Below are 42,572 nucleotides of genomic sequence, written 5' to 3' on the forward strand. Positions count from 1 at the left end.
GTGCGTACCGGTGTGCAGGTCGCCTCGCGGCGAAAGGCGCAACGCGGCTCCAGCCAAACGGGCGTCCGTGAGGGCGAAAGGTGAGGCCCGGGACACTGGGCACACCGGCCACGCGATACACAATCACCGCCCGGCGCCGATTGTTCCCACTCCCCCGCGGCGAACACGGCGGAATGAGAGGCCATCTGTCGCGGCGACGTTCAGCGCGCTTGCTGTGAGCGACCTCGCGTCCGTGTTCCACCCGCGCCCACTCACGGGCTTTGCGATCAGCTGTCGCCTCCTGCTTGCGGCTTTCCAGCTCCAGGCGCATCGCCTCTTGAGACGTCGTGCTGCGCCGGGCGACCCGGCTCGCCGCGTGGGCGGCGCGTTTGGGGTTGGCCCGCAATTCCCGGCGTGCGCCGACGGACACTGCCGGGGCCGCTGTGGCGCGCTCCAGCAGGGCGACGCCGTACCTCATCAGAAATTCGTACAGTTCCGAGTCCGTGGGCTCGGCGCCCAGGCGGATACAGGACCGCCGGCCGACAGACCGGCGGGTGCCCGGGCTACCAACCGGGACTGCAATTTCGTGAGTGTCGACACGATATATCAAGATCCTGCGCCGCCGAGAGCGGCGGGACCGCGGCTTGATGAACGCTCGGTCGCCGGCAGCCGTCGGTCGTGGTGTCCCGCCCCGGCGGCTCCGCGTTTGCCTTGACTCCGATGACAGGGTTCTAGCGTGATCGCGGACATCGCCCCCGAGGATGACGATGAAAAAGGAATATCCGATTGGCCGCGATGGGTAAAGTCGCCCGTCATGCCCAGTGGGGTCGAACGATGGGAGCCTGTGATGGCCGCTCTTGACGCGTGGATTGAGGGCGGGAGCCGCCTTACGGTGCGAGGCCGTACGCTCTTCGTCCGCCAGGACGGCCCAGCGGAGGGACCGCCGGTCACGCTCGTCCACGGCTTCCCCACCTCCTCGCACGACTGGGCGGGAGTCGTGCCGCTCCTCGCCGAGGCCGGCCTGCGGGTGACGACGTTCGATCTGCTCGGCTTCGGGCACAGCGACAAGCCCCGCGGCCACGCGTTCTCGATCGAGGAGCAGGCCGACCTCGCCCAAGGGGTCTGGGAGCGTCTCGGCATCGCCGAGACGGCCCTGGTCGCGCATGACTACGGGGTCAGCGTCGCCCAGGAGCTGTTGGCTCGCGACCAGGCCCGCATCGCGCGTATGGCCTGGATGAACGGCGGTCTCTATCCGGACCTGCACCGGCCGCTCCTCATCCAGAAGCTGCTGCACGGCAGGCTCGGCCCGCTCCTGGCCCGCGTGACGACCCAGGCACGCCTGACCTCCTCGATGCGCAAGATCCTGGGGCGCCCGGTCCCCGACGCCGTCCTCGCCGACATGTGGGCGTCCGTCGCCCACGACAACGGCCAACTGCTGGCTCCACGGCTGCTGAAGTACATCGACGACCGGCGGCGTAACGCCTCCCGCTGGACCGCGTCCCTGGAGGGTTACCCCGGCCCGACCCTCTTCGTTTGGGGACCCGCCGACCCGATCAGCGGCGCCCACGTCCTGGAACGCATCCGCGAGCGCCTGCCCGAGGCCGCGATCGAGGAACTCCCCGGGGTGGGCCACTATCCCCAGGTGGAGGCCCCGGCCGAGACGGGCCGCGCCCTGGCTGGCTTCCTGCGCTAGCCAGGCAGCGCCGACCTGCTCTTGATGGCTTCACGCTGGCGGTGCAGGCTCCGCAGGTGTGGGCGGCGGCGCTGATGCTGCCCTCGCCCGGGTGGCCCTGATGCATCAGCCGTGGCCGGGCACGCGTGCCCGCGGGAGAAGACCGTCCTTCCGCCGAGCGCCCCATGGGCAACGATGAGAGCAGACATGGACCGTCCTTCGCAGGCGCGCAACTCCGTGAGAGCAAATGGTGTCGCTGCGGCCATGCCGTCGAGTTGCTGAAACAGTCCGGCGTGTTCCCTTCGCACTCGCCGTCGCCCCATGGCACGCTGACCGCGAAGAAGAACCGATGAACCTGGAAGATCTTCTCATCGGGTACGACCACCGGGTGCTTCACGGCGATCCGGCGGCGGCCGATATCAGCGTGGGCATCGCCTACGACTCACGGCGGGGAGCCCGGTCCCTGCCCCGCGTCACCGGGAGCGAGCAGCCGGCAGGAGGTGGTCACCACGGCGAGCACACCGCGCAGGTCGGGGGCGGTGAGCGCGGCGTGGCGGGTCAGACGTCTCACGTCCCGGAGGGAGCCGAGGCGGCCTGACTCCAGTTCCATATCCCCACTCGCACCCGCACGCCCGGGGAGGCGTGCAGGATCGGGTCATGGTCCGGAGCCGTGAGCCCTCCCGCCTGGACAAGCCCCTGATCGAGGTAGGCCAGCCGGGCGTGGTGCAGCGGCCACGGCCGATGCTCGACCCCGGCCCGGGCCAGCCGGCCCCCGATGACGGTGAACAGGAGATACCGCTCGGTGAGGAAATCCGTCAGCTCGTCCCGCTCGGAGTCGGCCAGCGGCGCGCCCACTTCCACGTCGGCGTCGCACCGGACGCCGGCGGGGCCGGGCCAGCGGCGCCGGCAGCGGTAGACGCGCCGTTCGCCCTCGACGCGCACGGTCATGTCGGACCAGTGGTAGGGCAGCCGGTAGCCGGCCCGGCCGCCGAGTGCGGCGGGAAGGCGCCCGGCGTCCAGCGACAGGAACCAGAGGCCGCTGCGCCCCCGCGTGTCCCGCACGTACGTGCGCACGTTCGTCTCGGGAAACCGTGACACCCACGGCAGCACCGGCACTCCCGGCACCCGCACGTCCTCCATGAGGAAAGGCGTGAGACCGACCCAGGCGGAGCCGTCGAACTCCTCCACCGTGAGGCCGTCGGGAAGCAACGACTGGACCAGGGTGGCGGGATACCGCCAGTGTATGAAGGTCATATGAGACCACCGGTGGTACATCACCGGCCGGGTGATCCGCGCGGGCTGTGTTGTTCGCATGCCTTGCCCCTACCCGGCTGAGCATGATCAGTACGGCGCCCGGCACGCCAACGATCGGGAACCCTTCTCATCCTTGAGCGAGCCGGCGGCTTCAAAGGACGGCGATGGACGTGACCACGGCGGCTCCCGACGATGCACGATCCCGGCGAATATGCATCCATCTGGAGATTCTTCACCTCAAACCCATGACCCCGCGACACCCCACCGGCGACAGGCACGTGACATGCAGTTTCAGCACAAAAACTGCCCAAAACCACTCAAACTCACACTTAACTACCCTCTATCTTGATTTGACCGGAAGCGGACAACCCATCCCGTCGAGTTTGAATAAATAAATCCGGACATAGTGGAATTAATATCCACAGCCGGAGGAATCAAGCTCGCCGCCAAGTCCGCAATTTAGCAACAACGCCCACAAGTCAGACTTCATCACAGATATGACACTTAATTGCGGCACTACTTTTTCCCAGAAATGTCAAGGCATTGATTTGCCCATAGCTTAATGAGATACCAGTTTCCTCAGCTCATCACGGGCAAGGAGGAAACCCTGTGAAAATTCCCCCGACCACCAGAAAAGCAAGCCGACTCACCCGCCGACTCGCGGTCACTCTCGGATTCACCCTGGTCGCCGCGACGGTCGGCGGCGCGCAGGTCGCCACCGCCCAGGACCCGGACAAGGACACCCGCACCCAGGCCATCAAGCAGGACGGTCCGGTGCCGGGGGGCCTCGCTTCGTGGGAGGAACTCCTGCGCACCCAGGAGCGGCTGGTCAGCGCCGCCGACCGCATCTCCGCAGCCGCCCAGGAGCAGGGCGTCAACGGCTACGCCGGCATCATCGTCGCGCCGGAGAACCGGGAACTGCGCCTGCACTGGAAAGGCAATCCCCCCAGGTCGATCGATAACCTCGTCGGTGAGCTCCGCCGCGATGTGTCCGTCAACGTCCTGCCGGCCCGGCACTCCGCGCGTGAGCTGGCGGGCGAGGCCGCCCGGATCTCGCGGAGGGCCGGCGGCGCGGTCACCTCGATCGCGGCCCGGCCCGACGGCTCCGGCCTGACCGTGACCGGCGCGAACGCCCGCACGACCCGCTCCGCGGTCGGCGACACGACGGTCCCGGTCAACGTGGAGGTCGGCGTCAAGCCGGAGCTGATGACCCGCTGGAACGACTCCCCGCCGTGGTGGGGCGGGGCGGCCTGGCGCAACCCCAGCGGCGGCGGCTGCTCCACCGGCTTCGCCGTCTGGCACGGAGGGGTGACCAAGATGCTCTCCGCCGGTCACTGCGCCGCGCTGGGCAACACGGCCACCGACCCGACCGGCGAGGTCATGGGGAACGTCTCCCAGGACGACGACGGCCGGGACGTGCTGCTGATCAACGCTCGATCGGCGGGCCGGGTCTTCAACAACGTCATCGGCAACACCAGCATCGAGTTCAGCAACCCGGTGATCGGCACCAGCGGCAGCTACGTCGGCATGTGGGTGTGCACCTCCGGCGCCTACTCGGGTACCAACTGCAACATCCAGGTCAAGCAGACCGGCGTGAGCATCTGGGTCGGATACTGGATCACCGGCACCGTCCGGGCGGAGCAGGTCTCGCAGACCAACGCCGTCGGGAAGGGTGACAGCGGCGGCTCGGTCGAGGTCGTCAACTCCGCCAACACCAGCCAGGTGTACGCGGCGGGTGTCAACACCGCCATCGACACGAGCACCGCGGTGCCGTGCACCGGCTACGTCACCGCCAACCGGGTCTGCGCGTGGCGGATGTACTACGCCCCGTGGAGCAACGCGGTGGCGGCGTTCCCCGGAATATCGATCGTCCTGGGCTGAACGCCCGGACCCGGCTGAAACCCCCGGTGGGGCCGGCGCGTACGCGCCGGCCCCACCGATCCTGATGTGACCGGCACCCGGGCTGAACGGCTCACGGGCCGAATCCGTCTCAGGTGTGTCGGCAAGTGACATGTCCGCCGGCCGGAGGTAACCCATGGACCCGAACCATCGCACGAATCGCGCGGTCGCCGGCCTCGCCGCGGCCCTCCTCAGCTGCCTTCTCACCGCCACGGCGGCGTGCGCCGCTCCCGGGGCGACCGGTGGCGGCAGCCCGGACCCGACCCCGAGCGGTGACTCCCGGCGGTACGGCCACGCGGAGCTCGAGGCCGCGGCGGCGCGGATCAGCGCCTACCTGCAGCGGGAGCATCCCGACCACTACGCGGGGATCGTCCTCGACCCCGCCGGGCCCGCAGTGATCGTCTACCGCCGCGCGTCCGCCGAGCTGGACACGGCCCTGCGCCGGAGGTTCGCCGACGTCCCCCTGAAACTGCGTGACGCACCGCACGCGGCCCGGGAGCTCGACGCGCTCGCCGAGCGGATCCGCGGCGACGCCGAACACTGGCGGCGACGGGGGATCACCATCACCTCGGTCGCCGCCCGCCCGGACGGCACCGCCGTCGAGGTCGGCACACGCGAGGTCGCGAAAGCGACCGCGGAACTGCCGAAACGGTATGGCGAGGCGCCGTTGCGCGTCATCGGGGCGAACCCGACGCTCCTGACCCCGTCCCCGTGACCCTCCGCCGGAGTCGCGAGACCCTCTCGCCTCCATCGGTGCGGGCCGGTCGCACCGGCGTCCGCGCGGCCCGGCCCGGGACGTCAGGGGCGAGGCGGCGATCTCCTTCAGCCTGATCGCCATTGCGCTCCTCACCGGAATCGATCCCATCGTGCCTCTGATCATCGCGGCTGATCGCTCCGCCCAGTGGCGTTCCACGTGAGGGCGCACTCCCAGTTTCCCGTGATTATGCACTGTCAAAAGCAGTTTTCCGCCTTGACCGGAATCCGGTTGGTGCTACAACCTTGTGCAATCGATCTCAGCCATAGGCGACCGAGCCGAGGAACCCGCAGGGGGACGGCGTGAAGACGGCCGACGTGGTGATCGTCGGTGCCGGGGTGCTGGGCGCCGCGGCGGCGAGCAGGCTGGCGCGCGACGGGCGCCGGGTGATCGTGCTGGAGCGCGGAGCCCCCGGCCGGGAGGGGACGGGCACCACCGCGGGCAACCTGCACATGCAGGCCGTGCACACCCTGCGCGCCGGCCAGGCCGTACCGCCGGCCGGCGCGCGGCTCCTGCCGCTGCAGCGGGCCGCCGGCGACCTGTGGGAGACCGTCGAGGAGGACCTGGGGACCTCCGTCGAGCTACGCCGCAGCGGCGGCTTCACCGTCGCCGAGACCGAGAAGCAGGTCAGGGAGCTGCACGACAGGCGCGTCCGGGAGACCGCGGCCGGAATCGGGACGGAGGTCCTGGACGGTGACACGGCTCGGGCCGCGCTGCCGCTGCTGGGACCGACCGTCGCCGCGGCCACCTGGTGCCCCCTCGACGGCTACGCCAACCCCCTGAAGGTCACCCCGGCCTACCTGGCCGACGCGGCGCGGCACGGGGCGGAACTGGCGCCGTTCACGCCGGTCACCCGGATCGCCCGTACCGGCGGCACATGGCGGGTCGAGGCGGGCGGGCGAACCGTGGTGGCACCGGTCGTCGTCGACGTGGCCGGGCCGTGGCTGGGTGAGATCGCCGCCCTGGCCGGGATCGGGCTGCGGATGACATCGGTGGCGATCCAGATGCACGCCACCGTGCGCTCGCCCGCCACGCTGCCGCACCTGGTCCGGCACGTCGGCGAGAGCCTGTCGGTCAAGCAGGTCGCCGCGGGCAACCTGCTGATCGGCGACGGCTGGCCGGCCCGGGCCATGGACCTCACCGGCCGGAGCGAGGCCGGGGTGGACAGCCTGGTGGGCAACATGGCGCTCGCCGTGCGGGTCCTGCCGTTCGTCCGGGAGCTGCGGCTGCTGCGCATGTGGGCGGGGCCGCTGGCGGCCGCGCCGGACGGGATGCCGGTGATCGGCGAGGTGCCGGGCGCGCCCGGGTTCCTCGTGGCGGGCGGCGCCTACGCCTTCACCTTCGCCCCCCTGTGGGGGGAGACGCTGCGCTGCCTGGTGGCGGGGACGGCCCCGCCGGTGGACGTCGCCGATCTGGGGCCCGGCCGGCTCATGGAACACGCGGGAACGAGGAGAGAACGGTGCTGACCCCGACCGGCTGGCCCTCTCCCCGCGGCGGCAGGGCCCCGCAGGACCCGCGGCGGGCGCCTACAGGGCCTTGAGGAACCTCGCGGCGATGGGCGCCGCCACCGCGCCGCCGCTCCCGCCGTTCTGGACGAACACCGCGAAGGCCAGGTCGCCGCGGTAGCCGATGAACCAGGCGTGGGACTCCCCGGCCTCGATCTCGGCGGTCCCGGTCTTGCCGGCCGTGTCCGGCGGGAGGCCGGCCTGGGCCGCCGTGCCCTCGGTGACCACGGCGCCCATCATCGTCCGCAGCCCGGCGACCACGCCCTCGTCCAGCGGCACCGCGGCCGGCGTGTCGGCGGGCGGTACTTCGGTGATGGTCGCGGGCTTCCAGACACCGCCGGCGACCGCGGCGGCGACCTCGGCCATGCAGAGCGGGCTGGCCAGCACCGAGTTCTGGCCGATGGCGTCGGCGCCCAGCTCGTCGGGGGTGACGGCCGGCCCGATCCGGCAGGTGCTCTCGCCGGGTTTCACCCGGAAGCCGAACCGGTCGGCGGCCTCGGCGCGCAGCAGGCCGTCGCGGAGCCGCTCGTAGCTCTGCCGGGCGAAGGTGGTGTTGCAGGAGAGCGCGAAGGCCCTGGTGAGGGACACGCTGCCGTGGTCGGCGCCGCCGTCGTTGGTGAAGGTCCTGCCGTTGGGGATGGTATGGGCCGCCGGGCAGGGCACGGGTGATTCGGGAGTCAGCCCGGCGCGGAGCAGCGCGGCGGCGGTGACCACCTTGAACGTCGAGCCGGGCGGGTAGAGGCCGATGAACGCCTGCCTGCCGCCCAGCGTGTCCGCCACCGCGCGCACCTGGCCGGTCCGGACGTCCAGGGCCACGATCGCGGCGGGGCGGGCGACCCCGTCCAGGGCGCGGGCGGCGGCGGCCTGCACCGGCCGGGAGACCGTGCTCCGCGTACCGGCGGGCGGCCGGGTGGGCGAGGCCAGCAGCACCCGGCCGCCGGGCTCCTCCTCCACGGCGAGGTCGGACGCCATGTCGCCCAGCCCCGGGAAGTACGCGCCGGCTTTGCTGTCCCGGGGGAACGGCACGCCCTCGCGGGTGAGCGTGGCCGGCTGCCGGACCTCGGTCTCGCGCAGGCGCAGGCTCACGCCGTCCTTGAGCGAGGGGTGGAGCGTCTGGGCCGACCAGAGCACCTGCCAGGTGCCGTTCTGCGGGGCCAGGCGCAGGACGGACGAGAAGTCCCACGGGCCCAGCCCCCTGACCTCGCGCACCCCGTCGAACGGGACCTCGGCCGTCTCCCCGTCGCGCTGCAGCTGCCCGGGGGTCAGGGAGAGCGAGGAGATCCGCAGCTCGGCGTCGAAGCGGCGGTGCCGCTCGGCGAAGTCGGCCGGGGGGCCGGCGACCAGGCTCGCCATGGTGACGAGGTCGCCGGCCCGCCACGCGTCGAAATACCTGGCCGCGACCTGCTCGGGCCCCTCCGGGGTGGGGGTGGAACTAGGGGTGGGGGTGGGTTCGGGGTCCGGGAGGGGCGAGAACTCGACGACCTGCCCGACCGTACCGCTCGGCCGGGGCGACGGCGCGGCGTCCACGGCTCCCGGGGGCGCCGTCACCGCGTACACGCCGAACGCGACGATCGCGACCGCCACGGCGATCAGCACGATGAACCGCCGGCTGCGCATGGCGTTCACTCCCAGGTTTGCCGCGGGTGCACGTCAGAGAAAAGATCGTAAAGGCGACGTGCTGTGTCGAACCAGGCTTTCACGCGACGGTTTGTCATCGATCGGGCCGGTACACCGTCCGATCACCGGCAGCGCGCCGCGGGCGGAAAGGCACCCGCCGCCCGCCGCCGCCCGCGTACTCGCCCCACCGGGGAGGTTCCGCGCCGGGCTCTCCCGGGGCGGCCCGCCGATCCGCTCGTCACCGGGTCAGGTCCAGTTGGTACAGCGCCGTCCTGCGCACCACCCGGAAGCCCAGGCGGGTGTTGACGGCGAGCATGTGGACGTTGTCGTCGGCGTTGTCGGCCTCGATCTCGGTCAGGCCGGGGTGACGCTCGCGGGCGAGCCGGATCATGTGCGCCTTGATCCAGACGCCGAGGCCGCGTCCCCGGTGCGCGGGGACGACGACCGTGTCGTACTGCAGCGCCGGGCGGTCGCCGGCACCGGGCACCACCAGCTCCGTATAGCCGGCGATCTCACCGTCGTCGTCCGAGACCGCCGCGACCGTGTGCAGGAGATCCCCGCGCCGGGCGATGGCCTCGGACGTCACGCGGATCCGGTCGGCGTCCCAGCGGAACGCGCCGTAGTCGAGATCGCCCAGCGGCATGTCGGCCATCGCCGTCTTGGCGCGGGCGAGCGTCTCGATGAGGTCGTCGGGCGCGACTCCGTCCCACACGCGAAGGTGGTAGCCGGGGCGCGGGAGGACGGCGTCCCCGGGCGGGGTGGCCTCGTCCAGCCGCAGGCGCAGCCAGGTGAGGGCCAGACCTCGCCGGAAGCCGCGGGCGGGTGCGAAACGGTCGCCCGGCGTGCCGGCGACCACATCGGCGACAAGGCTGCGGGCGCCGGCGGCCCGGGCGGCGTCCGCGGCCGTGGCGAGCAGCCGCGAGCCGGCGCCGGCGCGCCGATGTCCGGGGTGGACGTACAGATCGAGGTGGTCGGGCCGCTCACCGTCCGGGTCGGTCGTCAGGTGCACGGCGGCGACACCGACCGGCCGCCCGTCGGGCGCGGCGGCCAGCCAGCGCAGGCTGCGCACCCGCGGATCGTCGGTGGCCGGCCGGGCGGCGAGTTCCGAGCGCGCCGGAACCGGGATGTCCGGGCTGTCGCAGGCGAGCGCCGCGGCGAGCACCTCGTGCCAGCCGTCGACCTGCGCGGCGGACGGAGGGGTCGTCAGGGCATGGATCTGTACGGACAAGGCGTCTCCGGGGAGAAGGGGATCACGGGGATGGCCGGGGCGAAGAGCCCCACCGTCGTGCGCGTCCGCCCCTCCCCCGTCGCTCGCCACGCCGGCCACGCCCACCGGGCCCGGCCTGACGGCCACCCTAGCCGATCAGGCAGGTCCCGGGTCTCCCGCCCGGCGCGTCATGGTGCGGGCGGCTTCTCGGAGCGGGAGGAACGCTCCGGCCGCTCGCGGGGGCGGGAGGACCGGGAGCCGATCCGCTCCGGGGCCTCCTACGGCTGCCCGGCCGGACGCGGGGCCATGCCGTATCTTCCCCGTCCACCCGGGACGGGTACCCGGCTGGACAGATCAGCACATCGACGCTCCGGCGGGAGCGAAACGTCTAACCCGGGTTGCGGACGCGCGGTGAGATGGCACGATGCGGAGGCGTGAACGATGACAATCTTCTCAACGGCCGCAGGTTCGTCATGGTCAGCTCGACGGCGAGCTCGGTGAACCCGGACGGGCCCACCGAGTTCTCCTACCGGGAGTCCGGCGGGATCGTCTGGGGCGACTACACCGGTGACACCGTGGTCCACGGGCGCTTCGTCGGCACCAGGGACGGCGACCGGCTGAAGATGACCTATGTCCACCTGCTCAAGAGTGGAGAGCGCGCCAGCGGGCAGAGCGGCAGCCGCATCGAGCCCCTCCCCGACGGCCGCCTGCGCCTGGTCGAGGAGTTCCAGTTCGCGGGTGACGACACGGTGCACGTGAGCGTGTGCGCCGAGGTCGCCTGAGACCCGGGGGCTTTCCGGGGCCGTCCGGGGAATCCCGGAGAAAGCGGGTACCGGCCGGTCAGACGTCCTGCTGGAGCTGGGCACGCCCCTCGGCCGCGCCCACGAAGCGCATCTTGCCGAGGGGCACCTCGGCACCCGCCGGGTCGGGGACCGGACGGCGGACGGTCTGGCCGGGGCGGCGGTCGGTCGGCAGCACATAGGGCCGCTTGAGTACTTCATCCAGGATGAAGACGGTTTCGGTGGCCTTGACGGCCGGGATGTTGGCCAGCCGTTCGGTCACCAGCGTGTGGACGGCGGCGACGTCGGCCATCCTCACCTGGATCATCGCGTCGTGCTGCCCCGTCGTGATCGCGCAGTACTCCACCTCGGGCATCTGGGCGAGCTGGGCGCGGAACTGCCGCCACATCTGCTGCCGGACCGTCACGAAGACCAGCGCGGTGATGCCCAGGCCCGCGCGGACGTGGTCGATCTCGGCCGTGAACCGCTTGATCGTGCCGTCGGCGCGCAGCGCCTCGAACCGGGTGTAGGCGTTCGCCCGCGAGATCCCGACGCGCTCCGCGAGGGCCGCGACGGAGATCCTGCCGTTCTCCCGCAGCACCTCAAGGATCTTCAGGTGTGTCGCGTCGAGCTCCAGGCCGATGCCGATCCGTCCAGGCTGACCGCCCTCGTGCGTCGAGTTCCCAGACATATCGGCCATCACCATACTCCTTACCTCAGATTCATCTCAGGTTATCCCTATGACCTGGACGTTCTCCCGGACAATCCTGGACCACCAGCAACCAAACGTCCATATGGACTATTTCGGAGGATGCAAAATGGCGGTCCGTTCACGGCGCCCCGGAGCGAACGCGGTGCTACTGCCGGTGCTGCTCACCGGTGCCCTCGCTCTCGCAGCCTGCTCAAGCGGCGGCTCGTCCACGACGTCCCAGGGCGGCGCCGCGGCCGCCAAGACGCTCGTGATCGACACCTCCTTCGATCTCAAGACGGCCGACCCGGGGCGGACCTACGAACCGACCGGGCTCATCATCGGCAAGGCGACCTACGACACCCTGCTCACCTTCGAGGGCTCCGACGTCACCAAGCCCGTCCCGGCCCTCGCCGAGTCGTTCGAGCTGTCCGAGGACGGCACGGAGCTGACGCTCAAGCTCCGCCAGGGCGCCACGTTCGCCGACGGCTCCCCCGTGACCGCCGACGACGTCGTCTTCTCGCTCACCCGCGTGCGCGACATGAAGGGCACGCCGTCCTTCCTGCTCGACGGCGTGGAGGTCGCCAAGACCGACGAGACGACGATCACGCTGACGTCGAAGAAGGCCAACCCGGCGCTGCCGTACATCCTTCCCAACCCCGCGCTGGGCATCCTCAACTCCAAGGTGGCCAAGGAGCACGGCGCCACCGCCGACGCGAACGACAAGGCCGAGCAGTACCTCAACTCCGCCTCGGCGGGCTCCGGGCCCTACACGATCGAGTCGTTCAACGTCAGCAGCCAGGTCGTCCTCAAGGCCAACGCGAAGTACTGGGGCCCGGAAAAGCCGGTCTACGACAAGGTCGTGATCCGCAACGTCGAGGCCGCGACGCAGAAGCTCAACATCGCCCGCGGCGACAGCCAGGTCGCGCTGAACCTCTCCGGCGACCAGGTCACCGGGGTCTCGGGCAACCTGCAGGTCAAGAAGACCGCGTCGGCCAACGTGCTCTTCCTGTTCGCCAACCAGGATCCCGCGGTCAGCAAGGTCACCTCCAGCCCCAAGTTCGCCGAGGCCGTCCGCAAGGGCGTCGACTACGCGGGCCTGCTGGAGCTGGCCGGCGAGGGCTCGGTCCAGGCGCCCGGCGTGATCCCGTCGATGATCCTCGGCGCGCTCCCGCCGGAGGCGGGGGCCAAGCGCGACGTCGAGGGGGCCAAGGCGGCGCTCAAGGAGAGCGGCGTGTCCGACCCGACGGTCAAGCTGGAGTACCCCAGCGAGCTGACCGTCAACGGCCTGTCCTTCCAGTCGCTCGCCGAGCGGATCCAGGCCAACCTCAAGGAGGTCGGCATCACCGTGGAACTGGCCCCCGCGCCGGTCACCACGGCCCTGGACAACTACCGCAACGGCAAGGAGGAGATGGGCCTGTGGTACTGGGGTCCCGACTACCCCGACCCCAGTGACTACCTGGCGTTCCTGCCGGGCAAGCTCGTCGGCCTGCGGGCCGGGTGGAAGACCGGCGCCGACAAGGAGCTGGAGGCGGCCGGCGACAAGGCGGCCGCCACGATCGGCGACGACGCCAGGAAGCAGGCCTACGCCGACGTCCAGACGAAGCTGAACACCTCCGGCCCGTTCGTCCCGCTCATCCAGCCCAGCCAGAACATCGTGACGGCCGCGTCCGTCACGAACCTGGAGTACCACCCGGTGTGGACCGTCGATGTCGCCGACCTCGGTGCCAAGTAAGGATTCGGCGGGGCCGGCCGAGGATCCGGCGGGGCCGGTCAAGGACCCGAAGGCTGTCACGGCCCGGCCCCGGCCGGGCCGTGGCGGCCGGCGGCACCCGCTGGCCCGCTTCCTGATCCGCAGGGTGGTCACCGCGCTGCTGCTGGCCGTGGGGATCACCCTGGTCACCTTCGTCTTGACCAACCTGGTCCCCGGCGACCCCGTCGCGGCCAACCTCGGCCAGCGCGCCCTCGGCGACCCGGCGATCGTCGCCCAGTGGCGGGCGGAGCACGGCCTGGACAAGCCACTCCCCCAGCAGTACCTGCTGCACCTTCAGGGGGTGCTCCAGGGTGACCTCGGAATGAGCCAGCAGAGCCACCGCCCGGTCCTGGACGACCTGGCGGAGGCGGTTCCGGCCACGCTGGAGCTGGCGGGCGTCGCGATCCTGATCTCCGTCGTGGCGGGCGTGGCGTTCGGTGTGATCGCCGCGCTCCGCCGCGACCGGCTCTCCGACCACGTGCTGCGGATCGTCAGCCTGGTCGGCATCTCCGTGCCGACGTTCTGGCTGGCGCTGACGGCCTTCTACGTCTTCTTCTACCGGTTGCAGGTCACGCCGGGCAGCGGTCGCCTCGATCCGGGCATGAGCCCGCCGCCGAAGGTGACCGGGCTCTACACGGTCGACTCCGCGCTGGCCGGGCAGTGGGACGTGTTCGCCTCGGCGGCCGGCCACCTGATCACCCCCGCGCTGGTGCTGGCCCTCTACACGATCGGCCTGCTCACCCGGTTCACCCGGTCGGCGGTGCTGGAGGTGCTCGGCCAGGACTACGTACGCGCCGCGCGGGCCAAGGGCCTGCCTCCCCGGGTGATCCTGTTCCGCTACGTGCTGCGCTCGGCCCTGGTGCCGGTCATCACGGTCGCGGGTCTCGCCTTCGGCAGCCTGCTGTCCGGCACCGTGCTCGTCGAGGCGATCTTCGCCTGGCCGGGTGTGGGGCAGTACGCCTACAAGAGCGCCACCACTCTCGATCTGCCCGCCGTGATGGGCGTCGGCCTGGTGGTGGGCTGTGTCTATCTCGTCATCAACCTGATCGTCGACGTGCTGTACGGCATCATCGACCCCCGAGTGAGAATGTCGTGAAACTTCCCAAAGCATGGCGGCAGCCGCTGGCGATCGTCGGCGGGGCGGTGGCGCTCGCCTGGATCGTGGTCGCCGTGGCCGCCCCGTGGCTGGCCCCGCACGACCCCCTCGCCCAGGAGCTGCCCCGGCTGGCTCCGCCGGGGCCGGATCACTGGTTCGGCACCGACCAGCTCGGCCGTGACATCCTCAGCAGGGTCCTGTACGGCGCGCGTGTGTCGATCCCGCTGACGCTGCTGCTGGTCGCGCTGTCGGTGCTGGTCGGCGGCCTCCTCGGGGCCAGCGCCGGATATTTCGGTAAATGGGTGGATGAGACGATCATGCGGTTCGCCGACCTCGTCTTCGCCTTCCCCACCGTGATCCTGGCCATGGTCGTCGCCGCCGCGCTCGGCGCGAGCCTCACCAACGCCGTGCTCGCCGTGCTCGTCGTCGCCTGGCCCGCCTACGCCCGCGTGACCCGCGGCCTGGTGCTGGGCGTGCGCGGGCGCGAGTTCGTCGTGGCCGGGCGGCTGCTCGGCTTCTCCGCCTGGCGCTCCCTGCGGGTGGACGTGCTGCCGAACGTCACCGGGCCGATCCTGGTGCTCGCGACCCTCGACATCGGCACCGCGCTGCTGCTGCTGTCCGGCCTGTCGTTCCTCGGGCTCGGTGCGAAGCCGCCGTCCCCCGAGTGGGGGGCGATGGTCGCCTCCGGCGTGGAGGTCTTCGACAGCTGGTGGGTGGCGACCTTCCCCGGCCTGGCCATCCTGACCGTCGTGCTGGCCTTCAACTTCCTGGGCGACACGCTGCGCGACGCCCTCGACCCCCGCACGGCCCGGGCCATCAAGGAGCGTGCGCTGTGACCCTCGCCATCTCCGATCTGAAGGTCTCCGTCGGCGGCAGGGAGATCCTGCGCGGCGTCGACCTCGACCTCCGGGCCGGCCGCGTGCATGGCCTGGCCGGCGAGAGCGGCTCGGGCAAGACGATGACCGGGCTGGCCGTGCTCGGCCTGCTCCCGCACGGAGCCCGTGCGAGCGGCCGGATCCTCCTGGGCGAGCGTGACCTGCTCACGTTGCCCGCCAAGGATCTCAACGCGGTGCGCGGCGGCGAGGTGGCCATGGTCTTCCAGGACCCGGCGACCAGCCTGCACCCGATGCTCTCGGTCGGCCGCCAGCTCACCGAGCACATGCGCCACCACCTGGGCCTGGACAAGAAGCAGGCGCGGGCTCGGGCCGTCGACCTGCTGGGCCAGGTGCGCATCCCGGGCCCGGAGGCGGCTATCGACCGCTACCCGCACCAGTTCTCCGGAGGCATGCGCCAGCGCATCGCGATCGCGATCGCGCTGGCCTGCTCGCCGAAGGTGCTCATCGCCGACGAACCCACGACCGCCCTCGACGTGACCGTCCAGGCCGGGATCCTGCGGCTGCTGCGCGGCCTCTGCGACGACCTCGGCCTGGCCGTACTGCTCGTCACCCACGACCTCGGCGTGATGTCGGCGGTCGCGGACGAGGTGAGCGTGATGAAAGACGGCCTGGTCGTGGAGACGGGCCCGCGCGGCACGGTGCTGCGCGACCCGTCCCACCCCTACACCCGCGCCCTGCTGGACTCACTGCCCGGGGAGACCCCATGACGCTGCTGAGCGTGGACGACCTCGTCGTCGAGCACCGCACCCCCGGCCGCCCCCTGGTGCGCGCCGTGGCCGGAGCCAGCCTGACCGTCGCGGCGGGTGAGGTGGTCGGACTGGTGGGCGAGTCGGGATGCGGCAAGTCGACCCTGGCCCGCGCGGTGTGCGGGCTCAACCCGGCGACCACCGGAACGATCACCTTCGAGGGGCATCCGGTGACCCCGCTCGGCCTGCGCCGCAGGAACCGGGCGCTGGCCGGGATCCAGATGGTCTTCCAGGACCCCTACGCCTCGCTGAACCCGCGGCGCCGGGTGGGCGCGCAGATCGCCGACGGCCTGCGCGCGGCGGGCGACACCACGACCACCTCCGCCGACATGCTGGAGCGGGTCGGGCTCCCCCGGGACTTCGCCGACCGGCACCCGCACGAGTTCTCCGGCGGCCAGCGGCAGCGGATCGCGATCGCCAGGGCGCTCGCGGCCCGGCCGTCCCTGCTGATCGGCGACGAGCCCATCTCCGCGCTCGACGCCTCGGCCCAGGCGCAGGTGGCCAGGCTCATGCGGGATCTCGCGGTCTCCTCGGGCGCCGGCCTGCTGTTCATCAGCCACGACCTGTCGGTGGTACGGCTGATCGCCGACCGGATCGCGGTGATGTATCTCGGGAAGATCGTGGAGATCGGCCGTACCGCGGAGGTCTGGGAGGATCCCCGGCACCCGTACACCCGGGCGCTGCTGGGCGCCATTCCCGCGCCCGACGGTGCCGGCGTGCTCCCCGCGGAGCTGCCCGGAGACGTGCCCGACCCGGCCGATCCGCCGCCCGGCTGCCGGTTCCACCCGCGCTGCCCGGTGGCGATGGACGTCTGCCGGGAACGCGAGCCCGCGTTCACCCCGGTCGCCTGCTGGCTGCACGAGCCTGCATGATCGACGAGGTGCGCCGCGGGATGGCCGAGGAGGGGATCGACGCCCTGGTGCTGCGCCCCTCCCCCGATTTCCGCTACCTGGGCGGCCGGGACGACGGGTATCTCGTCCTGGCCGGTGACGGGCCGCCCGTCGCCGTGACCGGTCCGCTGGAGGCGGCGGCGCTCATCCCCCCTTCCGCGCGCCGCGTCGGAGTGGATCCCGAGATGCGCGCCTGGGAGCTGTTCTCGCTGCGGGTGGCGGCCGAGCTCGTACTGGCCTCCACCGTGCTGGCTCCGCTCCGCCTGCGCAGGGGGTCCGCGGAGGTCGCGGCCACGGAGCGCGCGTCCGCCGCGGTGGACGCGATCGTGCTCGCGGCCCGCGAGCTGGCGTGGTTCGGGACCACCGAGCGGGCGATGGCCCGGCGGCTGTGGGCCATGATGATCGAGGCGGGGTGCGAGGAGGTGCTGTCGGTGCTCGTCGCGGCCGGCGAGCACACCGCCGTCCCCGGGCACGCGCCGTGCGACCGCGTGATCAATCCGGGTGACGCGCTGCTGGTCTCGGTGTGCGGCAGGTGGGACGGCTACTGCGCGGAGGTGGCCCGCGTGTTCGCGGTGGCCGAGCCGCCCGAGGACTTCGAGGCGATGTACTCGGTCGTTCTCGCCGCGCAGCGCGCCGCCCTCGACGCGCTGCGGCCCGGCGTCACGGCGGCGGAGGCCGGGCGGGTCGTCCGGGACGTGATCGACGGCAGCGGGTACGGCGACTACGCCGGTGACCGGCCGGGACGCGGTGTCGGCCTCGGCTCCGCGGAGGGCCCGTGGCTCGTCCCCGGTGACGCGACCGTGTTCGTTCCCGGCATGACGGTGTGCCTGGAGCCGGCGATCTACCTGCCCGAGTTGTTCGGCGCGCGGGTGGCCGACGTCGCGGTGTGCTCCCCCGGGGGAGCGCGGCTGCTCAGCACCAGCTCGCCGGCCCTTTACGTCATCGACCGCTGAGCATCCCGGCGTCCCGGGGGCGCTGCGCGCCGGATGACCGGATGACCCGCCGTCACGCGGACCGCCGGGTCGTGTCGCGCGGCCGGTCGGCCGTCTCCCGCTCCGCGCCCGCGCGGGCCGTTCCCCCGGAGCGCAGCACGTCGAGCGCCAGGCCCGCGAGTTCGTCGTTCAGGTGCGCCCGGGACCGCGTCACCGGCAGCCGTACCAGATCGTTGATCAGGGTGAGCGCGCCGTGCACCAGCGCCAGGGCCTCGGGCTCGGACAGCTCCGGCCGCTCGGCCCGGAGCAGGCGGGTCCATTCGGCGACGTACCGGTGCTGCTTCCGGCGGTTGGCGTGCCGCTCCTCCGGCGGGAGATGGGTGACCTCGGTGATCAGTACGCCGATGAGGTCGGGGTGGCCGGCGGCGAAGTCCGCGTACGAGGCCACGACGGCGGACAGGGCGCCCGCCCGGTCCGGCGCGTGCGCGAGCGCCCGGTCGAGCGCGAGCTGGAGCGCCTCGCCTCCGCGGTTGAGCGCGGTGATCAGGATCTCGGTCTTGCTGGCGAAGTGTTTGTAGACGGTGGGCCCGGTGACGCCGGTCGCCGCGCCGATGTCGTCGTTGGACACCGCCGCGAAGCCGTTCCGGCCGAACAGGCGGGTGGCCGCCGCGAGGATGGCCTCCCTCCTGGAGGCGCGGGTGGTCTGCGCCTCCTCGGGGACCGGCACGGGCGGCGCGGCGATCAGGCTGGTGCTGCGGGCCACCGCCGAGACCATGGCCCGCAGCAGCGCCGGATAGCCGTCCGGTGCCGCCCGGTGGTGGGACGGGCTGCTCACGAGCGCGGTGATCCCCCACGAGAGCAGCAGCGCGTCGCGTTCCCCCAACTCGGGACGGGCCCGGCGGAGCAGTTCCGCGTTGCGTTCCGCGTTGCGCCGCAGCCGGTGGCGGAACTCGGCTCGTTCCGGCTCGTTGAGGTTGCGGGACTCCCGCTGCCACAGCACGCCGAGCTCGCGCCGCTCCAGCGCCAGCGCCACCATGGCGTCGAGCAGTTCCTCCAGGCCGTCCGCCGTCACCGACTCGAACCTGGCCATCCCGCTGTCGATGGCGTGCCAGAGCAGATCGTGTTTGCCGCGGAAGTGTTTGTAGAGCGCGGGGCCGGAGACGCCGACCGCCGCGGCGATCTCGTCGACGCCCACGCCGTGGTAGCCACGCTCGTGGAAGAGGCCGGCGGCGGTGCGAAGGATCTGCGCCCTGCGGTCGTGTGGCCTGGTTCGCACCGTCGCCTTCCCGTTCACGTGAGCCATACTAGAGGGCGGTTATCTGACGTGACGATCTACTCCTTCCCAGTACGGCCTGCGCAGCTCGCGTTTGAGGATCTTCCCCGCGGCCGACAGCGGGAGCTGCTCGACGAACTCGCAGCTGCGCGGCGCCTTGTAGCCCGCGATGAGCGCCTTGCAGTGTTCCCGGATCTCCTCGGGTGAGGCTGTGGCTCCGGGCTTGAGCACGATGACCGCGTGCACCCGTTCGCCCCAGTCGGGGTCGGGGACGCCGATGACGGCGCACTGGGCCACGGCTGGGTGCGCGGCCAGCGCGTTCTCGACCTCGGCGGAGTAGACGTTCTCCCCACCGGTGATGATCATGTCTTTGATCCGGTCGACGATGTAGAGGTACCCGTCCTCGTCCAGGTAGCCGCCGTCGCCGGTGTGCATCCACCCGCCACGCAGCGCCGTGGCCGTCTCCTCCGGCTTGTTCCAGTAGCCGAGCATGACGTTTCCACCGCGGACCACGACCTCGCCCACCTCGCCGCGCGGGAGCTCCCGGCCGTCGTGGCCGACGACGGCCACCTCGGTGTGCATCGTGGCCCGGCCGGCCGAGCGCAGCCGCGTGCCCTCCTCGTGGTCGCGCGGGGTCAGCAGGGTGGCGGTCGGCGCGAGCTCCGTCATCCCGTAGGCCTGGACGAAGCCCCCTCGGGGGAACACCTTCATGGCCCGGCGGAGCAGGGTCTCGCTGATCGGCGACGCGCCGTAGACCACGCTCCGCACACAGGACAGGTCGTGCTCGGCGGCGAGCGGGTGATCGAGCACCATCTGGATCATCGTGGGCACCAGCATTACGTAGCTCACCCGGTGCCGGGCGATCGCCGTGATGACCTCACCCGGGTCGAAGTACGGGACGATCACATGTGTGCCGCCCATGGTGAGCTGCGTGTACCAGGCGGCCAGCGCGGCCATGTGGAACATCGGCGCGGCGAGGAGCGTCCGGCCGCCCGGCAGTCCGGACGGGGTGGTGGCCTGCGAGCCGAGCGTGGCGACGAACAGGTTCGCGTGGCTGATCATCGCCCCCTTGGGGAAGCCCGTGGTGCCGCCGGTGTAGAAGACTCCGAGCAGGGCGTCGCCGCCCCTGCGCGCGTCGGGGATGGGCTCGTGCGCGGCGATCAGGTCCTCGTAGCCGAGCATGCCGTCCGGTGCGGGCCCGTCACCGAGGTGGATGACGGTCTTCAGGCCCGGGTGGTCCCGCGTCAGGGCGGGGACGTACGGGGCGAACCGGTCGTCCACCATCAGGATGCCGGTCTCGCATTCGGCCAGGGAGTAGACGATCTCCGCCACGCTCCAGCGGATGTTGACGGGGTTGAGCACGCCGTTGGCCCACGGCACGGCCAGCAGGGCCTCGGCGTAGCGGTCGGAGTTGAGGGCGAGGATGCCGACGCGCTCCCCGTCGGCGACGCCCAGCGCGCGAAGCGCCGCGGCCAGGCGGGACACCCGGTCCGCCTGCTCGTGGAAGCTTCGCACCCGCTCGCCGAAGATCGTGGCCGGGGCGTCGGGGTTCTGCTGAAGTGAGCGGTGCAGCCCTTGGGTCAGGTACATGGCACTCCTAACGGGCTCAGAGGGACCGAGCGATGAGCTCCTTCATGACTTCGTTCGCGCCGCCGTAGATCTTCTGGGCGCGCGCGTCGGCGTACATGCGGGCGATCGGGAACTCCCGCATGTAGCCGTATCCCCCGAACAACTGCAGGCAGCGGTCGACGACCTGGCACTGCACTTCGCTCAGCCACCACTTGGCCATCGACGCGGTGGCCGAGTCGAGCTCACCCCGCAGGTGCCGCTCGACGCACGAGTCGACGAAGACCCGTCCGGCGTGGGCGAGCGTGGCGCACTCGGCCAGCTCGAACCGGGTGTTCTGCTTGTCGAACAGCGGCTCGCCGAAGACGCGCCGCTCCTTGGTGTAACGGACGGTGTGCTCCAGCGCCTGCTCCGCGGCGGTCACCGCGATGACACCGATGATCAGTCGCTCCTGGGGGAGCTGGCGCATGAGCTGGACGAAGCCCTGTCCCTCGACGCCGCCGAGCAACGCGCTCGCCGGCACGCGGACCTCGTCGAAGAACAGCTCCGCGGTGTCGGCGCTGTGCTGCCCGATCTTGTCCAGGATGCGCCCCCTGCGGAAGCCCGGGGTGTTCGCGTCCACGAGGAAGAGCGAGATGCCGTGGGCGCGCCGGGGCGGGTCCGTGCTGGCGACCACGACCACGAGGTCGCACGAGCCGCCGTTCGTGATGAACGTCTTGGCCCCGTTGATCACGTACTCGTCGCCGTCCCGTACCGCCCTCGTGGTGATCGACTGCAGGTCCGAGCCGGCCCCGGGCTCGCTCATGGCGATGGCCGCGACCACCTCGCCGGACGCCATGCCGGGCAGCCAGCGCCGCTTCTGCTCCTCGGTGCCGAAGGACGCCAGGTAGTGCGCGACGATGCCGCTGTGTACGGGGTTGCCGAAGCCCTGCTCCAGCGCCCTGGCCTGTTCCTGCAGGATGACCAGGTCGTGGGCGAAGGTGCCGCCACCACCGCCGTACGCGTCGGGGACGCCGGCGCACAGCAGTCCGACCTCACCGGCCTCGCGCCAGAAGCCGCGGTCGACGCACCGCCGGGCCTCCCATTCGGGCTGCCGCGGTACGGCCTCGGCGGTGAAGAAGCGCCTGGCGGTCTCGCCCAGCAGGGCGACGTCGCCGGTGATCCAGGGGGACGTGTAGCTCATGATCTTCCTACACCGACAGGCCGCCGCCGCAGACGACCACCTGGCCGCTGATGTAGTCGGACTCCGGGAGGCAGAGCAGGTACACCGCGCCCGCCGCCTCCGCCGGGCTGCCGGCCCGGCCCAGCGGGATCATCGCCGTGGAGGCGGCGAGGAAGTCGGTGCTGATGCCGACCTTGATCTGCCGGCCCTCGACGTCGATGGTCTCCTCGCCCGACACGGCCACGGTGAGCCGGGTCTCGATGAGCCCGAACGCGACCGCGTTGACGTTGACCTTCAGCCGGCCCCACTCCTTGGCCAGCGCCTTGGTCAGCCCGATCACGGCGGCCTTGGCGCTGGAGTAGTTGGCCTGGCCGGGGTGACCGCCGATGCCGGACACCGAGGAGATGTTCACCACCTTGCGGTGGTGGTCGACGGGGTTGGCCCTGAGGTACGGCTGCGCGGCGCGGAGGATGCGGAACGGCGCCTTGACGTGGACGTCGTGCATCGCGTCCCACTGTTCGTCGGCCATCTTCTGGATGACGTTGTCCCAGGTGTAGCCGGCGTTGTTGACGATGATGTCCAGCCCGCCGAAGCCGTTCACCGCCTCGGCGACGAAGCGCTCGGCGAAGCCGTCCTCGGTGACGCTGCCCACGCAGGCCAGCGCCTCGCCCCCCGCCGCCTCGATGGCGGCCACCGTCTCCTCGGCGGGCTCCTTGTCGAGGTCGTTGACCACGACCCGGGCGCCCTCGGAGGCGAGCTTGACGGCGATCTCCCGTCCGATGCCGCGCCCGGAGCCGGAGACGATCGCAACCTTGCCGTCGAGTTTCACAGTTCTCCTTCGATGGTCGCTTGGCCCTGGAGGGTGACCGTGCCGTCGTCCAGGGTCATGGTCAGGTCGAGACGGGTGAGGCCGTCCGCCACCTCGCGCACGGCCGCCGTGCAGGTCGGCCGGGCGTGCACGGGGGTGACGGCGGTGAACCGCACGCTGTAGGAGCGGATGCGCTCCTGCGGGACCAGGTCGGTCAGCAGCCTGGCCAGGTAGCTCATGGAGAGCATGCCGTGCGCGAACACGTCTTCCAGACCGGCCGAGCGGGCGACGTCCAGGTCGATGTGGATCGGGTTGTGATCGCCGGAGGCGCCCGCGTAGAGCGCCAGCGTGGTCCGGCTGATCGGCGGGATCTCCAGCTTCATGAGGTCACCACGATCGTGCTGCTGAGGTCGGCGACGGGCGTCCCGGCGCGGGTCACCCGCGTCGTGCGGACGAGGAAGGTGAGCTTGCCGCCCTTCTTCTCGTACGCGTCGGTGATCCGGGAAGAGAAGGTCAGCGTGTCGCCCGCGTACGCCATGGCGTGGTAGTCGAAGCGCTGCTCCCCGTGGAGCACCTTGCGCAGGTCGACACCGAGGTCGCTCATGTAGGCCAGCGGGTCGCCCGGCTGTTCCATCTCCAGGCAGAACAGGAACGTCGGCGGTACCGGCAGGTCGCGGTGGCCCGCCCGGGTGGCGGCGGCCACGTCGACGTAGACGGGATCGTCCTGGCCGGTCACCTTCGCGAAGAATCGCAGCCGGCCGCGTTCCACCACCACGTCGTGCGGGGGGAAGGTGACGCTCAGCGCGTCCTGCAGCCTCATGACACCTTCTCGTAGAGCGTGACGACGCAGGCGCCGCCGAGCCCCAGGTTGTGCTGGAGCGCCAGGCGCGCGCCCTCCACCTGGCGGGCTTCGGCCCGCCCGCGCAGCTGCCAGACCAGCTCGGCGCACTGCGCCAGCCCGGTGGCCCCCAGCGGGTGCCCCTTGGACAGCAGGCCGCCGGACGGGTTGGTGACGACCCGGCCCCCGTAGGTGTTGTCGCCGTCGAGCACGAACTTCTCCGCCGTGCCCTCGGGGGTCAGCCCCAGCGCCTCGTAGGTGATCAGCTCGTTCGCGGTGAAGCAGTCGTGCAGTTCCACCACGGGGATGTCCTCGGGGCCGACCCCCGCGGTCTCGTACACCTGCCGGGCGGCCTCGCGCGTCATGTCGTAGCCGACGACCCGCGTCATGTCACCTGAGGTGAACGTGCTCGGGGTGTCGGTGGTCAGCGCCTGCGCCCGGATCGCCACGTCCACGCCGAGGCCGTGCCGCCGGGCGAAATCCTCGCTGCACAGCACGGCCGCCGCCGCCCCGCAGGTCGGGGGGCAGCACTGGAGCCTGGTCAGCGGCCCGTAGACGTGCGGCGAGGCCAGCACCTCCGCTTCCGTCAGGGGGTCGCGGAACACCGCGTACGGATTGTTCGCCGCGTGCCGGCGCGCCTTGACGGAGATCTTGGCGAACGTCTCCTTCGCCGTGCCGTACTTCGCCATGTACGCGGCGCCGCCTCCGCCGAAGAGCTGCGCGGCGAGCGGGGCGTCGGCGGGCTCCTGCGCGCCGGCCATCGCCTCGGTGAAGCGGTCGAACACCAGGGGCCTGTCGTTCCACACGTTCTGCAACGCGCCGGGCTTCATCTGCTCGAAGCCCACCACGAGCACGCACTCGGCGGCCCCGTGCTCGACGGCCTGGCGGGCCAGCCAGAGCGCGGAGGACCCGGTGGAGCAGTTGTTGTTGACGTTGACGACGGGGATCCCGGACAGCCCCACCTCGTAGAGGACCTTCTGGCCGCTGGTCGAGTCCCCGTAGACGTAGCCCGCGTAGGCCTGCTGGATCAGCTCGTACCCGATGCCGGCGTCCTCCAGCGCGGCCCGTACGGCCCGCTTTCCCATGGAGTCGTAGGTCTCGCCCGCACTGGGCCTCGTGAAGGGGATCATCCCCACTCCTGCGACGCATACCCGGCGTTCCACTGCTCTCCTCCTCCCGTTGCGGCCCGCTGGCCACCCTGCGGGCATCTACCGAACGGAGGTTATTTGAGGTTAACTTATTGGCGCAAGACCTCGTTGTTGAGAGTGAGCCTCAAGACGAGATGGTTGTTCATCGTTAACCACCGGGGATCGGTGAGGACGGAGTCCGGGATGAGAGTGGGTCTGCTGCTTGACGCGCCGAACAGGCTGCACGCGCTCGACGAACTGCACGCGAAGCTGGACCGCGCCGCCGAGGAGGGCTTCGCGTCCGTGTGGATGCCGCACATCTTCGGGCTGGACGCGCTGACCGCGCTGGCCGTCGTGGGGAGCCGGGTGCCGGGGATCGAGCTGGGCACCGCCGTGGTCCCGACCTACCCCCGGCATCCGGCGGCACTGGCGCAGCAGGCGCTGACGGTGAACGCCGCACTCGGCGGGCGGCTGACCCTGGGCATCGGCCTGTCCCACCGGGTGATCATCGAAGACAAGCTCGGCTACAGCTACGACAAGCCGGCCCGGCACATGCGGGAGTTCCTGTCCGTGCTGATGCCGCTGGTGAGAGGCGAGCGGGCCGACGTCGACGGGGAGACGATCAAGGCTCACCTGAGCCTCACGACGCCCCGTGTGAGCGACATGCCCGTGCTCGTCGCCGCGCTGGCCCCGCGGATGCTCCGGCTGGCCGGCGAGATGGCGGACGGCACCGTGCTCTGGATGACCGGGCCCAGGACCGTCGCCGACTACGCGATCCCCACGATCACCGAGGCCGCCCGGGAACGCCCGCGGCCGCGGGTGGTGTGCGCCCTCCCGGTGTGCGTCACCGACGACGTCGCAGCCGGCCGCGCCCGCGCCGCCAAGGTGTACGAGGTGTACGGCAGGATGCCGTCCTACCGGGCGATGCTCGACCGGGAGCAGGCCGGGGGACCCGCCGACGTCGCCCTGGTGGGTGACGAGAAGGAGGTCGCCGCGCAGATCCGGTTCCTGGCCGACGCCGGCGTGACGGACTTCGTCGCCTCCGAGTACGCCACCGGTGAGGACGCCGTACGCACCAGGGAGTTCCTCAAGACCCTGCTGTGACGGCCTTGACGCGGCGTCGACGCAGCAGGTCGAGGTCGGCCTGCCCGCGGGCGGCGGCCTCGGCGATCATCACCGGCGTCAACCGCTCGAAGACGCCCACCGTCGCCCACGATCGGAACCGGTCACGGGTGGTGGACCATGGCCCGTACCCGGCAGGCGGATCCCGCCGTGGGCCGCCCGCACGAAACCGCCGCACCACCGCGTTGAACTGCTGCCGCAGGTCCGGGATCGGGCCTCGCTCACCCGAGGGCAGGCGAGGCTCGACCAAGGACCACTCTTCGCCGGTGAGGTCTCCACGCGCCATGGTGACGGCCTACCAGGGCCCGGAAACCACAGCGCAGCGAATCCCTTGCTCCCCGCAAGCCCCCGTTCATGCTTTCGACGTCTTGGTCGGCGGGGCGTCATCCTTGCTTCGGGAGGTGGATGACGCCCCGACCGGCTCACCAGGTCTTGCCGGCCTGCTCCCGGATCGTACGGTTGATCCGGTTGAAGAAGTTGGTCAGCGCGATCTCCAGATTGATCGCGGACAGCTGCTTCTCGTCGAAGTGGGCGGCGGCGGCCTCCCAGATCTCGTCGGTCACGCCCGGCGCGCCGTCCTGGATCCGGGTGGCGGCCTCGGTCAACGCGAGCGCGGCCCGCTCCGCCTCGGTGAAGAACGGCGTCTCGCGCCAGGTGACCACGTTGTGCAGCCGCTCGTCGGTCTCCCCGTGCTTCTTGGCCGAGGCGACCCCGGCGAAGACGCACGGGCTGCAGCCGTTGATCTGGCTGGCCCGCAGGTGGACCAGCCCGAGCACGAGCGGGTCGACGCCACCGGCGTGAATCGCCTTGTAGAGGTGCTGGATCGCCGTCATCACGTCGGCGTTCGCCCGGCTCTTCATGCGTGCTTCCATCGGATCTGCTCCTTCATCGGTTACCTGGGCCCGTCCGGGCCCGTCATCACCCATGACGGAACAGATTCGAGGAAGGTAACAACATGTCCGATACCAGCCCGACGGACCCGGTGGGCGAGGCGTTCGAGGCCCAGCGCGACCGGCTGCGCGCGGTCGCCCACCGCATGCTCGGATCGCACGCCGACGCCGAGGACGTGGTTCAGGAGGCCTGGCTGCGGCTCTCCCGCCAGGACGCGGCGACCATCGACAACCTCGCAGGCTGGCTGACCACGGTGGTCGGCCGGATCAGCCTGGATGTCCTGCGGTCGCGCCAGGTCCGCCCTGAGGCGTCCTACGACGACCGGTTGGCCGAACTCGTCGTGACGGTCGACGACAGCCCCGCGCCGGAGGACGACGTGCCGCTCAGCCGCCGTGCGCCTCGGGCTCTCCGCCCAGCGTCGCCTGGACGGCCTCGTCGACGATGAGGCGCATGGCGTGCTCGGCCGCCGCGGCGTCTCCCGCCTGGACCGCCTGCGCGACCTCCGCGTGCCACCGGATCGCCGCCGGCTCGGGGTGGGCCGGCATCAGGTGGTGGTGCGTCCGGCCGGTCAGCACCTCGGCGACCACCTCGGTGAGCGCGCCCAGCATCTCGTTGCCGGAGGCCTCCAGCAGGGTGCGGTGGAAGAGGATGTCCGCGGCCAGGTACGCCCGGAGGTCGCCGGACCTGCCGTGCACGGCCATCTGCATGACGGCGCCGGTCAGCGCGCCGCACTGCTCGGGGGTCGCGTGGCGCGCGGCGAGGGCGGCGGCCACCGGCTCGACCCCGCGGCGCAGCTCGCCGAGCGACCTGAGCTGCCCGTCGCGGTCGTCTCCGGCGAGCCGCCACCGGATGACCCGCGGGTCGAAGAGGTTCCACTCCGCGCGCGCGGCCACGATGACGCCGACCCGGCGGCGGCTGCTCAGCAGCCCCATCGACTCCAGGACGCGGATCGTCTCGCGGATCACCGACCGGGACACGCCGAACCGGAGCTCCAGCTCCTCGATCTTCAGCACCTGACCGGCGGCGAGAGCGCCCGAGACGATCAGCGAGCCGAGCTCGTCGAGGACGCTCCGGTGCAGCCCTCCGGCGGCCTGGTCGTTGGCACCCACGGTGGCCAATCATCTCATGATTTTTCACCTTTCCCACCAGACGGCGGAAAAGATATGATTTATTGCGATTTAATCTTGATCACATATGTCTAATCATGTCAGGCTTACGCAAAGCTCGACATGAGAGGTCTTCCCCATGAGTCCCACCCAGGATCCCGGCAACCCGGTCCCCTCCGCCCCGCTGCTCGTCGTCATGGGCGTGACCGGCTCGGGCAAGACCACCGTGGGCGCCGCCCTCGCCCAGCGGCTGCGGGTGCCGTTCGCGGACGGAGACGACTTCCACAGCGAGGCCAACGTCGCCAAGATGTCGGCCGGCATCCCGCTCGACGACGGCGACCGGATGCCGTGGCTGCGGGCGGTCGGGGCCTGGCTCGCCGGGCACGCCGCCACCGGCGGCGTGGCGAGCTGTTCCGCGCTCAGGCGGAGTTACCGCGACATCCTGCGGCGGTCGGCGCCGGCGGTGCGCTTCGTGCACCTCCACGGCGGGATCGAGGTCGTACGCCGCCGCGTGGCCGACCGGCCGGGGCACTTCATGCCCGCCTCACTGGTCATCTCGCAGTTCGAGACCCTGGAGCCCCTCGGACCGGACGAGCACGGGATCGTCCTCGGCCTCGACAGGCCCGTCGACGAAATCGTGGAGGCCTACCTCGCCGCGGCCGCCCCCCGGGCGCGGTCGCACCCGCCGTCGCCCGCCGAACCGGCCCGGCCCGGGAACCCCGGCGAGGCCGCAAGCGCGACATGAGCGCCGTCCTGACGGCACCCGGCGCACCGCCCGTCCCGCTCTCCCCCGGCGACCTGCTGCAATGGTGAGGTGAGCGATCTGGAGGTGGCGATCCTCGTCGGACTGCAGGCATCGGGCAAGACCACCTTCCACCGGCGGGTCCTCGCGGCGACGCACCGGCGTCACCGGCAGGCGCGGGGACCACACCTCGCAGCCCTCTCAGATGCGATGTGAACGTGACAGTAAGCCGGGTGATTGCCAGGGATACTGGGTGTTCAAGCCGGAATATGCGAAGGTATGGTGATTGGTCGTGACGACGTTTCGGATCAGCGAGGCCGCCGCGCTGCTCGGGGTCAGCCCCGACACCGTCCGCCGGTGGATCGACGCCGGCCGGCTCCCCGCCCGCCGGGACGAGCACGGCCACCGGATGGTCGCCGGCGTGGATCTGGCCGCGTTCGCGCGCTCCCAGATCGAGGCCGGGGACGGCGCGGGGCACTCCTCGGCGCGTAACCACTTCCGCGGGATCGTGACCGAGGTGATCAAGGACGCGGTGATGGCCCAGGTGGAGATCGCCGCCGGGCCGTACCGGGTGGTGTCGCTGATGAGCCGGCAGGCCGCCGACGAGCTGGGCCTGGAACCGGGGGTGGTGGCGGTCGCCGTGATCAAGTCCACCAACGTCGTCGTGGAGATCCCCGACCACGCCCGTGCGGCGAACCAGTAAGGAGCCCCCGGTGTTCAGGCGTCTTTTTGCCCGGCGGGTCGTCACGGCCCTGCTCGCCCTCACCCTGGCCGCGGCCCTGTCCGGCTGCGGCTCCGGTGACCCGGCCACCTCCGCGGCCGCCACGTCCGGCGGGGCCGGCACGTTGACGGTGTTCGCCGCCGCGTCGCTGACGGGGACCTTCACCGAGCTGGGCAAGGCCTTCGAGGCCGCCCACCCGGGCACGAAGGTGACGTTCAACTTCGGCTCCAGCGCCACCCTGGCCCAGCAGATCGTCCAGGGCGCCCCCGCGGACGTGTTCGCCGCCGCCAGCCCGGCCACGATGAAGACCGTCACCGACGCCTCACTGGCCTCCGGCCCGGTCACGTTCACCCGCAACAGGCTGCAGATCGCCGTCCCGGCCGGCAACCCGGCCAAGGTGGACGACCTCGCGGATCTGGCCGACCCCCGGGTCAAGGTCGCCCTGTGCGCCGAGCAGGTGCCCTGCGGAGCCGCGGCGGTCAAGGCGCTGGACGCCGCGGGCCTGAAGGTCACCCCGGTCACCCTGGAGCAGGACGTCAAGGCCACCCTGACCAAGGTCGAACTCGGCGAGGTCGACGCCGCCCTCGTCTACCGGACCGACGTGATCGCCTCCGCCGGCAAGGTGCGGGGCGTCGACTTCCCGGAGGCTGGCAAGGCGGTCAACGACTACCCGATCGCCGCCCTGACCAAGGCGCCCGCCGGGCCGGCGGCCCAGCGGTTCGTCGACCTGGTGCTGTCGCGGCAGGGCAGGGACGCGCTGACCGGGGCCGGCTTCGAGGCCCCCTGACCTCCGATGCGACCTTCCGAGACGACCACCGGGCGGGGCGGTGCCCGGCCCCGGCCCGGCCGGCCGGGCCGCCCCTCCGACGGCGTGGCGGGCCGCCTCCCATGGGTGCTGGTCGTGCCCGCCGTGGCCGGCATGGTCTTCCTGGTGCTGCCGCCGGCCGGGCTGCTGATCCGCGCCCCCTGGCCCACCCTGCTCGAAAGGCTGGGCGAGCCGCAGGTGCTGGAGGCGCTGCGCCTGTCGCTGGTGACCGCGACCATCGCCACGCTCGTCTGCCTGCTGCTCGGCGTGCCGCTGGCCTGGCTGCTGGCCCGGGTCTCCTTCCCCGGCCGCCGCCTGGTGCGGGCGTTGATCACCGTTCCGCTGGTGCTGCCGCCCGTGGTGGGCGGCGTCGCCCTGCTGCTCGTGCTGGGACGGCGCGGCCTGGTCGGCCAGTGGCTGGAGCAGGCGTTCGGCTTCTCCCTGCCGTTCAGCACCGCCGGGGTGGTGGTCGCCGAGGCGTTCGTCGCGATGCCGTTCCTGGTGATCAGCGTCGAGGGCGCGCTGCGCGCCGCCGACCTCCGGTTCGAGGAGGCCGCCGCCACCCTGGGTGCCTCCCGCTGGACCGTCTTCCGCCGCGTCACCCTGCCCCTGGTCGCCCCGGGCATCATGGCCGGGGCGGTGCTGTGCTGGGCCCGCGCGCTGGGCGAGTTCGGCGCCACCATCACCTTCGCCGGCAACTTTCCCGGCCGCACCCAGACCATGCCGCTGGCCGTCTATCTCGCCCTGGAGACCGAACCGGAGGCCGCGATCGTGCTCAGCCTCGTCCTGCTGGCCGTCTCCGTCGTCATCCTGGCGGGCCTGCGTGACCGGTGGGTGACCGGCCCGTGACGTCGTCCCCGCTCCTCCGGGCCCACCTCGTCGTCGACCGGCCCGCCTTCCGCCTGGACATCGACCTGGAGGTCGCGTCCGGTCAGGTCGTGGCGTTGCTCGGCCCCAACGGCGCGGGCAAGACCACCGCGTTGCGCGCGCTGGCCGGGCTCACCGCGCTGTCCGGTGGGCGGATCCTCCTGGACGGCGAGGCGTTGCACGACCTGCCGGCCGAGCGCCGCCCGATCGGCGTGGTCTTCCAGGACTACCTGCTGTTCCCGCACCTGTCGGCCCTGGACAACGTCGCCTTCGGCCCCCGCTGTCACGGCGCCGCCAAGCACGAGGCGCGCCGCGTCGCCGCGGCCTGGCTGGATCGCGTCGGCCTGGCCGGCCACGCCGCCGCCCGGCCCCGGCAACTGTCCGGCGGGCAGGCCCAGCGCGTCGCGCTCGCCCGCGCCCTGGCCGTGCGGCCCCGCCTGCTGCTGCTGGACGAGCCCCTGGCCGCGCTGGACGCCCACACCCGCCTGGAGATCCGCTCCCAGCTCCGCCGCCACCTGGCCGACTTCGACGGCGTCACCGTCCTGGTCACCCACGACCCGCTGGACGCCATGGTGCTCGCCGACCGGCTGGTCGTCGTCGAGCACGGCGCCGTCGTCCAGGAGGGGGCACCGGCCGAGGTCGCCCGCCGCCCCCGCACCGACTACGTCGCCCGCCTGGCCGGCCTCAACCTGCAGCGGGGTACCGCCACCGGCCGGCACGTCGAGGTCGGCGAGATCCTGTTCAGCGTCGCCGAACCCCTCGACGGGCCGGCGTTCGTCGCTTTCGCCCCCAGCGCGGTCGCCCTCCACCGCCACCGGCCCGAGGGCACCCCCCGCAACCTGTGGCAGGCCACGATCGACGGCATCGAACGCCACGGCGACAACGTCCGCATCCACCTGGACGGGCCGATCACCGCTTGGGCCGACGTCACCCCGGCCGCCGTCGCCGACCTCGACCTGGTCCCCGGCCGGCGGATCTGGGCCGCGGTCAAGGCCACCGAGACCCACGCCTACCCCGCGTGAACGGGCGGCGGGCGCGGCCCACCCGCCCGGCGCGGGCCGTCGGGGCGACCCGCCCGGCGCGGGCCGTCGGGGCGACCCCCGGCGTCACCGGGTTCCGGGGCCGGTTCGCGCCGTGACGTGCCACGTCCCGGTCCCCGGGGTGCGCGGTATGAACGTGACACTGCACTTGTGGGGCGGATGTAACTGTGCGGAAACGGCGATTGTGACAACCGTGTAACAGGTCCTTCTTATGGTGCGGTGCGTGACGCACCCGCCGCCGGCTGGGGCGGTGGCCAGGAAGGGACTCAGGTGACGGCAACCGGCCCGGATATCACCACTTCGACGGTGAAGACAGTCTGCTCGTACTGCGGTGTCGGCTGCGGGATGGTGCTCGAGGTCGCGCGGGACGCCGACGGGCGGCGCACGGTGGTCAGGGCCTCCGGTGACAGGTCCCACCCCGCCAACTCCGGCCGCCTGTGCACCAAGGGCGCGACCAGCGCCGACCTGCTCGCCGCCCCGGGGCGGCTGGCCACGGCCCTGGTGCGGACGGATCGCGGTGCCGAGCCCGCGGCCACGGACGTGGACGCCGCGATCACGGAGACCGCGCGGCGGCTGCGCCGGATCCTGGACGAGCACGGCCCGGACGCGCTGGCCTTCTACGTGTCGGGCCAGATGACGTTGGAGGCGCAGTACCTGGCCAACAAGCTGGCCAAGGGGTTCGTCCGGACCAACCAGATCGAGTCCAACTCCCGGCTGTGCATGGCCAGCGCGGGCAGCGGTTACAAGCTGTCGCTGGGTTCGGACGGCCCGCCCGGTTCGTACGAGGACTTCGAGCACGCGGACGTCTTCTTCGTCATCGGCGCCAACATGGCCGACTGTCACCCGATCCTGTTCCTGCGGCTGATGGAGCGGGTGAAGGCGGGCGCCACGCTCATCGTGGTCGATCCCCGGCGTACCGCCACCGCCGCCAAGGCCGACCTCCACCTGCAGATCAGGCCGGGCACGGACCTGGCCCTGCTCAACGGGCTGCTGCACCTGCTGGTCGAGAACGGGCACGTCGACGAGGGCTTCATCGCGGAGTTCACCGAGGGCTGGGAGGCGATGCCGCCGTTCCTGCGGGACTACCCGCCCGCGAGGGTCGCCGAGATCACCGGCCTGGCGGAGGCGGACATCCGCCGCGCCGCCCGGCTGATCGGCGAGGCCGGCGAGTGGATGAGCTGCTGGACGATGGGCCTGAACCAGAGCACGCACGGCACCTGGAACACCAACGCCCTGTGCAACCTGCACCTGGCCACCGGCGCGATCTGCCGTCCGGGCAGCGGCCCGTTCTCGCTGACGGGCCAGCCCAACGCCATGGGCGGGCGCGAGATGGGCTACATGGGGCCGGGCCTGCCCGGACAGCGCTCCGTGCTGGTGGAGGAGGACCGCCGCTTCGTCGAGGACCTGTGGGGCATCGCGCCGGGAACGCTCCGGACCGACGTCGGCAGGGGCACCGTCGAGATGTTCTCCCGGATGGCCGACGGCGGGATCAAAGCGTGCTGGATCATCTGCACCAACCCGGTCGCGTCGGTCGCCAACCGCAGAAGCGTCATCCAAGGGCTGGAGGCCGCCGAGTTCGTCGTCACCCAGGACGCCTTCACCGAGACCGAGACCAACTCCTACGCCGACGTGGTGCTCCCGGCCGCCCTGTGGGCGGAGAGCGAGGGGGTGATGATCAATTCCGAGCGCAATCTGACCCTGCTGCGGCCGGCGGTGGAACCGCCCGGCCAGGCGCTGCCGGACTGGCAGATCATCGCTCGTGTCGCCTGCGAGATGGGCTTCGCCGACGCCTTCGACTACGGCTGCGCCGAGGAGGTCTTCGAGGAGATCAAGCGGGCCTGGAACCCGAAGACCGGTTACGACCTGCGCGGCGTGACCTACGACCGGCTGCGGGCCACGCCGGTGCAGTGGCCCAGCGCGTCCGCCGACGGCGGCGACCGCAACCCGATCCGCTACCTCAACGACGGTGTCAGCCAGGAGCTCGCCGAGGGCCCCGGCGGGGCCCGGCCCCGGCTGTCCTTCCCGACCGCGAGCGGCCGCGCGGTGTTCTTCCCCCGCCCGCACCTGCCGCCCGCCGAGCTGCCCGACGACGACTTCCCCTTCGTCCTGAACACCGGGCGGCTCCAGCACCAGTGGCACACCATGACCAAGACCGGCAAGGTCGCCAAGCTCAACAAGCTCAACCCGGGGCCCTTCGTGGAGATCCACCCGCGGGACGCGGACGCCCTGGGCGTCGCCGAGGGCGACTCGGTGGAGGTCGCCTCCCGGCGCGGACGGGCGGTGCTCCCGGCCGTGGTGACGGACCGGGTGCGGCCGGGTGACTGCTTCGCGCCCTTCCACTGGAACGACCTGTTCGGCGAGTACCTCAGCGTCAACGCCGTGACCAACGACGCGGTCGACCCCATCTCCTTCCAGCCGGAGCTCAAGGCCTGCGCGGTCTCCCTCACCAGGGTCGCGGTGGATCCCGGCGCCGCGGACGACGACGGCGGCGGCGTGCACGCGGATCCCGTCGCCGCCGCCCCGCCCGCGGGCGGCAGCGCGGCGGAGCTGGCCCGGCTGCTGGGACTCCCGGACGTCTCCCCGCCCGTGCTCGCCGCAGGCGAACGCCGCTACCTGGCCGGTTTCCTGGCCGGGCTCCGCGCGGCGCCGCCGTCCGGCGGCGCCGTGCCGGTGCTGCCGGAGCTCGCGCCCCTCGACCCGGACCACCTGCTGTGGATCAACGGCACGCTGGCGGGGCTGTTCTCCCGGACGCCGCCGGCCCGGCCCGGCGCCCCGGGCCCGGCGGGGGCGCGGGAGATCCCCGAGGTCGAGGGACGTCAGCTGGTCGTCCTGTGGGCCTCCCAGACCGGCAAGGCGGAGGACTTCGCCACCGCCACCGCCCGCCGCCTGACCGAGACCGAACGGGCCCCGACCGTCCTCAGCATGGCCGACTGCACCCCGGCGGCCCTCCCCCGCGGCGCGGATCTGCTGGTCATCACCAGCACCTTCGGCGACGGCGACGCCCCCGACAACGGCACCGGTTTCTGGGAGTCGCTCGCCGCGCCCGAAGCACCGCGCCTGGACGGCATCCGCTACTCGGTTCTGGCCTTCGGCGACTCCAGCTACGACGACTTCTGCGGGCACGGGCGCCGTCTCGACCGGCGTCTCGAAGAGCTCGGCGCCGTGCGCCTGCTCCCGCGCGTGGACTGCGAGCCGGACGACGAGCGGCCCGCCCGGCAGTGGCTCGACCGGGTGCTCCAGGCACTGGCCACGCCCCCGGCGACGGCGGGCGCCGCCTCCGGCCCGGCCCCCGGCGGAGTCGGCACCGGCCGAGGCGGCGCGGCGAGCCCGGCCCCGGCCCGGTACGGCAAGAACGCGCCGCTCACCGCACGGCTCTCGGGCAACCGCCTCCTCAGCCTGCCCGGCGCGGGCAAGGAGGTGCGGCAGTTCGTCGTCGACACCGGCGACGCCACCCTGCCGTACGAGGCCGGTGACGCGCTGGGCGTCTGGCCGGTCAACCATCCCGACCTCGTCGCGGAGTGGCTGGCCGTCACCGGCCTGGACCCGGCCGCCCCCGTCGACCTGGCCGACGGCTCGATGCCGCTCGGTGAGGCCCTCCACCGCCACCAGGACATCACCAGGATCACCCCTGATCTGCTCCGGTTCGTCGCCGACCGCACCCGGGACCGCCATCTGAGGAAACTCCTGCGCCCGGACAACAAGAACGAGCTGGCGCAGTGGATCTGGGGCCGGCAGGCCGTCGACGTCGTCGCCGAGTTCCCCGTCCGCGCCACCGCGCAGGAATGGGCCGACGTCCTCAAACGCCTGCAGCCCCGGCTCTACTCCATTTCCTCCAGTCCGCTCACCAGCCCCCGCGAGATCCGTCTGACGGTGTCGGTGGTGAGGTTCGACAACCAGCACGGCAGGCGGCGCAACGGCGTGTGCTCGGCCCACCTCGCCGACGCCCCCGCCGGCAGCCCCGTACCGGTCTTCGTCCAGCGCTCACCCCATTTCCGGCCCCCGGCCGACCCCGCCGCGCCGATGGTGATGGTCGGTCCCGGGACGGGCGTCGCACCCTTCCTCGGTTTCCTCGACGAGCGCCGCGCCCGTGGCGATCACGGACGCAACTGGCTGTTCTTCGGCGAGCAGCACCGCGCCACCGACTTCTACTACCGGGAGGAACTCTCCGGCCTGCACCGGGAGGGCACCCTGACCCGGCTGGACCTGGCCTTCTCCCGGGACCAGCGCGCCAAGGTCTACGTCCAGGACCGGATGCGCGAACACGGCGCCCGGCTCTGGTCCTGGCTCCGGGACGGGGCCCATCTCTACGTCTGCGGAGACGCCGGACGCATGGCCAAGGACGTCGACCGCACCCTGCGCGAGATCGCCAAGGTCCACGGCGGCCTGACCGAGGACGGCGCCGACGCCTACGTCAAGAAGCTGGCCGCCGACAAGCGCTACGCCCGCGACGTGTATTAGGGCCGGTATCGAGGAGAGGGCGCTACCGGAAGGCGGCCTGAACGCTGTCGAAGGACTCGAGGTCCTCGACCGCCTGGGCCATCCGCGTGACGTTGATGGCGCTGAACTCCTTCGGCTGCATGTCGGGCTGCAGGCGTCCGGCGCCGATCGTGAACAGCCAGAACGCCAGCGCGTGGAAGACCTGCCGCCGGTAGGTCGTCCACGCCTCCGCGAAGGACGGTGGCTCGCCGCCGGCCCTCTTCAGCTCGTCGAGGTACAGGGCGAGCAGGTCGCGTTCCCACGCCCGCCTGTCGTCCACGGTGAGCGCCGACGTCAGCGCGTACGTGACGTCGCCCGCCCACTGGCCCTTCGTCAGGCACTGCCAGTCGTAGAGCCCCATGGTCTTCTGCCCGGTCACGTACCAGTTGCCGATGTGCACGTCGGTGTGCAGAAGCGTCACCGGCGGCCGTGAGTTCAGGTCGAGGGAGCGCATGAACGCGGGCCACAGCTCCGAGCACCGGCGCAGCACGGACCCTGGCATGATCTCCTGCGACACCTTGACACCGTTGTCCATGACGCCTTGGAACCCGGCGAGCTCGTTGAGATTGACCTGGAACTCCTCAGAGCTCTTGAGCCAGGTGAATTCGGACTCCAGCCGAGGGCTGTTCCAGAAGGCGCCGTGGAGGGCGGCCAACTGCGTCACCATGCTCTCGGCCATCGGGCGGTCGACGTACACCTGCGGGTTCCCCGGCCGGGCGTCCCGTGTCGTCATGACGTCCTCAAGGAGGAACATCGAGCGCCAGGACCGCTCGTCGTACGCCGCGAAGTAGCCGATCGGCGCCTCCATGGACAGGCCCGGCCGGATGAGCCGGTAGTAGCGCGCCTCGCCGGAGATCGCTCCCGCCGGGCCCACCAGCATGCGCGAGAGCAGTCTGGCGGTGTATTTGGCGAACAGGGCCTCCGGCAGCCCGGCTTCACGACCGGCCTCGTTGTAGGACACGGTCATCGCCTGGCGGGACGTCGTCCCCTCGCTGCCCCCGCGGAACTCCACTCCGACCACACGGGCATCCGGGTGGTCCTTGCAGAGAACGGCTGTGAGCCACTCTTCCGCGATGTCGCCCCGTGTTCCCGGTATGTCCTCCGCACCGGTGACGGGCGGCCTCACAATTCGCTCCCGGAAAGTGTGACCGACGATGCGTAACATCGAACCGGCCAGTCGTGCCTTCGCCGAAACGCTCAATTGAGCTCCTCGTGGTGATTGGGAGGACCCGTCGCCGGCTGGACCTCGCAGGGGACGTCGAGCGACAGGCCGCGTCCGCTGCTCGCCCCAGCCGGAAGGCACGATGCCATCCCGGGTTGTGAATGACTTGAACGTCTTTTCGGGGACCTGCCGCAAGACTTTTCAAGTCGGCCACAACGCTGCCTGCGATCATGGCCCTTCTCGGGAGACGAGTTCTCATCCCCGCGCCGGGGAGGTGCCGATGAGCTCGTAGGCCTCGGGTTTCACCCTCAGGGTCCGCGCCCAGTACTCGAAGCTGAAGCCCGGCCAGAATGAACGATTCTTTCCGTTCTCGTCCAGGTACAGGCTCGTGCAGCCGCCCTCGGTCCAGACGAGCCGCTCCAGCCGCCGCTGGAGGCGGTCGTTGTAGGCCCGCTGCACCTCCGGCCGCACGTCCAGGGCCCTGGCCTTGGTGCGGGACAGCAGCCGCAGGCAGTCCACGACATACCGGACCTGGGACTCGATCATGAACACGACCGACGTGTGGGCGAGGTTGGTGTTCGGGCCCAGCATGAAGAACAGGTTGGGGAAGCCTGAGGTGCTCACGCCCAGGTACGCCTCCATGCCACCGCTCCAGGCGTCCTGGAGCGTGAGGCCGTTCCTTCCGACGATCCGCCGGCCGTCGAGCGCGTCGAGGACCTTGAAGCCGGTGCCGTAGATGATCACGTCTACCTCGTGCTCCCGGCCCGCGGCGTCGACGATCGACCGCTCCCCGATCTCGGTGATCCGGTCGGTCACCAGCTCGACGTTGTCCCTGGTGAGGGTCGGATAGTAGTCGCTGGACAGCAGGATCCGCTTGCAGCCGATCGTGTAGTCGGGGGTGAGCCTGGCCCGCAGCCCGGGGTCGGGGACCTGCTTGGCCAGGTGCCGCTCGGCCACCCGCTGGTGGACCTTCATCAGCCGGGGATCGATCGTGTAGCCCATCGCCCGGGTCTCCAACAGCCAGTAGACCAGCCCGCGCAGCGTCCTCGCGGCGCCGGGCATCCGCAGGGCCCGGCGCATCCGCTCCGGGATGGCGACGTCGGGCTTGGGATGGATCCACGGCGGCGTCCGCTGGAACACCTGCAGCCGCCCGGCCTGCTCGGCCACCACCGGCACGAACTGCACGGCCGACGCGCCGGTGCCGATGACCGCGACCCGCTTGCCGGTCAGGTCGCAGGAGTGGTCCCACTGGGCCGAATGGAACGCGGTCCCCGTGAAACGCTCACGACCGGGGATGTCCGGGATCGACGGCACGTGCAGGGCGCCGATGCCCGACACGACCGCGTGGGTCTGGAACGACTCTCCGCCGGACGTGGACACCCGCCAGATGGCCCGGTCGTCGTCGAACTCGAACGCCGACACCTCGGTGCCGTAGCGGATGTGCGGGGTGATGCCATATTTGTCGACGCAGGCCCGCATGTAGTCCCAGATCTCCGGCTGCGGCGAGAACAGCCGTGACCAGCCGGGGTTGAGCTCGAACGAGAACGAGTACAGCGGGGAGGGAACGTCGCAGGCGCATCCGGGGTAGGTGTTGTCACGCCAGGCGCCACCGAGGTCGGCGGACTTCTCCAGGATCACGAAGTCGTGATATCCCGCTTCCTTGAGCTTGATCGCCATGCACAACCCGGCGAAACCTGAGCCGACGATCGTGATACCCGGCCTGCGCACGCAGCCTCCCCGTCCTTGAGCGGATCTTCTCCACGATGAGGTACCGACCGGATGTCACCCGTAGGAGGCACCCGCGGTTCTCGACGGCCGATGATGAGGGAGGGGACTTGTCGTTCACTTGTCAGATCCAGGACCTGTATCGAAGTTGTCCGTGGTGGCGTGTGAGTCGGTCCGACATGCCGGACGGACCGTAGATCGGCAACGGGTTGTGAGCATTTACCACAAAAACCCGAACGACTGACCGGACGAAATAACGGAGCCCCGATCCCCGCGGAAAAGGGCGCCGGGGCTTTGCCGTTCCGGCGGATGACGAGAAGTCGTCCACAGGCGGGCGGATAGTTGATCATCCGCCAGACTGACGCCGTCTCCGCTGTGCGCGACTCATACTTTGGCCTGCGCTACGCCCTCTCTCTGGACGTATTCGCATGCAGAGCCGTCTCTCCGGACGTATTCGCATGCAGAAAGGAACCAAAGAAGATGAGAACGTACAGCAAGGCAGTAAACGCCGCAATGGTGGCCGTTTCAGCGGCGGTCCTGGCCGTGATCTCGCCCGCACCGGCCGCGTCTGCGGAGACGGTGACGATCAAGGTCGTACCGGCCTACTCCGAGACCCAGCAGGAGTCTGTCTCCTGGTTCGTCTGCCCCACCAACCAGGTGCTCACGGGGCGGTCGCACAAGGGGGACGAGAACGCCGACACGACGTACACCTGTAGCTGGATTTTCATCAACGACGAGCAGGTGAAGGTGAGCATCGGTGACTGGAGCCTCAGCCAGAAGGAGAGCAACTCCAGCTACTCCTCCCCGCCGGACCAGGCGCTCGTCGGGCGCCGGCACGCCCTGGACGAGAACGGCCCGACCCTGTACCGCTCCGCCTCCCTGTCGTGGCGGGGGAAGACGGTGCGGCTGATCGATCCCGTGTGGACCGGCGACCTCAAGGAGAGCAACCACAACTACCAGACCGACACCCAGCGGGTCCTGATCGGTCGTGCGCACTCCGGGGACGAGAACGGCAACACCCGCTACCAGCACGCCTACGTGACCATCGACGCCTGACCCCGGAAAGAAGGACGACATGAAGAAGGTCGCGTTCGCCGCGCTCACGGTCGCCGCCGTCGCGGCGCTGAACATCCCGGCCCCGGCCTCGGCGGCGACGATCAAGGTCGAGTACGTCTACAGCGGAACCGTGCAGGAGTCGGGGGACGAGTTCAGCTGCCCGGCGGGCCAGGTCATGACCGGACGGTCGCACTACGGGGACGAGAACGCCGACACCACCTACCAGTGCAGTTGGATCTTCATCAACGACGTGCAGGTGGAGGTGTTCAGCGGCGACTGGTTCGGCTACGCGAAGGAGAGCAGGTCGAACTTCTCCGCGCCGCTCGACCAGGTGATCGTCGGGCGCCGGCACCACGGTGACGAGAACGGTGCCACCGAGTACAAGACCGCGGCTCTCTACTGGCAGGAGCGCCAGGTCCGCATCACCGACCGGACGTGGACGGAGCCCTACACCGAGAGCAGCCACACCACGCAGGCCGGTGTCAACCAGGTCATGACGGGGCGCAACCACAGCGGTGACGAGAACGGCAAGACGCAGTACCAGTACGGAACGGTGACGTTCGCGGGCTGACAGAGCCGATCGCCGCCCGTCCCCCCGGGGCGGCGGTCTTGTCGCAGTCGAGGGTCCAGTACGGCCGGCCCCCGCTCGTCGAACGCGTGGATCACATCTCGCACCGGGAGCCGCGCGCCGGCGACCCCCTGTGCGGCCCATGGCCCGCGGTCCAATAATGTCCAGACCATGAGCACTCACTTTGACGTCGTCGTCGTCGGCGCGGGCCCCGGGGGATACACCGCGGCGGTCCGGGCCGCCCAGCTCGGCCTGCGCACGGCCGTGATCGAGGAGAAGTACTGGGGCGGTGTGTGCCTGAACGTGGGGTGCATCCCGTCCAAGGCGCTGCTGCGCAACGCCGAACTGGCCCACATCTTCACCCGCGAGGCCAAGACCTTCGGCATCCGCGTCGAAGGCAACGTCACGTTCGACTACGGTGAGGCGTTCGCGCGCAGCCGCAAGGTGGCCGACGGCCGCGTCAAGGGCGTGCACTACCTGATGAAGAAGAACGCCATCACCGAGATCGACGGGCACGGCGTCTTCGTCGACGCCAACACGATCCGGGTGAACGACCAGACGGTCACCTTCGACCACTGCATCATCGCCGTCGGCGCGACCACGCGGCTGCTGCCCGGCACCTCGGTCTCCGACCGGGTGGTGACCTACGAGGAGCAGATCCTCAGCCGGGACCTGCCCGCCGACATCGTCATCGCCGGGGCGGGGGCGATCGGCGTGGAGTTCGCCTACGTCATGCACAACTACGGCGTCAAGGTGACGATCGTGGAGTTCCTCGACCGCCTCGTGCCGCTGGAGGACGAGGAGGTCTCCGCCGAGCTGGCCAAGCGCTACAAGCGGCTCGGCATCGACGTGCTGACCTCGACCCGGGTGGAGTCGATCGACGAGTCCGGCCCGAAGGTGCGTGTCACGGTCTCCAGGAACGGCGAGCAGCAGGTCCTGGAGGCGGACAAGGTGCTGCAGGCCATCGGCTTCCAGCCGCGCGTCGAGGGCTACGGGCTGGAGAACACCGGGGTCAAGCTGACCGACCGCGGCGCCATCGACGTCGACGGGCGGGGCCGCACCAGCGTGCCGAACATCTTCGCCATCGGCGACGTGACCGCCAAGCTGATGCTCGCGCACGCCGCCGAGTCGATGGGCATCATCGCCGCCGAGACCATCGCGGGCGCCGAGACGATGGAGCTCGACTTCGTGATGATCCCGCGGGCGACGTACTGCCAGCCGCAGATCGCCAGCTTCGGCTTCACCGAGACGCAGGCCCGCGACCTGGGTTACGACGTCAAGGTGGTGAAGTTCCCGTTCACCGCCAACGGCAAGGCGCACGGCCTGGGCGACGCCAACGGCTTCGTCAAGATCATCGCTGACGACACCCACGGCGAGCTGCTCGGCGCGCACCTGATCGGCCCCGAGGTCACCGAGCTGCTTCCCGAGCTGACCCTGGCCCAGCAGTGGGACCTGACGGTTCACGAGGTCGCCCGCAACGTGCACGCCCACCCCACCCTCGGCGAGGCGGTCAAGGAGGCCATCCACGGACTCGCCGGACACATGATCAACATGTGACCGCGCCGGGCCGCCTTCGGGGCTCAGGCGGCCGTGCCCCGATGGATCAGGCGAAGGCGGCCCGTGCGGCGTTGGCCTGGCAGCGGGATTCCCGCTCGGCAGCCCTGCTCTTCGAGCAGGCCGTCGCGCCGCCCGCGCTCCGCGCTCCGCTGGTCGCGCGCCGCAGCTGCGGGTGCGCGCCGGCGATCTGAACGGGAACCCCGGGAAGCCGCCGGCCGGGACACGGCGCATGGCCCATGCCTACGACGGCCGGTAGCATTGAGCGACCGGCTGCTGGAGGGGAGTCGCGCCCG

42 protein-coding genes are annotated in these 42,572 nt (G+C 71.2%); 24 read left to right on the forward strand and 18 right to left on the reverse strand.

All coding sequences use genetic code 11. The features are described from left to right. The coding region (locus ABD841_RS40970; protein WP_425582081.1) for a DUF2992 family protein at positions 1–961 on the reverse strand (961 nt) is incomplete at its 3' end. On the opposite strand from ABD841_RS40970, the gene ABD841_RS33570 reads away from it, so the two are divergent. After that, entirely contained in the window at positions 872–1,672 is an 801-nt protein-coding gene (locus tag ABD841_RS33570; protein ID WP_344980207.1) for an alpha/beta fold hydrolase, read from the forward strand. The two genes, ABD841_RS40970 and ABD841_RS33570, sit on opposite strands and share 90 nt — an antisense overlap. 421 nt (positions 1,673–2,093) lie before the next feature. Here ABD841_RS33570 and ABD841_RS33575 read toward each other — a convergent pair whose 3' ends face one another. Both ABD841_RS33575 and ABD841_RS33580 read right to left on the reverse strand, forming a co-directional pair. Further along, positions 2,094–2,222, reverse strand: a complete 129-nt coding sequence (locus ABD841_RS33575; RefSeq protein ID WP_344980209.1) for a hypothetical protein — start codon at positions 2,220–2,222, stop codon at positions 2,094–2,096. Further along, positions 2,219–2,905, reverse strand: coding sequence for a YqjF family protein (locus ABD841_RS33580; protein ID WP_344980211.1), 687 nt, complete (start codon positions 2,903–2,905; stop codon positions 2,219–2,221). Before ABD841_RS33580 ends, ABD841_RS33575 begins: the two co-directional genes overlap by 4 nt. Before the next feature lie 609 nt (positions 2,906–3,514). Here ABD841_RS33580 and ABD841_RS33585 point away from each other — a divergent pair. The 3 genes from ABD841_RS33585 (at position 3,515) to ABD841_RS33595 (ending at position 7,024) form a co-directional block, all read left to right on the forward strand. After that, positions 3,515–4,786: a chymotrypsin family serine protease gene (locus ABD841_RS33585; RefSeq protein WP_344980213.1), complete on the forward strand. Its 1,272-nt coding sequence runs from the start codon at positions 3,515–3,517 to the stop codon at positions 4,784–4,786. A gap of 154 nt (positions 4,787–4,940) precedes the next feature. Further along, a complete protein-coding gene (locus tag ABD841_RS33590) occupies positions 4,941–5,519 on the forward strand; it encodes a hypothetical protein (RefSeq protein WP_344980215.1) in 579 nt (192 codons plus the stop codon). A 341-nt stretch (positions 5,520–5,860) separates the two neighbouring features. Continuing rightward, a complete protein-coding gene (locus tag ABD841_RS33595; protein ID WP_344980217.1) occupies positions 5,861–7,024 on the forward strand; it encodes an NAD(P)/FAD-dependent oxidoreductase in 1,164 nt (387 codons plus the stop codon). A gap of 60 nt (positions 7,025–7,084) precedes the next feature. On the opposite strand, the gene ABD841_RS33600 is transcribed toward ABD841_RS33595, so the two are convergent. Together ABD841_RS33600 and ABD841_RS33605 are read right to left on the reverse strand one after the other, a co-directional pair. Further along, on the reverse strand, positions 7,085–8,680 hold the full coding sequence (locus tag ABD841_RS33600) for a penicillin-binding transpeptidase domain-containing protein (protein WP_344980219.1): 1,596 nt from the start codon (positions 8,678–8,680) through the stop codon (positions 7,085–7,087). Positions 8,681–8,918: 238 nt separating this feature from the next. Next, complete coding sequence (locus ABD841_RS33605; RefSeq protein WP_344980221.1) at positions 8,919–9,908, reverse strand: GNAT family N-acetyltransferase; 990 nt, start codon at positions 9,906–9,908, stop codon at positions 8,919–8,921. Positions 9,909–10,321: 413 nt separating this feature from the next. On the opposite strand from ABD841_RS33605, the gene ABD841_RS33610 reads away from it, so the two are divergent. Continuing rightward, positions 10,322–10,669 carry an avidin-fold protein gene (locus tag ABD841_RS33610; protein WP_344980223.1) on the forward strand — a complete coding sequence of 116 codons (348 nt, stop codon included), beginning with the start codon at positions 10,322–10,324 and terminating at the stop codon, positions 10,667–10,669. Between the two features lie 58 nt (positions 10,670–10,727). Here the strand turns inward: ABD841_RS33610 and ABD841_RS33615 are convergent, their stop codons facing one another. Next, positions 10,728–11,366, reverse strand: coding sequence for an Lrp/AsnC family transcriptional regulator (locus tag ABD841_RS33615; RefSeq protein ID WP_344980225.1), 639 nt, complete (start codon positions 11,364–11,366; stop codon positions 10,728–10,730). A gap of 118 nt (positions 11,367–11,484) precedes the next feature. Between ABD841_RS33615 and ABD841_RS33620 the strand changes: the two genes are divergently transcribed. The 6 genes from ABD841_RS33620 to ABD841_RS33645 are packed head-to-tail and all read left to right on the forward strand — an operon-like array spanning position 11,485 to position 17,688. Beyond that, a complete protein-coding gene (locus ABD841_RS33620; RefSeq protein WP_344980227.1) occupies positions 11,485–13,089 on the forward strand; it encodes an ABC transporter substrate-binding protein in 1,605 nt (534 codons plus the stop codon). Beyond that, positions 13,079–14,203 carry an ABC transporter permease gene (locus tag ABD841_RS33625; RefSeq protein ID WP_344980229.1) on the forward strand — a complete coding sequence of 375 codons (1,125 nt, stop codon included), beginning with the start codon at positions 13,079–13,081 and terminating at the stop codon, positions 14,201–14,203. The genes ABD841_RS33620 and ABD841_RS33625 overlap by 11 nt, the downstream gene beginning before the upstream one ends. Beyond that, the gene (locus ABD841_RS33630) at positions 14,200–15,039 is read left to right on the forward strand and encodes an ABC transporter permease (RefSeq protein ID WP_344980231.1); all 840 of its coding nucleotides are present in this window, start codon (positions 14,200–14,202) and stop codon (positions 15,037–15,039) included. The genes ABD841_RS33625 and ABD841_RS33630 overlap by 4 nt, the downstream gene beginning before the upstream one ends. Next, positions 15,036–15,806: an ABC transporter ATP-binding protein gene (locus tag ABD841_RS33635; protein ID WP_344980233.1), complete on the forward strand. Its 771-nt coding sequence runs from the start codon at positions 15,036–15,038 to the stop codon at positions 15,804–15,806. Before ABD841_RS33630 ends, ABD841_RS33635 begins: the two co-directional genes overlap by 4 nt. Beyond that, complete coding sequence (locus ABD841_RS33640) at positions 15,803–16,717, forward strand: ABC transporter ATP-binding protein (RefSeq protein ID WP_344980235.1); 915 nt, start codon at positions 15,803–15,805, stop codon at positions 16,715–16,717. Before ABD841_RS33635 ends, ABD841_RS33640 begins: the two co-directional genes overlap by 4 nt. Continuing rightward, positions 16,714–17,688, forward strand: a complete 975-nt coding sequence (locus ABD841_RS33645) for a M24 family metallopeptidase (protein WP_344980237.1) — start codon at positions 16,714–16,716, stop codon at positions 17,686–17,688. Before ABD841_RS33640 ends, ABD841_RS33645 begins: the two co-directional genes overlap by 4 nt. A gap of 52 nt (positions 17,689–17,740) precedes the next feature. Here ABD841_RS33645 and ABD841_RS33650 read toward each other — a convergent pair whose 3' ends face one another. Genes ABD841_RS33650 through ABD841_RS33680 form a run of 7 tightly spaced genes read right to left on the reverse strand, consistent with a single transcriptional unit; the run spans position 17,741 to position 24,522 of the window. Further along, complete coding sequence (locus ABD841_RS33650; protein ID WP_344980239.1) at positions 17,741–18,961, reverse strand: TetR/AcrR family transcriptional regulator; 1,221 nt, start codon at positions 18,959–18,961, stop codon at positions 17,741–17,743. A 21-nt stretch (positions 18,962–18,982) separates the two neighbouring features. Continuing rightward, positions 18,983–20,530 carry a long-chain-fatty-acid--CoA ligase gene (locus tag ABD841_RS33655; protein ID WP_344980241.1) on the reverse strand — a complete coding sequence of 516 codons (1,548 nt, stop codon included), beginning with the start codon at positions 20,528–20,530 and terminating at the stop codon, positions 18,983–18,985. A gap of 16 nt (positions 20,531–20,546) precedes the next feature. Then, positions 20,547–21,689, reverse strand: a complete 1,143-nt coding sequence (locus tag ABD841_RS33660) for an acyl-CoA dehydrogenase family protein (protein ID WP_344980242.1) — start codon at positions 21,687–21,689, stop codon at positions 20,547–20,549. A gap of 7 nt (positions 21,690–21,696) precedes the next feature. Next, a complete protein-coding gene (locus ABD841_RS33665) occupies positions 21,697–22,497 on the reverse strand; it encodes an SDR family NAD(P)-dependent oxidoreductase (RefSeq protein WP_344980244.1) in 801 nt (266 codons plus the stop codon). Beyond that, complete coding sequence (locus ABD841_RS33670; protein WP_344980246.1) at positions 22,494–22,859, reverse strand: MaoC/PaaZ C-terminal domain-containing protein; 366 nt, start codon at positions 22,857–22,859, stop codon at positions 22,494–22,496. The genes ABD841_RS33665 and ABD841_RS33670 overlap by 4 nt, the downstream gene beginning before the upstream one ends. Then, positions 22,856–23,296, reverse strand: coding sequence for a MaoC family dehydratase N-terminal domain-containing protein (locus ABD841_RS33675; RefSeq protein WP_344980248.1), 441 nt, complete (start codon positions 23,294–23,296; stop codon positions 22,856–22,858). Before ABD841_RS33675 ends, ABD841_RS33670 begins: the two co-directional genes overlap by 4 nt. Continuing rightward, positions 23,293–24,522: a lipid-transfer protein gene (locus ABD841_RS33680; protein WP_344980250.1), complete on the reverse strand. Its 1,230-nt coding sequence runs from the start codon at positions 24,520–24,522 to the stop codon at positions 23,293–23,295. The genes ABD841_RS33675 and ABD841_RS33680 overlap by 4 nt, the downstream gene beginning before the upstream one ends. A 123-nt stretch (positions 24,523–24,645) precedes the next feature. Here ABD841_RS33680 and ABD841_RS33685 point away from each other — a divergent pair, with 123 nt between their 5' ends. Beyond that, on the forward strand, positions 24,646–25,545 hold the full coding sequence (locus ABD841_RS33685) for an LLM class F420-dependent oxidoreductase (RefSeq protein ID WP_344980252.1): 900 nt from the start codon (positions 24,646–24,648) through the stop codon (positions 25,543–25,545). Here the strand turns inward: ABD841_RS33685 and ABD841_RS33690 are convergent. Both ABD841_RS33690 and ABD841_RS33695 read right to left on the reverse strand, forming a co-directional pair. Next, positions 25,529–25,849, reverse strand: a complete 321-nt coding sequence (locus ABD841_RS33690; protein ID WP_344980254.1) for a transposase — start codon at positions 25,847–25,849, stop codon at positions 25,529–25,531. The genes ABD841_RS33685 and ABD841_RS33690 overlap by 17 nt on opposite strands. 136 nt (positions 25,850–25,985) lie before the next feature. Then, complete coding sequence (locus ABD841_RS33695; RefSeq protein WP_344980256.1) at positions 25,986–26,435, reverse strand: carboxymuconolactone decarboxylase family protein; 450 nt, start codon at positions 26,433–26,435, stop codon at positions 25,986–25,988. 83 nt (positions 26,436–26,518) lie between these two features. On the opposite strand from ABD841_RS33695, the gene ABD841_RS40975 reads away from it, so the two are divergent. Next, positions 26,519–26,899 (forward strand): sigma factor, encoded by a 381-nt coding sequence (locus ABD841_RS40975; RefSeq protein ID WP_425582082.1) that lies wholly within the window; start codon positions 26,519–26,521, stop codon positions 26,897–26,899. Here the strand turns inward: ABD841_RS40975 and ABD841_RS33705 are convergent. Next, positions 26,838–27,563, reverse strand: coding sequence for a FadR/GntR family transcriptional regulator (locus ABD841_RS33705; protein WP_344980282.1), 726 nt, complete (start codon positions 27,561–27,563; stop codon positions 26,838–26,840). The two genes, ABD841_RS40975 and ABD841_RS33705, sit on opposite strands and share 62 nt — an antisense overlap. 136 nt (positions 27,564–27,699) lie before the next feature. Between ABD841_RS33705 and ABD841_RS33710 the strand changes: the two genes are divergently transcribed. The 7 genes from ABD841_RS33710 to ABD841_RS33740 all read left to right on the forward strand — a co-directional run bounded on the left by ABD841_RS33710 (position 27,700) and on the right by ABD841_RS33740 (position 36,193). Then, positions 27,700–28,305 carry a gluconokinase gene (locus ABD841_RS33710; protein ID WP_344980258.1) on the forward strand — a complete coding sequence of 202 codons (606 nt, stop codon included), beginning with the start codon at positions 27,700–27,702 and terminating at the stop codon, positions 28,303–28,305. A gap of 69 nt (positions 28,306–28,374) precedes the next feature. Next, complete coding sequence (locus ABD841_RS33715; protein ID WP_344980260.1) at positions 28,375–28,518, forward strand: hypothetical protein; 144 nt, start codon at positions 28,375–28,377, stop codon at positions 28,516–28,518. 76 nt (positions 28,519–28,594) lie between these two features. Further along, entirely contained in the window at positions 28,595–29,005 is a 411-nt protein-coding gene (locus ABD841_RS33720; RefSeq protein ID WP_344980262.1) for a TOBE domain-containing protein, read from the forward strand. Between the two features lie 10 nt (positions 29,006–29,015). After that, the gene (modA, locus tag ABD841_RS33725; protein WP_344980264.1) at positions 29,016–29,810 is read left to right on the forward strand and encodes a molybdate ABC transporter substrate-binding protein; all 795 of its coding nucleotides are present in this window, start codon (positions 29,016–29,018) and stop codon (positions 29,808–29,810) included. A 6-nt stretch (positions 29,811–29,816) separates the two neighbouring features. Next, positions 29,817–30,677 (forward strand): ABC transporter permease, encoded by an 861-nt coding sequence (locus ABD841_RS33730; protein ID WP_425582083.1) that lies wholly within the window; start codon positions 29,817–29,819, stop codon positions 30,675–30,677. Beyond that, positions 30,674–31,717, forward strand: a complete 1,044-nt coding sequence (locus ABD841_RS33735; protein ID WP_344980266.1) for an ABC transporter ATP-binding protein — start codon at positions 30,674–30,676, stop codon at positions 31,715–31,717. The genes ABD841_RS33730 and ABD841_RS33735 overlap by 4 nt, the downstream gene beginning before the upstream one ends. A gap of 324 nt (positions 31,718–32,041) precedes the next feature. Further along, the gene (locus tag ABD841_RS33740; protein ID WP_344980268.1) at positions 32,042–36,193 is read left to right on the forward strand and encodes a bifunctional nitrate reductase/sulfite reductase flavoprotein subunit alpha; all 4,152 of its coding nucleotides are present in this window, start codon (positions 32,042–32,044) and stop codon (positions 36,191–36,193) included. 22 nt (positions 36,194–36,215) lie between these two features. Here ABD841_RS33740 and ABD841_RS33745 read toward each other — a convergent pair whose 3' ends face one another. Together ABD841_RS33745 and ABD841_RS33750 are read right to left on the reverse strand one after the other, a co-directional pair. Beyond that, on the reverse strand, positions 36,216–37,232 hold the full coding sequence (locus ABD841_RS33745) for a phosphotransferase (RefSeq protein ID WP_344980270.1): 1,017 nt from the start codon (positions 37,230–37,232) through the stop codon (positions 36,216–36,218). 396 nt (positions 37,233–37,628) lie between these two features. After that, positions 37,629–39,101, reverse strand: a complete 1,473-nt coding sequence (locus ABD841_RS33750; RefSeq protein ID WP_344980272.1) for a flavin-containing monooxygenase — start codon at positions 39,099–39,101, stop codon at positions 37,629–37,631. Between the two features lie 477 nt (positions 39,102–39,578). On the opposite strand from ABD841_RS33750, the gene ABD841_RS33755 reads away from it, so the two are divergent. From ABD841_RS33755 to ABD841_RS33770, 4 genes are all read left to right on the forward strand, one after another. Further along, a complete protein-coding gene (locus ABD841_RS33755; RefSeq protein WP_344980274.1) occupies positions 39,579–40,154 on the forward strand; it encodes a hypothetical protein in 576 nt (191 codons plus the stop codon). A 19-nt stretch (positions 40,155–40,173) separates the two neighbouring features. Then, on the forward strand, positions 40,174–40,725 hold the full coding sequence (locus ABD841_RS33760; RefSeq protein WP_344980276.1) for a hypothetical protein: 552 nt from the start codon (positions 40,174–40,176) through the stop codon (positions 40,723–40,725). 168 nt (positions 40,726–40,893) lie between these two features. Beyond that, entirely contained in the window at positions 40,894–42,279 is a 1,386-nt protein-coding gene (gene lpdA, locus ABD841_RS33765) for a dihydrolipoyl dehydrogenase (RefSeq protein WP_344980278.1), read from the forward strand. 41 nt (positions 42,280–42,320) lie between these two features. After that, positions 42,321–42,470 (forward strand): hypothetical protein, encoded by a 150-nt coding sequence (locus ABD841_RS33770; RefSeq protein ID WP_344980280.1) that lies wholly within the window; start codon positions 42,321–42,323, stop codon positions 42,468–42,470. Positions 42,471–42,572: the final 102 nt, after the last annotated feature.

Origin of the sequence: Streptosporangium fragile (assembly GCF_039534445.1) — a bacterium.
Taxonomy (GTDB): domain Bacteria; phylum Actinomycetota; class Actinomycetes; order Streptosporangiales; family Streptosporangiaceae; genus Streptosporangium; species Streptosporangium fragile.

Coding starts and splice junctions, on each gene's coding strand:
- ABD841_RS33580 (WP_344980211.1), bottom strand. CDS start 2,905: ATGACCTTCATACACTGGCGGTATCCCGCCACCCTGGTCCAGTCGTTG.
- ABD841_RS33590 (WP_344980215.1), top strand. CDS start 4,941: ATGGACCCGAACCATCGCACGAATCGCGCGGTCGCCGGCCTCGCCGCG.
- ABD841_RS33600 (WP_344980219.1), bottom strand. CDS start 8,680: ATGCGCAGCCGGCGGTTCATCGTGCTGATCGCCGTGGCGGTCGCGATC.
- ABD841_RS33615 (WP_344980225.1), bottom strand. CDS start 11,366: ATGGCCGATATGTCTGGGAACTCGACGCACGAGGGCGGTCAGCCTGGA.
- ABD841_RS33620 (WP_344980227.1), top strand. CDS start 11,485: ATGGCGGTCCGTTCACGGCGCCCCGGAGCGAACGCGGTGCTACTGCCG.
- ABD841_RS33640 (WP_344980235.1), top strand. CDS start 15,803: ATGACGCTGCTGAGCGTGGACGACCTCGTCGTCGAGCACCGCACCCCC.
- ABD841_RS33645 (WP_344980237.1), top strand. CDS start 16,714: ATGATCGACGAGGTGCGCCGCGGGATGGCCGAGGAGGGGATCGACGCC.
- ABD841_RS33655 (WP_344980241.1), bottom strand. CDS start 20,530: ATGTACCTGACCCAAGGGCTGCACCGCTCACTTCAGCAGAACCCCGAC.
- ABD841_RS33660 (WP_344980242.1), bottom strand. CDS start 21,689: ATGAGCTACACGTCCCCCTGGATCACCGGCGACGTCGCCCTGCTGGGC.
- ABD841_RS33670 (WP_344980246.1), bottom strand. CDS start 22,859: ATGAAGCTGGAGATCCCGCCGATCAGCCGGACCACGCTGGCGCTCTAC.
- ABD841_RS33675 (WP_344980248.1), bottom strand. CDS start 23,296: ATGAGGCTGCAGGACGCGCTGAGCGTCACCTTCCCCCCGCACGACGTG.
- ABD841_RS33680 (WP_344980250.1), bottom strand. CDS start 24,522: ATGCCCGCAGGGTGGCCAGCGGGCCGCAACGGGAGGAGGAGAGCAGTG.
- ABD841_RS33685 (WP_344980252.1), top strand. CDS start 24,646: ATGAGAGTGGGTCTGCTGCTTGACGCGCCGAACAGGCTGCACGCGCTC.
- ABD841_RS33690 (WP_344980254.1), bottom strand. CDS start 25,849: ATGGCGCGTGGAGACCTCACCGGCGAAGAGTGGTCCTTGGTCGAGCCT.
- ABD841_RS33695 (WP_344980256.1), bottom strand. CDS start 26,435: ATGGAAGCACGCATGAAGAGCCGGGCGAACGCCGACGTGATGACGGCG.
- ABD841_RS40975 (WP_425582082.1), top strand. CDS start 26,519: ATGTCCGATACCAGCCCGACGGACCCGGTGGGCGAGGCGTTCGAGGCC.
- ABD841_RS33710 (WP_344980258.1), top strand. CDS start 27,700: ATGAGTCCCACCCAGGATCCCGGCAACCCGGTCCCCTCCGCCCCGCTG.
- ABD841_RS33730 (WP_425582083.1), top strand. CDS start 29,817: ATGCGACCTTCCGAGACGACCACCGGGCGGGGCGGTGCCCGGCCCCGG.
- ABD841_RS33755 (WP_344980274.1), top strand. CDS start 39,579: ATGAGAACGTACAGCAAGGCAGTAAACGCCGCAATGGTGGCCGTTTCA.
- ABD841_RS33760 (WP_344980276.1), top strand. CDS start 40,174: ATGAAGAAGGTCGCGTTCGCCGCGCTCACGGTCGCCGCCGTCGCGGCG.
- lpdA (WP_344980278.1), top strand. CDS start 40,894: ATGAGCACTCACTTTGACGTCGTCGTCGTCGGCGCGGGCCCCGGGGGA.
- ABD841_RS33770 (WP_344980280.1), top strand. CDS start 42,321: ATGGATCAGGCGAAGGCGGCCCGTGCGGCGTTGGCCTGGCAGCGGGAT.